The following is a 56,381-nucleotide window of genomic DNA, read 5'->3' on the forward strand; positions in this document are numbered from 1 at the left end:
GTTTACGCACCCAGATCATAATTCACTCGAAGAGTTCGTCTGCGAACTCCCGATAGCCTACTTCAGATTCGAAGCTCACGACCGCTACGGAAGTTCAACACGATACGAGATGGACACCCTCTTTCGTGTATTCGTGCTAAAAGAACTCCACGGGTGGCAGCACGAAACATCTCTCCTCAAATACCTCAATAGTCACCCGGCACTCTGCGAACGTCTAGGATTGGGGTCGGTCCCCAATCAATCGACACTGTGGCGCACTCGGAGCGAGCGCTTCACGCGAGATTTGTGCGAGACGGTCAAGAAAGTGGCTCGCACTATTCTCATCAAGGCCCAGAACGCGGATGTCGCCATCCCGCGCGAACCAGAACGAAACCTCCCGCCTCAAGGAGACGACGCGGATGAATCGGACCCAGACAAGCATACCATCCTCGACGAAGCAGGGACGATTACCGAGCACATTAATCGCGTCGTCTTCCCATCGTTCTCGTTGAATCGTGGCGACGGCTGTGAAATCCACGAGAACGCCTACTGGGACTTACAGACGTATCTAGGGCTTCGTGAGATTGGCCGCTAACGAAGGTGCTCGCAGTTTCGTACATGAATCAACACGGGAGAGAACACCGCTCGGACACGCTCATCGCGACCACATCCGTGATCTTTCTTTCGTGCAGATCCGCGAGATGTATCGACAGGCGATCCGAAACCTCATCGACGAGGTCGCAGAAACGGAGGAGTTCTTCCGGGCCGGAATCGTCGCCATAGACATCACCGAGGCAGACCCCTTCATGGGCGACCGCACCGGCCACGAGGACGAGATCATCGGAACGAAAGAGAACACCGACGAATACGCCTATCAGTGGGCCACAGTCCAGTTGGTCGGGAACGCTGTTCCACTCGTGCTTGATGCTCGTCCCGTGCGGAAAGGCGAATCACGCAAGGAAATCGTCGAAGATTTGCTCAACTCTGCTGAGGGCCTCGTTCACGTCGACAACGTCTTGATGGATCGGGAGTTCGATAGTCAACACGTTCTGGAGATGATTAGCCAGCGCGGGCTGTCGTATGTCGTACCGAAGCGAATGCAGACCAGTGAGAAAGCTCAGGCGAAGCGATTACTCAAACACGGGAAAGACCGCTACGAGACCGACAGAAAGCTCCATCTCGGGAAGAATAAGTGGCACGAGACGACACTCATCTATCGACGGAAAGAAGACTCAGAACACGACGATCATCGACAATATTCGGTGTTCATGACAAATCGAGGGAGTGGACACCTCACAGAGTACGGGTATCGGTGGGAGATCGAAAGTGGGTACAGGTCGATCAAACGGTTCATGGCGGCGACGACGTCGAAGAATTTCGGGCTTCGATTCTTCTACTTCGCATTCGCCTGTTTGCTGTACTCTATCTGGCGAGCAGTCGATTTGCTCGTCCAGGTCGCGTTGACCGGTGAATATGAACATTCACCGATCGTGACGGCCGACAACACGCTTACGCTGTTGAAGAAGGAAACCGGAATCGGATAGCGAGGATCTCTACCCATAGTAGCCCGGCGTCCGAGTGGCTACACTACCCGCAGTCTCGGAAGCACTCGAGATTAGTTGACCATCCAACAATAATGGCCGGTCAGAAAGCGATCTGAATCATTTTCTACTCATCGATTCGTCCGAAACCACGCATCACAGCCCCGCTAAACCCGCCGTAGTCTCAACTTCAGAGGCCCGAGATTTTGTATAGCGATATACGATATACAATTTCCTGTAGTGCGGAATTCCGACGGTAAGAGACTCTAGACCTCCGAATTCTTCCGATGGGCCGAATACAGAATGTGGTCCTGATTATGCCCGTAATCACGACCACTTTGAAGTACCCCGGCGCCGTCGGTGAAGCACGAATGCTGCAACCGCCTCACGACGACGCTTCCCCCAGGGTAGAGGACCCGAGACCGGGGCTGCAGGACGGTGGAGGGCCGGTGAATGCCTGACCGAGCGCTTTCGACGCCGCTCGACGACAGCTTCGAGCGCTACCTCCAAGACAAGGGGAAAGGCCGGGGCGGCGGCGGTGGGAACTATCGACGTAACGCTGCACGCGAGCTCGAACGGTTCGCCGAGTGGGCCGCCGGCGACCGCGGCGACGACGACTGGACCGGGATCGTCCCCGACGACGTCGACCGGGAGCCGACATTCGACGATCTCGACGAACGCGTGTTCCGGGAGTATGCCCGGCATCTCGGTGGAGATCGGGGACTCAAGCAGAACACGGTACAAACTTATTACCGCTATATCTCTGCCTGGTGTGGCTGGTGCGTCAACGAAGGGTATCTCGAGGCGCATTACGCGCAGCGGGCGAGTGCGATGGCGCCGTTACCGGAGGACGACGGTCGCAAGCCCGGCGACCAACAGGCCTGGACGTCTGAACAGCGCCACGCCCTCACCCGCCACGTCGACGAACGGGCCCGCGACGCCGTCGAGGCGTACAGGACACTCCCAGAGGATACTGACCCCATCGATAAGCAGCGAGCGCGCTACGCGGCGCTGAAGGCGGCTCGTGACCGGGCGCTGGTGTTCGTCCTCGCGTACACAGCTGTCCGTGTCGGGGAACTCCTCCGAGATCCGAACGACCCACGCCGGCGCGGCGTTCGCTGGGAGGACCTTTCCCTCGACGACGGGAGTATGGACGTCTACCGGAAGAAACAGCAGTGGGACGCCGCGAGCCTTCCCGATCCGGTGATTTCTCCGTTGCGGAGCTACCGTCAGCTGGTGGACCCGCCGACGGACCGCTGGCCGGTGTTTCCGACGTTCGACCAACGGACGCTCGCAGAGCTCGTCCGGGAAGAGCTAGCCGAACGAGGGGAACGCCCAGAAGGAATCGACGAGCGACGTGAGGCATGCGCCCGGGACCTCTTGCTGGCGCTCGATGAGAATATTCGGCCGCCGTCGATCACGACGGACGGCGCACGGTCGATTCTTCAACGGCTCTCGGAGGCCGCAGGGATCGACATCGACCATCCGAAACACGATTATCTTGCTCCGCACGGCGGTCGCCGAGGGATGGGTGAAGTCCTCGTCCGTGCATTCGGGTATACAGTTGCGGCTCGATATCTTGATAATTCCGAAGAGATGGTTCGAGAGCGGTACTCTCACATCGAGGCTGGTGAGTTAGGTGATGTCGCTACTGAGGCCCTCGAGGAGATCGATAGTGTACCGCAGTAACTTATTTCGAGTGAGAGGGGTAGACCGTCGCGTCAAACCGCTTTGACAGTGAATAGCGAGTCGTCACTGAGGACGACCTGTATCCGGCGGTGCCAGGCGTCAGCGAAAGCCTCTCGTTGCTGTTCAGTTGCCGATTCGTCGAGAATCCCTTGGAGGTTCCCGATTGCGGGTCCACCGTCAGGAACGTCGCTGACGTGGTAGGTCACTTCGACGGTCTCGTCCGTGTCGGTTCGCCGGAACCGGAACGTCGGCTCTGCCGTGTCCGGGTCGAACGCGTCGAAGACGAGGAGGTCGCGGCGGCCGCCGTAGCCGCCGGCGAGCCCGCTGAATCCGTCGTCTTCGGTCGCGCCAGTAACGTACGAGATGATGCGGCTCATCACGCCATACGCAGCATCGTCCTGCGGGCCGGCCGCCTGCACCTCGATTTCGCTCCGAACTGGATAGTCGTCGGGATACAGGGCGTCGAGCCCCAACTGGACGATCCGGTAGGCGCCCGAGGCAGTCGGACAGGAATGTCCCGCCTCTTTCACCGCGTCTCTATAGGTGATGACGAACGGGTCACCCGGTTCGAGAACGCCGAGGGCCTCCGCGACAGGGTCGCGAATTTCGATCGGATCGACGTCGTAGTCTACCTTCCAATTGGTTCTAGTCTGGGTCTCGGCGGTCGCAGTCGAGTTTGATGTCATGAGTGGTGGTGATGATCGTATCTAGTGGTCAGTGGCGAAGCAGTCGCATCCCGTTGAGGATGACCGCGAGGACGCTGGCCTCGTGGACCAACATTCCCGCGGCGAGGGTGACGTAGCTGGTGAGCACGCCCGCGAGCAGGACGGTCACGGTCAGCACTGCGAGCCCGACGTTCTCGAGGACGTTCCAGCGCGTCGCCTTGCTGAGTTTGACCGCGTAGGGGATGCGGTCGAGGTCGTCGGCCATCAACGCCATGTCTGCCGTTTCGATGGCGGTGTCCGTCCCGGCGGCACCCATCGCGATGCCAACGTCGGCGGTCGCCAGCGACGGCGCGTCGTTGATGCCGTCGCCGACCATCGCGACCACGTGGCCGTCGGCTTGGTAGGCCTCGATGACTGTCTGCTTGTCCTCGGGGAGGAGTTCGGCGCGGTACTCGTCGATGCCGACCTCCTCGGCGACGGCGGCGGCCGTCCGCTCGTTGTCGCCGGTGAGCATCACCGTCTCGATGCCGACGTCCTGAAGCGCCGTGACGACCCCAGGAGCTGCCTTCCGGAGCTCGTCCCGCAGTGCGATTGCGCCGATGATGTCCCCGTCCCGGACGACGTGGACGACAGTTTCGCCGCGCTCCTCACGCTCGCGGACGTAGTCGGCGATCCGACTGGGGACGTTAATGTCGCGGTCCTCCAGCAGTGCGCGATTGCCGACAACAACTTCGGTGCCCTTGGTATGGGCGATAACGCCCTTACCAGCGACCACGTCGAAATCGTCCGGACCGGGAATCGACCTGCTCCCCGCGTCCGTCTCGTCCGCCTGGGCGACCGTCGCCCCACCGTCCGTCGCAGCAGTCGGGCGCTCGCGGGCTGCGTCGACGATGGCGTCGGCGAGGTGGTGTTCGCTCTTCTTCTCGGCGGTCGCCGCGAGCGTGAGGACGTCGTCGGCGGCGATACCGAAACCTTCGATATCGGCCACGGTGGTTTCGCCTTTCGTGAGGGTCCCGGTCTTGTCGAAGGCGACGAGGTCGATTTTGCCGGCGCGTTCGAGGTGTTCGCCGCCCTTCATCAGCACGCCCGATCGGGCGGCGTTGCCGATGGCCGAGACGATGCTGACCGGTGGCCCGATGACCAGCGCGCCCGGACAGCCGATGACCAACAGCGTCAGCGACAGGATCGCATTCTGCGTGACTGCATACGCACCGATGGCCAGCACGATGACGGCCGGCGTGTAGTACTTCGCGAACCGGTCGATGAGACTCTCCGTGGGCGACTGGGCCTCTTGGGCCTCCTCGACGCGACGGATGATACGTTCGAGAGTCGTGTCCGAGCCCGCACCCGTCGTCCGGATTTCTAGCGCGCCCTCCTGGTTGACCGTCCCGGCGTAGACTTCGTCGCCGTCGGCCTTGTGGACGGGCGCGCTCTCGCCTGTGACCGGCGCCTGGTTGACGGCGCTTTCGCCGTCGACGACCTCGCCATCGACCGGAATCTTCCCGCCCGGCTTCACGACGACGACCTCGCCCGCTTCGACCTCCCGGGCGGGAACCTCTTGGAGTTCCCCGTCGCGACGGACGGTGGCCGTGTCGGGCGTCATCTCCAGCAGCTCCTGGAGGGCCGTCCGGGTCTTCCGCATGGTCCGGCCCTCGAGGTAGCTGCCGAGGCTGAACAGGAAGACGACGGCGGCAGCCTCCCAGTACTCGCCGATGACGATGGCACCGATAGCGGCCAGCGTCACCAGCGTCTTGATACCGAGCGTCCGGCTGGTGACCTCGTGGTAGGCGGTCTTGGCGATGTCGTAGCCACCCACGATTGTCGCCAGGACGAGGATGGCGGCGCTTGCCATCTCGAAACTCGTGAGGTAGCCCAGACTCCAGCCACTGCCGTACAGCAGGCCGCTCGTCGCCGTGACGATTGCCTTCCGGTGTTTTTGGTAGTACTGCGTGATCGATTGTTTGGTCATGGTGTTAGGCGGGCTGCGGCGTGTACCCCTGGTTTTCGATGGTCTGTGCGAAGGCGTCGGGGTCAGCGACGCTGTCGTCGTACTCGATTTCGACGCGGCCGGTCGCGTAGTGAACCTCGACGTGCTGGACACCGTCGACGTTCGACAGGGCGCGTTCGACGGTGCTCGCACAGGTCGGGCAGTCGAAGTCGAGGACGCGGAACTGGGTTGTGTCGCTCATTACAGTTTGAGGTAGTGCCCGTACCCCAATAAGTATTTTTTAGATGATATGTTTGAATATGGATATAGGTGATTGGAACAGTTAAACAGGTCGTCTAGGGCTTTCGGTATCACGAACCCAGCAACCTGAGTTCAAAGCAGCGTCCCGCTAGCTTTTCCCGCCTGCTCATACTCAGTTCTCGTATGAGTAGTTCCGGTACCGACCACCGGCTTGAGGACATCGCGGTGCGAGACACCCGGGTTTCGGACGCCATCGACGAACCGATGCGGGCGATGATCCTCGATATCCTCTCCGAGGAGGCGCTGACCGCAACTGAGGTCCACGGCCGTTTGGAGGACCGCGGCGTCGACCGCACGGAGAACACGGTTCGTCATCACATCAACGAGTTACGGGATGCCGGTCTCGTCGACGTCGTCCGCTTCGAGGAAGGGCGCGGTGGGACGACGAAGTACTACCACGCGAATACGATCGTCCTCTCGTACTCGCTGCCAGAGTCAGCTGATGACGCTGTTGAGGAGATGATCGAGGCCGTTCAACCCCAGATCAGGGACTCACTCGATACTCTCACAGAAGACCACGACGACGCGATAGCGGAGATCGTCGCAGATATGCAGCCGTGTGAGCACTGTCAGACCCAGAAGTACGAAACCTACGTGCTCCTAACTGTCCTCCGCCGGGCGTTCGTTCGTGCGCACCGAGATTCTTGAGCTTGCGCCCTGTACCGCTGTCAAGGCCTCACTTCACCGTGTGTTTTAGTTATCCGGCGATATCCCTCATACACAGCTGGCAATCCGAGGGGAAGTGCGAAGACTCCGAACCCGAGTAGGATGTATCCGGCTACGTGCCGGCGTCGCACAGCTAGAACTGTCGCGGCGACGCCGACGAACGCAATCAGATAGGCAAGATTACTCCAGAGCACGTTGTACGAGGAGCAGTATAGCCAGCAGACGACCGTGTAGGAGGGAGCGTTCCAGGTCGGCGGATGAAGCTTCGGCCAGAAAAACCGGCAGTATGTCGTCCAGCTGAGCATCGCGAGCGCCGGAAGTCCAGCAAGCCACATCGGTGTTCCGAACGGCATCCAGTCTCCGAATCGTCTATAGCCAGCGAGGAACAGCGCGGGAAAGCCGATAATCCACAGCCAGATACCGATAGTGTAGGTCACCGGCCAGTGTTCGATCCGGGGCTGTGCAATCGGTAATCGTAGAGACTCGGGCAGCGTCGCCCACGGGAACGAGGGATCGGGAACGGGATTCGTGAGGAACGCGACCAGACAGAGTCCAGTCCCGATGAGGAGCCCGTATAACCCCACCGTCGTGTATCGGTCAAGCCACGCTGGAAGTTGCGGACGGGGAGACTGTTGACGGTGGTCGGGGTAGCCGGTCATCCTTCAGCTTTGATGTCTCGTCGTAATCAGGTATCTCGTTCGAGTGCTTCGCGTCGCTGTTCGTATTCCTCGTCAGTCAGCTCCCCGCGAGCGTAGGCAAGCCGAAGCTCTTCGAGTGCTTGGTCCGAGTCACTCGCATCTCCCGTGACTGCGCGATAGATGAGGTACCCACCACCGACGAGGGCAGCGAGGAACAGCAGCTGCATCACAATACCGACGATGAACATCCAGCCGGGCATCGTCCCGTCGCCCCACATGTGACCGCTCCACATCCCGCCCATCATCGGACCGAACCCCATCATCCCGAAGCCCATGAAGAACAACGGGACGATGAAGACGGCACCGATGATAACGAGGAGGAGCGTAACAAGTCGCGTATCGTCTGAATTTGTCGGCATATTGTGATCCCTCCGTGAGTTGGGGTTCTCAGATTATACTACGCACTAACTATTCAATGCGGTTGTGCCTTTGACCTACGTGTTCCACCTGCCACAATTCTTTTGAATACCTACTCACCACGGCTCTGACCCGAACTATCTGAAGGAAAACTGCAATAGATGATCCCTTCGAACTGATACCTATGGTAGCGACGATGATTGATGGCATCTCCGAAGCTCTACGTATCGGAGTGGGCTTCCTCTGGACGGCAGCGTGGGCGATCATCATGGGCCTCACGATCACGAGTCTCGTCCAGGTCTACGTCTCCAAGGAGCGGATGGCGCAGGTCCTCGGCGATGGCGATCTGAGCGGGCTCACCAAGGCGACTGCGTTCGGCGCGGCCAGTAGTGGCTGTAGTTTCGGCGCCGTCGCTATCGGGAAGGGCCTGTTCAAGAAGGGAGCGCACGCGGTGAACTTCCTCGCGTTCATGTTCGCGTCGACGAACCTCATCGTCGAACTCGGATTGATGATTCTGATTCTGCTCGGCTGGGAGTTCCTGGTCGCAGAGTTACTTGGCGGCCTCATCCTCATCGCCGTGATGGCCGTCATCGTTCATCTCACGCTTCCGGAGAACCTCTTCGATGAGGTGCGAGAGACGCTCAACGAGCGCGATCACGAGGCGGGCGTCACCGAGGATCCAACCTGCGGGATGGAAGGCAAAGACGAGTACACGCTTACGACTGACGGCGGTGAGACGCTCAAGTTCTGCTCGGAGGGCTGTATGGAGACCTACCGCCAGGAGATGTCGAGCCGCGGTGGGTGGCGTGACGAGTTACTGTCGTGGGGTGGCTGGTACAAAGTTGGGAACCAGTACCGCAAGGAGTGGTCGATGATCTGGAAGGACGTCATCGCCGGCTTCCTTATTTCTGGGTTCGTCATCGTCTTCGTCCCGCAGTGGGTGTGGAACACGCTGTTCATTCAGGGCGACGGCCTGCTCGTGACTGCCGAGAACGCCGTCATGGGCGTCATCATCGCCGTCCTCAGTTTCGTCGGCAGTATGGGCAACGTCCCGTTCGCCGTCGCGCTGTGGGGCGGTGGCGTCAGCTTCGCCGGGATCATCGCGTTCGTCTACGCCGACCTCATCACCGTGCCCGTGCTGAACGTCTACCGGAAGTACTACGGCTGGAAGATCATGCTGTACATCCTTGGCGTCTTCTTCGTGACGATGGCGTTCACTGGCTTCCTCATGGAGTTGCTGTTCGACGCCCTCGGCATCGTACCAGATCTGGCCGGTGGCGAGACGGCGACCGAACAGACGTACTTCGAGCTCAACTACACGTTCTACCTCAATATTATCGCCTTCGCGCTCTCCGGGTTCCTCCTGTATGTCTACCGACGTGGAATCGGCGCACCAGGTCAGTATCGTGATCCGGTGTGTGGCATGCGGACCGACGATGAGGGGCCGAGTGCGTCCAATGATGGGATGACGTACTATTTTTGCTCGAAGACCTGTAAGCGGGCATTCGAGGAAGAGCCCACGGAATTTGCTGATCAAAGCCCGCAGATAACAAACCACGATCACGATCACTGATAGATGTACTGTGGTTCATCCGCTGTGAAGCACTTCATCATCGCACCTTCAATCCGCAATTGTCACACCTGTCGCGCCAAAATTGATTGTATGAGCAGTCAGATATCGAAACAAGGGGATGTCATATGAACCAACGTCCAGCGGATACCGTCGTTGGTGTGCTCCTTGGGTTCGTCCTCTTGGCTGGCGGACTACTCAGTTGGCGGGCCTATCAACAGCGTCGCGCTATCGAGCAGTCGATGGGGCCGATGATGGACTCGTCTATGGGGGCGATTCACGGTCCAGATCCTCTCTGGTACGTGGTTGGAACCCTTCTGGTCGCAGGCAGTATCGGTGGCATCTATTACGTGGTTCGAGGGAATCTCATCGATTCGACAACCGACTCAGCGGATCACATCGACCCCGATCAGGTATCGGAGGCAACGCCTACATCGATAGACGATGACGCCTCGCCGGCGACGCCTATCAATCCTGAATCGGATCCGCAAGCGCGCGTTCTCGATCTCTTACCGGATGATGAACGACGCGTCCTTGAACCCGTCCTGAACTCGCCTGGAATCACGCAGATCGAACTTCGGGATCGATCTGAGTTCTCAAAGAGTAAAGTGAGCCAGACCGTGAGTTCACTCGAGGAGCGCGGGCTGCTGTATCGGGAACGACAGGGTCGAACCTACCGCGTGTATCCGAGTGATGACCTGCAGAACTAACAGACGTAGAAATTCATACTAACACTACCCATCATGTCACAAGCAACACTCGAAACTGATCGCATTAGCCGGGTTCTCAAGTCAAGCACGTGGCTCAATCTCCTCCTCGCCGCACAGTTGATCGCCGGGTTGGTGTACGCATATTTCACAGGAGATATGGGGAGCCGGTGGACCCATTTCGTCCTTCCATTTATTTGGTTCACCGCCTCAGTCTGGGTGATCTGGCACACTCGACCTGTAACGAAACGTCGAGTGTATCGTATTGGTGCCGCACTTGTCGTTGCTCTATATCTCATCGTGATGTTTTATTTTTCAGGATTACTTGGACCGAGCACCTCTCATTTCGGGCAGCTCACTGGACCAAGCGGCTTCGGAATAACGTGGGGTCGATCTTTGGGATGGAGTCCGGTCTTCGTCTATACAGGTGACCTGATCACGGTCTCGCTCATTCCTTACCAAGCGGTTGGCCTGTTCGCGCTGGCGTATCTCGTCTATGATGCATTGCTTGATTTCTCGCAGTCGGCAGTCGGAGGAATAGTCGGGATTGTGGCGTGCCCTGCCTGCGTTAGCCCGTTGTTTGCCGTACTACTTGCAGGCGGACTGAGTGGTTCTTCAACGATGTTATTGCTTGGTGCGTATGGCTACGAAATTGCGACCGTTCTGTTCCTCATGACAATTGGAATCCTCTACCATCGTCAGGCACTCACGAGGCAGTATCACCAGTTCCGAGGGAACTGATCCATCTCGTTCGTGGTCAGCAATACCCGAGCCTCCCTCGCCGCCTGAACCGTGGTTATTGTCTGGATCGCCGCAATGAGGTGAACAGTCTCGACGGATCCCCTTTGCTCTCACCATTCCTCTGATCCTTTCGAATTCGGCAGGTATGAACGATCCCGTCAGTAGAAAACGTTTAGATGGCGTTATAGACGTTCTTGAACGCTCTCCTGTTTGAGTTCACTCCCACGAAGATAACTCCGAACCCACCGTATGACTACTTGAGGCGAAAAACAATGACCAACCGAAACCTCGGACGATGGCTGCTCGTGGTGCTCGCGATTGTCGGACTCGCGTTTGCCGCCCCGGTAGTTAGCGCACACGGTGACGAACCGATCCAGGGGAACGAGACGGCAGCTGAAGGGACGCCAGCCGATGGTAGTGCAGCAGACTGGGCGGCCTGGATGGAAGGTCACATGACCGACTACATGGGCCCGAATGCCGTTGACGAGATGGAAGCGCACATGGGCGTGACCGTCGACGAGATGGCCCAAGATATGGCGGACGACAATCACACCGCGACGGGGATGAACGGACAGGGGTACGGCTGCTAACGATCCCTGTTCGGATCCTCGTCTGACACGATAGATATTCGACTTACTGACTCAACGATCACAATGACACACTACACCAACACTCTCGGGCGGACGACTCGTCGAATCCAGCAGCTGCTGCAAGCCCGGCCATCCCTCCACCTATTACCGCAATTTTGGACGTTCGAGTCATCGGTTTTTGCCAATCTTTGAGGCCATCGTTAAGCTCCCAACAGCATCCGAAGTGACCCACGAACGCCCATCGGGAGTCCGATCGCTCCGATGAAGAACGTCATAAGCCACCACCACGTGTGATTCATCTCCTCTTTCGCATCGGCGAGATACCACACGATGCCGACAGTCACGACGAGTTTCAGCACGAACGTCGATCCGGAGAATCCAGTCGCCTGGTACACGAGATTCGTCACGACCAGCTTTGGGGAGTAGCCGAGGAACGTCACACCGATGAGATTCTGCGCAGCGTCCCACAACTGGCCGAAAACGGCCAGCAGAATTAGCGGGTGTCGAAGGTGGGTGATATTGGCGAAACTCGTGCCCCAGTAGTAGAGTGCGGTTACGCCGAGCGCTATCCCCGTCGTCGCGACAGGAACCCATAGGCTGAGTGGGGTCGATGTCGAGAGGCCGTGCCAAACAGCCCACCAGACGGCCCCGACAGCCCACACCGACCCGACGAGCCCGACTGTTAGCGGGATAGATCCGATATTTTGGTCACGCAAGAGTGCACCGACACCGAGCGCGAGGATGGTGACAGCGGTGACGACGATGTAAATCGATGGCGTGATGAACCACACCGCGTAGTCCCCGAGCAGCCCGAGATCCTCGAGGGCGCGCATCGCCCCACCTGCGATGATGATCGGAGCGAACCCGTAGGCCAGTCGTGCGTCGAACGTGACGTCGAGTTGGTCGAGATACGCACGTAGTCCGGGGAGGCTGTATACGACTGCCGCGAGGTAGATTACCGTGTTCACCGCGTTGTAGCCCTGGACAGCACGAATCCCCTCGTGCGTGACTGGCTGACCGGCCGCATCGGCGACGACTGGTCCCCAGAGATACTGCCAGATGAACCGGTCGTAGACCAACGTCGGAAACACGAGGATGCCCCCACCGAGAAGGACGAGCGGGGCCAGCAGGTACAGCGCCCACCACTCGCGTGAGCCGGTCTCCGGAAGGACAGTCTCGACGCGGCGGGTGACAGTACTCACGACCCGTTCACCTCCAATCGCCACGTCGTGCTTTTCGAGCGCCCCCACTGTTCGAGTGAAACGATTGTGAGTTCGTCCTGGAGCTGGCTGAGGTACTGCGCGACTGCCTTGGGAGATCCGTCGAGGTCGCTGGCAATCTCGCGAGCCCGGAGGTATGTCGGTTCGCTACTGGCTGTCTCGACGAGGTACCTTCGAACCGTGTGCCGGGAAATATTCGACATTGATCTAGAGGTGACGGTTAGCGAAGAAATCCGAAGAGCTTGTAGTCGTGATCGGGGGTGTACCGCCGGAACAGGAGACTGTTCGTCAGCACCGACACCGACGAGAACGCCATTGCTGCTGCAGCGAGCACGGGCTGGAGGAGGCCGAGCGACGCTAACGGAATCATCGCCGTGTTGTAACCGAGCGCCCACACGAGGTTCTGTTTGATCTTCTGGAGTGTCGCGTCTGAGATTCGGATCGCCTTTACCACGTCGAGCGGGTCGTCTCGCATCAGCGTGACGTCTGCAGCTTCGATGGCGACGTCGGTGCCGGAGCCGATTGCTGTCCCGACGTGTGCGACCGCGAGTGCCGGAGCGTCGTTGACGCCGTCACCGACCATCATCGCCTGCCGGCCCTCGTCTTGAATACTGTCGACCGCGTTGGACTTGTCCTCAGGAAGGACTCCTGCGCGGACGTTCTTCGGGTCGATACCCACCTGTTTAGCGACCGCACGGGCAGTTCGCTCGTTGTCGCCCGTAATCATCATCACGTCAACTCCCCGCTCCTGGAGTGCTGTGACAGCCTGCTTGGAGCTTTCCTTCACTGTGTCGGCGTCGGCGACCACACCCACGAGCTCCCCCTCGTAGGCGACCAGCATCGCCGTCTTCCCCTCGTTCTCGAGGCGTTCCATCGTCTCCTCAGCGGGAGAGGGGTCGATCCCGTTGTCCCGCAGCAGCTTGCGGTTGCCGACCAGCACCTCGCTGTCACCAATGACTGCTTTGATCCCGTGGCCCGGAACGTTCTCGAAGTCGTCAGGCTCAGTCACGTCCAGGCCGCGTTCTTCGGCCCCTTCGACGATTGCACGGGCGAGCGGGTGTTCGCTGCCGCTTTCAGCTATCGCCGCCAGTCGAAGCACATCATCCTCTGAGAGGCGCTCACGGGTGCTGAGCTGTCCACCATCTGGGGTCGGCTCGCCACCGTCAGTCACCACATTTCCATCGCTATCAAAGACGACCACGTCGGTGAGTTCCATTTCCCCTTCGGTGAGTGTGCCCGTCTTGTCGAAGACGACTGTATCGACGTCTTTCGCTCGTTCGAGGATGTCACCGCCCTTGAACAGGACGCCGTTCTGGGCACCAATCGTCGTCCCGACCATCGTCGCTGCGGGCGTCGCCAGCCCCAGCGCACAGGGACAGGCGATGAGGATCGAGGACGCGAAGACAATTATCGCGAACTCGAAGACTGAAACGGTCCCACCGACCGGGGCCGGGCCGCCAGCAACCTGACCCCACAGCGGGAGCCAGTCGACGAAGCCAGCGAGAGCCTCGGGGAACAGGAACCAGACGACACCCCAGAGAAGGGCGTTCGCGATGACCGCAGGCACGAAGTACGCGGAGATGCGGTCGGCGAGATTCTGGATGTCGGGCTGGCGCGACTGGGCCTCCTTGACTGTCTGGACGATCTGTTGGAGGGCCGTGTCTTCTCCAACCTTCGTCGCCTCCACGACAAGGACGCCGTTCTCGTTAATCGTCGAGCCGACGACCTCATCGCCCTCCTCTTTCTCGACAGGCACAGATTCGCCAGTGACCATTGACTCGTCGACGGCAGACTGACCGTCGACAACGACACCGTCTGTGGGAATCTTCTCACCTGGACGGATTTTCATCCGGTCACCAGTTGTGACCTCTTCAAGCGGAACTTCTTCTTCACTGCCGTCCTCGCGGACAATGGTCGCCGTTTCGGCTTCCATTTCGAGGAGCTTTCGGAGGGCCTCACCCGCTTGGCCCTTCGACCGAGCTTCGAGATAGTTACCCAACGTGATGAACACGAGGATGAGGGCTGCCGTGTCGAAATAAAGTCCACCTGCAATGAGTTCAGCAAGGACTGCCACAGAGTATAGATAGGCCGTTGTTGAACCGATCGCAATCAGCACGTCCATATTGGCGCGGCCGTTCTTCACGATCGCCTTGTACGAGTTCTTATAGAACGGCCAGCCGAGGATCGCCTGTACCGGCGTGGCGAGGAGGAACTCAACCCAGCCAAGTTCCACACCGAAGACGGCTTCAGGGACGATCGCGCCACCGAGCAGATAATTGTCGATGAGGAAGAAGAGCAACGGTGCCGATAACACTGCCCCAAAGAGGGTCAACCTGAGTTGTTTCCGAGTTTCGGCTTGACGGGCGGCATCTCGTGCGTCCTGGCCCGACTCTTCGTCGGCACCATCTTCGCGGACGGGCGAGTAGCCAGCCTCCTCGATAGCATCGTACAGCGCACCAATAGATACTTCCGCAGGATTGTAGGTGACCTGTGCTTCGTCGGTTGCGTAATTGACCTCCGCATTAACGACGCCCGGAATATTTTCAAGAGCGGTTTGGTTGGTCTCGGCGCAGTTGGCACAGGTCATATCGGAGATGGCAATCGTTACCGTCTCAGAGACTGCGCCGTACCCGGCCTCGTCGATCGCGTCGTAGATTTCTTTGAGCGATACCTCTTCAGGGTCGTAGGTGACGGAACCCTCGTCGGTGGCGAAGTTCGCATCCGCCTCCGATACCCCGTCGAGCGATTCGAGAGTGTCCTGGATCGTCGCCGAACAGTTGGCGCAGGACATTCCCGTGATATCAAGATGGATTGTTTGGCTTGTCATGCTTGTTCTACTATACGGGGTCTAGGTTTAGGCGATTTACTGCTTCGAGAGGCGGGGTTTCGACTGCAGGAAAATTTGGATTCCAAAGACAGCGTTACGCTCCCTCTTCGAGTCGCTGATACCGATCGTCGAACCGTGTGAGACAGGACGGACAACAGAAGTGATAGATCTCTCCGTCGATTCTCGTCGTTTCACCTTGATTATCAACGGTATTGTTACATTCAGCACAGGTGAGTGCAAATTCGACGCCATCAACGGACGGCGTCCATTCAAGCTCGTCAATTAGCGTGACGGTGTAATCTGCTACATCGATCTCGTTAAAGAGTCCATCTACCCACTGACGTACGTTCTGGGCTTCAACACGGGCATAGAACCAAAGATCTCCTTCGGAGGTCGTGAAGACGTGTTCAACGCCATCTGACTCTCGAGCCCGCTCGCGGGCGGCCTCCAACGACGCTGAGCCGATTTCGGCCTGAATAAATACCGGTACACCAGCTCGGAGATGAGCCCGGTTGACGTCAATCGTGAAGTTGTTAATGATGCCAGCTTCCTGTAATCGCTTTACCCGGTCAGACACGGCTGGCCCCGACAAGTCGACCTCCTCGCCAATATCGCTGAACGGGCGGCGGGCGTCATCAGCGAGTAACGAGAGGATTTCTAAGTCGGTTTCATCCAAATTGCGCATACGACCGCTTCGTCTCGCAGGATACATTATTGTTGCCCACAACACACCTTCGAAATCGGTGATCTAGGGCTGCGACAACATTGGATTCTAAGCAGAAAACCACATAGAATACTCGCCCCTATCTACGAATGGATATGACTCAGACAATCACCGTCGAAGGAATGACCTGTGAACATTGCGAGCAGACCGTCGAAGAGGCACTCGAAGAAGTTGAGGGGGTTACGTCCGCTACTGCGGATCGTGACTCAGAATCCGCGACGGTCGAGGGGTCCGCTGAACGGGATGAGCTTGTGACTGTGGTCGAAGACGCTGGATACGATGCCTCTGCGTAACAAATCCCGATTCTCGTCGAATCGGATTCGGAGAGGGATTGATACGACTGCCAATCCCAGGTGTAGATACTATGACTGATACACTTCCGTTCGATGCCGTCCGCGAGCTCGACGTCGACGGGACGACGTACAAGATGGCCGATCTTCGAGCACTCGAAGAGCAGGGGCTCTGTGACCTCGACACGCTCCCTGTGAGCATCCGTATTCTGCTTGAGTCGGTGCTCCGGAACGCCGACGGCGAAACTGTTACTGCAGCGGATGTCAAGAATGCTGCTGGCTGGAAGCCAGACGTACCGGACGCAGAGGTTCCGTTCTCTCCATCACGAGTCGTCCTACAGGATCTCACTGGCGTGCCCGCAGTTGTCGACCTGGCGGCCCTTCGATCCGAAGTCGACCGCAAAGATCGGGACCCGACCCTGGTCGAACCAGAGATCCCTATTGATCTCGTAATCGACCACAGCGTCCAAGTCGACTACTTCGACTCCGAGGACGCCTACGAGAAGAACGTCGAACTGGAGTACGAGCGCAACGCCGAACGGTATCGCGCGATCAAGTGGGCGCAGAACGCCTTCGAGAACTTCAACGTCGTCCCGCCGGGGACCGGTATCGTCCACCAGGTGAATCTCGAACATCTGGGTCGGGTCGTCCACGCCCGCGAGCAAGACGGCGAGAACTGGCTCCTGCCGGACACGCTCGTCGGCACGGACAGCCACACCCCGATGATCGGTGGCATCGGTGTGGTCGGTTGGGGCGTCGGCGGCATCGAAGCGGAAGCGGCGATGCTCGGTCAACCGGTCACGATGAAACTCCCCGAGGTCGTCGGCGTCCGTCTCGAAGGCGAATTACCCGAGGGCGCGACGGCTACGGATCTCGTGCTCCACATCACCGAACGACTCCGCGAGGTCGGCGTCGTCGACCGGTTCGTGGAGTTCTTCGGTCCCGGTGTGGAGAATCTCACAGTCCCCGACCGGGCCACGATCGCCAATATGGCGCCCGAACAGGGCTCGACGATCAGTATGTTCCCGGTCGACGAGCAGACGCTCGAGTATCTCGAACTCACCGGGCGTGACCCCGCCCACATCGACCTTGTTCGCGAGTACCTCGAAGCCCAAGGGCTGTTCGGGGAACAGGAACCAGAATATACTGAGGTCGTCGAGTTCGACCTCTCGACAGTCGAACCGAGTCTGGCCGGACACAAGCGGCCACAGGACCGGATTCCGATGGGGGACGTGAAACAGAGCTTCCGGGGACTTCTCCACGGGGAGTTCGAGGACGACCTCGATGATGTCGACGAGGACGCCTTGCAGCGGTGGCTCGGTGAGGGTGGTGCAGCTGATGCGGAGACCGACGGTGGCGTTCAGGTCGAACCCGAATCGGAACTGCACCCGTTAACCAAACGTGTCGAGGTCGACCTCGACGGTGAGACGGTCGAAATCGGACACGGAGACGTCCTCGTCAGCGCCATCACGAGCTGTACGAACACGTCGAACCCGTCGGTGATGATCGCTGCTGGACTGCTCGCCCAGAACGCCGTCGAGAAAGGCCTAGACGTCCCGCCGTACGTCAAGACGAGTCTCGCACCGGGTAGCCGTGTCGTCACGCAGTATCTCGAAGAATCGGGGCTGCTTCCGTATCTCGAAGAGCTCGGGTACGCCGTCGTCGGCTACGGCTGTACCACCTGTATCGGTAACGCTGGGCCGCTTCCCGATCCCATCGAGCAGGCAATCGACGACCACGACCTCTGGACGACGAGCGTTCTCTCCGGGAACCGGAACTTCGAGGCGCGTATCCACCCGAAGATCCGCGCGAACTACCTCGCGAGCCCGCCGCTCGTCGTCGCCTACGGGCTCGCAGGGCGGATGGACATCGATCTCGAACACGAGCCGCTGGGCACTGACGATGAGGGTAACCCAGTCTATCTGGCGGACATCTGGCCGGACGCAGCGGACGTGCAGGCCGCAATCCACGAGAACGTCTCTCCGGAGATGTTCGAGGAGAAGTACGCCTCCGTGTTCGAGGGCGATGAGCGATGGGCTGCTCTCGACGCGCCCACGGGTGACGTCTACGAGTGGGATGAGGACTCGACATACATCCGTGAACCGCCGTTCTTCAAGGACTTCCCGGTAGAGAAACCCGGCGTCGCCGATATCGAGGACGCACGCTGTCTACTGACGCTCGGCGATACCGTTACGACCGACCACATCAGTCCAGCCGGCCCGTTCGGTCCCGACCTCCCCGCAGGTCAGTGGCTGCTCGATCACGGTGTCGAGCCACACGAGTTCAACACCTACGGCGCACGTCGGGGCAATCACGAGGTGATGATGCGGGGGACGTTCGCCAACGTCCGAATCGAGAACGAGATGCTCGACGACGTCGAGGGTGGCTACACGATCCACCACCCGACCGACGAACAAACCACGGTGTTCGAAGCCAGTCGCCGCTATCGGGACGAGGGGATACCGCTCGTCGTGATGGCTGGCGAGGAGTTCGGAACTGGGTCTAGCCGGGACTGGGCGGCGAAAGGAACGGACCTGCTCGGTGTCCGCGCAACCATCGCCGAGAGTTACGAGCGCATCTACCGCGACAACCTCGTCGGCATGGGTGTGCTTCCCCTGCAGTTCGATGATGGCGACTCGTGGGAATCTCTCGGTCTGGATGGGTCGGAGGTCTTCACGATCCACGGCCTCGATGACGGGCTCGACGTGATGGACGAACTGACCGTTATCGCCGAGCGTGCGGACGGGTCGACTGTCGAGTTCCCGGTCACAGCACAGGTCGGCACGCCGGCCGCCGTAACCTATATCGAACACGGCGGAATCCTCCACTACGTCCTCAGACGCCTCCTCAGACAGTAACACCAACGCGGTCAGAAACGATCGTCGTCGGACACCAGGCGGGCGCGACGGTGATCAAACTCCTCGTCGTCGATTTCGCCACGAGCGTACCGTTCTTGGAGAACAGCGAGTGCGCTGTCATCAGTATGGCCGTCCGTAGGGGACCGCGTTGTCAGCCAGTAAACGGCGTAGACTGGGAGGGCGATCAGAAGTGCCATCCACAGGAGCCCGAACAGTATCATTCCCCAGCCCCAGCCACCCCAGCCGGCCATGTGGCCGCTGTTCCACATGCCGTCGTGCCAGCTCCACATCATTGATTCTGGGACGGTCGCGTGCGTTAGCGCCATTCCGGCGACGACGGCCAGAGTCAGTGCCCCAACGACGATGAATCCCAGAGAACGAATCCCGCGTGCTTGAATTGGATTTTGCATTGTTGTACTCCCAACGGTCTCGGCGTGGTTAGCCGAGGATGTATTCGAGGGCGGGGTAGCGCTCGACGAGCGTCTCGCCGCCGACGTCGTAGTTCTCGATGTACTGGTCGAGGCCCAGGATGCGGCCCGCGGCGAACGCGGCGACCGCGAGGAACACGAGCATGTACGCGAAGTCCCCGTTGATGAACCCGTGACCCATGTCCCAGTTGCCGAAGTAGAACATGAGCATCATCAGCGCGCCGAAGAACGCCGCGAGGCGGACGAACGCGCCGACGAGGAGGCCGAGGCCGATGAACAGCTCGCCGTACGGCACGGCGACGTTCGCGAACTCGACAAACCACGGCGTCGAACCCATCCACGCGAACAGGCCCGCCAGCGGGTTGCCGTTCGTCGCCGCAACGTTCGAGAGGTAGCCGCCGGCCGCGAACTCGCCGGTGATCTTCGTGAAGCCGGAGTACGCGAACGCGTAGCCCATCATGAGACGGAGCGCCAGCACGAACCACGCGCTGAGGCTGTGGACTTTCCCGCCGACGGTCAGGCCGCCGACTCTGCTCTCAAGCTGGTTCATGCCGGAGTCGAGTGTGGACATAATTATTGCACCTTCAACTATCAGTAGGCGGGTAGAGACGATATAATAGCGAGCCGGCGTTCTGAGTCAGAAAACCGGCGGGCTATATTACCCTCCTGTAGCGAGTACGGACGTGTGACTGAGGAGGCCGACCCGTCGGACATCTTCGCCACACTCGACGACGAGTACGCCCGCAACATCCTCGTGGCGACGAAGACCGACCGACTCTCCGCGAAGGAGCTCAGCGAGGAATGCGATATGTCACGCCCGACCGTCTCGCGGCGTGTCACCCGCCTCGTCGAGCAGGGCCTCCTCGAGGAGTACACGCACGTCGACCCCGGCGGACGGCACTACAGCGAGTACGAGGCGCGACTCGAGCGTGTCGAAGTACTCCTCCAAGCAGAGGGCTTCGACGTGCAGATCGATGTTCGGCCGGACCCCGCCGACCGGATTACGTCCATCTTCGAGGAAATGCGGGGAGACTGACTCATGGAACACACGTTATTCGTCATCGGCAAGCTGTTCACGACCGCCCTGGCGCTGGTGATCGCCTACCAGGCCTATCGCGGATACCAACGGCATCACACGCAGTTACTCCTGTACGTCGCGGCTGGCTTCGCGCTGGTCGGGCTCGGCGGCCTCCTCGAGGGCGTGCTCTTCGAACTCCTCCAAGTGTCGATTTTCGAAGCAGGATTCGTCGCAGCACTCGTCACCGCCGCCGGGATGCTGTCGATTCTCTACGCCCTGTATGCCCCGAACCCCTGAGGATTCGGGACGTTCATTCGAGAAGCGGCCTCTGGGCGTTGTTCCTCATTCGAAGTCGCTATTGTTCGGATTCCCCTTATTCTCACCAGTGTAGGGTCGCAGCGGGAATTATGTCCGTACCGGTCGTACAGTATCGTATGATTCGAACACTCGTGGGTGTCCTTGGCGCTCTCTCAGCGCTGTTCCCGGACAAAATCGTCAGTCTCTTCGAGAAACTTGCGATTGCGAATCGAAGCGGGGGAACAGTGAGAGGGTGGGTCCGCCCAGCTATCCGGTCTGAGGGCGTTCTGATAGCTGCGATTTCCCTCCTCAATGGGCGAGCATACGCGTGGCTGATGAATCTTACCGGTGTGTTCGGCGCTATCGTCTTCCTGTTTCCCGATCTGTATCGAAGATTTGCCACCGCGTTCCTGTACGAGCGTCCGGAGTCGGTCGAATGGAACGAGCGATTCCGCTCGGGTATTCGGGCTATCGGCGCACTATACGTCTTTTTAGCGGCGAAGACGTATCTGGAGCGCCACAACGGTACCTGAGTCTTCCCGCATCGTCAGTTGCTGAATCTGAAATTTGGTTCGTTTCGGCTGCACGTATCACTTGGAATCTAAAGTTTGACCCCCAAGAGACCAGCATAATCGAAGGGGAAATCCGCTAAAGGGAGGGAGCCGTATGTACCTCTGTATGACGACGACCATCACCGTGGAAGGAATGTCGTGCGGTCACTGCGAGCAGACGGTCGAAGAGGCCCTTGAAGAGGTCACTGGCGTGACTTCCGTGACCGTCGACAGGGAGAGTGAACAGGCAAGTGTCGACGGTGAGGCAGAGGTCACGGCCCTCGTGGCGGCCGTCGAAGACGCGGGATACACCGCTCACGCCTGAGTATCGTGCGCTGCGGATAGCACAAGTCGCTTCGAGACGACGACTAACTGTTGTCTTCGGAGCTCGTCTACGCTGGTCCTGCTGTACGGTCTCAGGGCCGAAGATTCAAGAAGCCGGCGGAACCACCTCAATAGAGAACATGACTCATGGACGACCACAAAGATACAACTGAGAATTCCCCGGGAGGAGAGGACCAGCCGGACACCACCAGTCACCAGCACGAACACGGTGAGCACGATGAAGCGGTCGCGGAATCTGACGAGGAAGGGGTAGAACAGGAGCTACTAGAGGAGGAAGCTCACCCTGCTGCGGCAGGTGAGATGGCGTCCCACGAGCAGCACGAACACGCCGGACACGAGGGCGACGGGCACGGCCACGGTTCCCATGAGGGCCACGGTGAGGGGCATGGCGGGATGCACGAGGGCCACGAGCAGATGTTCCGGCGGCGTTTCTTCGTTTCGACGCTCCTGTCGATTCCCGTTCTCCTGTACAGCGAAATGCTACAGGAGTGGCTCGGGTTCTCCGTCCCCGCGTTCCCGGGCAGCGAGTGGATCAACCCCGTCTTCGCGGTCATCGTCTTCGCGTACGGTGGCGTTCCATTCCTCCAGATGGCACTCCCGGAGCTGAAAGACCGGTCGCCGGGGATGATGACGTTGATCTCGATGGCGATCACCGTCGCGTTTGTCTACAGCCTCGCGAGCGTGATTTTCCCCACACAGTCGGCGTTCTTCTGGGAGCTCGTCACGCTGATCGACATCATGCTGCTGGGCCACTGGATCGAGATGCGGTCGGTCCGGCGGGCCTCCAGCGCGCTCGACGAACTGGCGAAACTGATGCCAGACACCGCCGAGCGTATCACCGACGACGGGGAGACCGAAGAAGTTCCCGTCAGTGAGCTCTCGGAAGGCGATCTCGTGCTCGTCCGGCCGGGCGCGAGTGTCCCTGCTGACGGCACCGTCGAGGAGGGTGACTCCGACGTCAACGAGTCGATGATCACCGGCGAGTCCAAGCCCGTCTCGAAAGAGCCTGGCGACGAGGTCATCGGCGGCACCATCAACGGCGACGGGAGTCTCCGTGTTCGCGTCGGTGCGACGGGCGAGGAGACAACACTCGCGGGCATCATGCGCCTCGTCGAGGAAGCTCAACAGAGCAAGTCCAAGACGCAAGTGTTGGCCGACCGGGCGGCCGGCTGGCTGTTCTACGTCGCGCTCGGGGCGGCAGTCGTGACCGCGATTGCGTGGACGGTCGCAGTCTCGTTCGACGCGACGGTCATCGAGCGAGTCGTGACGGTGCTCGTCATCGCCTGCCCACACGCCCTCGGGCTCGCCATCCCGCTGGTCGTCGCGATCAACACCTCACTTGCGGCGCGCAACGGGATGCTCGTTCGCGACCGCATCGCAATGGAGGACGCACGGAATCTGGATGCCATCATCTTCGACAAGACAGGGACGCTTACCGAGGGCGAACACGGCGTCGTGGATATGGCGACCGTCAACGGTGTCGACGAGGACGACGCGCTCGGGCTGGCGGCAGCCGTCGAGAGCGACTCCGAACACATGATCGCGCGAGCGATTCGCGAGGCCGCCGACGAGCGAGACCTAACTACTCCCGACGCGACCGCCTTCGAGGCGATCAAAGGGCGAGGGGTTCGCGCAAACGTCGATGGAAACGAGGTGTACGTCGGTGGGCCGAACCTGTTGACCCAGCTCGATAGCGAGATCCCCGCCCATCTCCAGCGCTTCGCTGACGAGGCGGGACAGAACGCCCAGACAGTGGTGTATCTCGTTCGTGACGGCGATCTGATCGCTGCTTTCGCGATGGCCGACGTGATCCGTGAGGAGAGTTTCCGCGTCGTCGATGCCCTCCACGACTTGGGCATCGAGGTGGCGATGCTGACTGGGGACTCCCAGGACGTGGCCGACGCTGTCGCGGACGAGCTGGGCATCGACACGGTGTTCGCCGAGGTCCTCCCCGAGGACAAGGACGAGAAAGTCCAGGAGCTCCAGGACCAGGGGAAGCTCGTGGGGATGGTTGGTGACGGTGTGAACGATGCGCCGGCGCTGACGCGAGCCGACGTCGGGATCGCCATCGGGAGCGGCACCGACGTCGCCGTCCAGTCGGCGGATGTCATTCTCGTGCAGAACAACCCGATGGATGTAGTGCGACTCGTGAAACTCAGTAAGGCGAGCTACCGGAAGATGCAGGAGAACATCGTCTGGGCGGCCGGCTACAACGTCTTCGCAATTCCGCTTGCAGCAGGCGTGTTGGCACCGATCGGGATTCTGCTGTCGCCCGCCGTTGGTGCGCTCCTGATGTCGTTGAGTACAGTAATCGTCGCGATCAACGCCCAGCTCCTCCGCCGCGTGGACCTGTCCATCCCCGAACTGCCAGGCAGCACACCATCCACGGAGGCACAGCCTGCTGACTGAAACGCTCCCGATCGCTTCGGAGGGTTTCATTCAATTGAGTCCGGTTGGTGGACAGCAAATGGCGACACTGCGTAATTTCGGTGGGTATCGCTATGCAGTCACCGATTCCACAGTTTTCCCGAAGGGTGCATAGTTCGGTATACACAGACGCTTCCTCTGATGGGCTACATTGCTGCGCCAGCACTAGGTTTATACCGTTAGACGGGTTTCTTTCTAGTATGAGCCTCGAAGAGACGGTTGACTACCTCGCCGAGGAACTCGACCTCGAGCGAAGTGAACACGTCCGTGAGGTTGGTCAGTCAGTCGCCGAACTTCGCGACTGATCAGAACATTTCTCTGAAGTCCCGTTCGACGAGCCCGGCCTCCAGATACGTGATGAACTCTTGTTTCGTGGGTCCTTGACGGTCGAGCAGATCGTCCCGTTCTGCTCGTTCGAGAACCGCCTGCGCGAAGTCCGTACAGTGGGATTCGTGCTGCTCAGCGTATTCTGAGAGGGCTTCTCGCCAGTGCATATCAAGCTCGAACTCGGCTAATCGGATTTGAATCCCGTCTTTCCGTTCGACGAGGTCGACGTCCAACTCTTCGAGCTGCTTGAAACGGAGATTGTTCCGGCGGACCGTGATGAGCCGCTTGGAATCGACGATATAGGGATCAACCCACTCTCGCCAGGTATCGTCGTCGACGTGCGTTCGTGGCATCTCAAAATCCGGGTCCACACTCTCAATACAGAACTGCAGCATCGCGATGCTAGTTCGATGATTCGCATTCGGGAGGGAATGTCGGAGGATCAAATTCGCCATCACCTCTCCAGCGACGGTCGGAAGTGGTGCTCCCCAGGAGACGTGATCGAGTGCCTGCTGGATCTTTTGCGGTTCGAACTCCTTGTAGAGCCGGAACTCATCCTCATCTCGAACATCGACCGCGGCTTCGAGCAACTCTACTAATCGGAATGCGACAACCTGCCCAGCACGGGGGAGGTCACGAATACGGTCGCTCAGCCATTCCTGATCGAAGTCGATATCTTGGGCTGATTCGATCTCTGAATCGCCTTCGTAGAGCACATAGACTGGAGCTTCGAAGGGGTACCCGATGAGCTTTGTCGACTCGCCGGATTGCTCTCGCTGAGACAGGATTTCTGCCACCGATGCCGAGCTATATTTGAGTGAGAAATTCTCGGCCTGTGGGTGGTGATAGAAGACGAGCCGAGCCATCTTACTGTGGATTCGTGGGAAGTGGGTAAAGCAGTCCCGTTTTTATAATGACTCTACGACGTAGTGGGTGCGTTCACATCTTCTAAATACTGACTTTCCCACTCACGTCGCGCCTCGATTTCCCGCAATCCGCGTTGCGTGACCGTGTACACGTTCGTCCGCTTGTCGAGTTCACCCTTCTCCAGCAGTCCTTTGTTGACGAGATCGTCGAGATTCGGATAGAGGCGGCCATGATTGATCTCCTGCTCGTAGTAGTCGTCGAGTTCGTCCTTGATTGCGAGCCCATGTGGTTCCTCGAGCCCGGTGGTTACGTACAAGATATCCCGCTGGAACCCAGTTAGATCGTGCATCTGCCTGTTCTCTATTTTTGAGGGGTGGCATATGTTCTCTCTGGTACTCAGATGCCAATATTCGATACGACGAGGCGAGAACCCTGCGTGAGAACTTCGAACCTTTATATGGTGGACAAGAGAAGTCCGCGATGGAATGTCTGACCTAATCGTCAAAGCAGCCGTGAAGGACGCGCTCTCGGACCACAACGTCTCGGCAGATTTCTACGACGCCCTCAACGAAGAGGTCGCCGAACTGCTCGACGACGCCGCCGAGCGTGCCGAGGCCAACGACCGGAAGACGGTCCAGCCCCGCGACCTATAGCCTGACTCCGTACGTCAGACCAGAGCACCAAATCGCAATACGCGGACGGTAGCAAGTGTAGCGGGCGATATTTATGGGTGACTCCACGAAAAATAGGCATGCCTACTCCTGCGTCGTTGGATATCGATTATCAGTCCCATGAACGTGTGAAGAAGCTGATTGACATCCTCAAGTTCTGTCTCGAGGATATTAGTTTGGCATTCGAGTCTTGGGATGAACCGTATGTCACTGGTCCGGGACTCTATTTTGCCATCGTTTCGGGACACACAGTGAGAAATCACGCAGATCCGATGGGAGCGAATCGATGGCCCGTATCTACATCCAGGGATGTCCTTGATGACGTCGATAGTTTCTATGAAGCAACGACTGAGGTCGCTCGCGAGCGTGACGGAGCTGTCGTTATCAGTGTGGACGGGATTGTCCAGGAGCAGATGGTCCGATTCCATGATTATTCGTCTGATCCGAATCAGTCGACCGAATCTCGCATTCAGTATGCCGATTGGATGGGATCACGCCATATGAGTGCCGCCGACACGTCTGCGCGGCCTGATGCCGTTACGACGATGACCCTTAGCGCTGAGACAGGGCGCGTAACGGTATTCGACGATGGAGAGTACTCTACGACGCCTCGTGATGAACTCTATCAAGCGTGGCAGTAATCGGATTTTTCGTTCCAAATTGGAATGTCGAAGGTCGGAGAATACGTGCTCTCCTTCGAGAGATATTTAGACGAAGTTATCGACGGGAAGAGGGGTTGACTTCGAGAATTTCCGGATCATCAGCCATCGAGCGGGCGCAGTTCTGACACAGATACGTGATAATCTTCGCTTCACTCTGGAATCGGATCTCCATTCGCACCCCATCTCCTGATTCACAACGGTTACACTCCATACGAGAGAGACGAATTGACCGCCATTAATGAGTTCGGAGAATATCGGGGACGAGCGTTGAACGAGGAGATCTATTTAGTTGTTTGATTCATCCCTAGACGGTTCTACCCCCTCCTCATCGTATGTTCGTTCTACAGGCTGTTGTGGAGGGACGTCTTGTTCCGAATCGAGGAAGCTGATTTCCCGTTGCGGGAAGGGGATCACGATATCCGCCTCGTCAAATTCGTCATACACGAGCCGGTTGATCTGATCGATTGCTCGGAGTTCGCTAAATGGATGAGCAACGAAGGCCCACAGTTCGAAGAGGAGTGCAGAATCACCGAATTCCCGGAACATTACCCGAGCCGAGGGCGATTCGAGGAGGAGCGGAATCTCATCACAAACGCCCAGTAGAATCTCTTCCACTTTTTGATAGTCCGTCCCGTACGCGACCGTAATCGGCACTCGAATCCGCTTGCGACGCTGTGGAGCGGACTCGTTGACGACCGAGGCGGAATTCAACACGGAATTCGGTACTGTAATCAAGACATTGTCACGGGTGAGGACTGTCGTACTCCGAATACCGATGTCAGTCACGGTCCCTCGCTGTCCGTCCTCTAAAATGATCACATCCCCCGTTTTGTACGTGTCGTCAAAATACAGCGATACGCCACCGATCAAATTCCCAATGGCTTCCTGAGCGGCTAACCCAAGGATGATTCCGATAATCCCTGCCGAAGCGAGAAACGGTGTGACGTTGATCTCCCAGATAATGAGGAGGCTGATACCGGTCCCAATCAGGAGAAGGATGGTCCAGAAGTTCTTGAATATCGGGGAAAACTCGTAGTCACTTTCTGTAGCATTCACGGCTTCGATCCACTGACTTCCAATACGAGTCGCTGCTCGCATCCATAGCACAACGAGTATCGAGAGGATAGCACCGACGATGTAGTAACTCGATTCGACGAATCCGAGAACACTCAGGCTACCGTATATTCCGCCAAGAGCCACCGAGACGTACAGCGGCATATGGATTTCCTCGAAGAAGATACGATTGATTGAGTCGTCAGGCCATCGATCGGATTGATCCAATAGCTTGTGTCCGCCCCACTCAATAAGCCGGGAGAGAAAGTACGCACCTATGAGAATCGCGATGACGAGCATCCACGGCTGATTGCTGAAAGGAAGATCGTCGGCGCTTTGCAGCAAGATTTCGAGGTCAGGAGAAATACCGAACATCACCAATACCGTTTCCTAGTTGATATGGATATAAGTGTGTGGCGAGTAACTCCCGAAAAATCACCGCTCTATTGACATCCTCTGTAAATGAAGGCTTTTCACACTCTTCCAATTTCTTAGTGCAGCGCCTCACTCACTTGGAAAACTAAAATTAGTACCCCCACAGTCAGGGCATGAATCCCATTCTTTTGGCTGGGGGACAGCAGTGCCTACAGCTCGGAGAACAAAGCCGCAGCCGTCGCACTCGATGTATTCCCCCATCTGTGCCGGGCATTACTGTCTAACGGCTATCAGTCTTGTCCTCTACTAGTTTGGTAGTTGACAGAGATAGACAAAGCAACCGTCGCACATTTCGGCGACCACTGTTTCAAGAACGAGTTCCAAGGAATAGAACTCCTACGGAATCAGGCCCACAAATTTCAGCGTCGAGCGAGGGCCGCGTTACGTCGGATGCGTGAGGCGAGCCGTGCAAGCCGTGAGGGGAGATTTTGATGCGCTTTGACCATCAGCACCGAACTCTCCGACTGCCTGCCTACTTGTTCCGGTAGCGATCCGATAACGGAACGACGGAAGAGATCTTCGGAAGTCGCTCCGAGAACAACGAGGTCAACGGTCTTTGATTGCTTTATGATTGTCTCGCTGACTGAGTCGCTCTCAACGGTTTCCTGAGTGATGAGTGGGACACCAGTAAACCCTGCAATCACGTTCTCTAACGTTGTTTCCCGCTCGTTACGTGCTGTCTCCGATTCGGTCGGTGTATTGACGATGATGACGTGGATCTCTGCATCGTGTACCCGAGCAAGGGAGCCCGCCATGCTCGCTGCTAATTCGGTGTTTGGACCACCAGCAACAGGCAGGAGAATTCGCTGTATATCCTCGTTATCGTCCATTCGTTTCACGAGAACGTCGCACGGTGCCTCCCGGAGTACGTGATCGAGATGCGACCCCAAGATAATGTCTCGGCGACGCGGTCTTCCCCGCCACCCCATGAGGATCGTGTCGATATCCCGTTCGTTCGCTACGCTGAGGATGCCGCTGGCAATCGAGCGAGCAAAGCGGATCCGGCTGGTCACTTCGACCGCTTGATCACTGACCAACTCCGTCGCATAGTTGAGCGTCTCCCGTTCGTTCGAAACCAGCCGCTCACCTTCGGAAAGCGGGAGTTGTTCCGGGACCCTAATCACGGTCAGCAGGTCGAGTGGGCGTCCCGTATCCGTCGCCAAATCCACAGCGGTCGAGACCAGTTGGTCTGCCGTCTCCGGATTTGCGATCGGCACGAGAATTGAGCCTTGGGAGGTCGAAGTAACCATTACGTCTTGAATGTTCGACAGTGAATATAGGGGTTTGGCTCAAACAGAACCTCTGAACCACTGCGGTACTCCACGATTTCAGGCCCGATTCAGAACGCCCTACTATCGAAATTCGAGTTCCTCGTGGAGACGGTGTTTGTTCTGTAATCGCCACTGCTCGAGGGAGACGTCGTCAGTAAGGACCGTTCGTATCTTCTCCAATAACTGTTCCGAGGCCAGGAAATCAGGAACGATGACATAGCTTGCGCCTGCGCCTAACAGGCGATCCGCTTCGTCGACACGATTCGACCGGAGCACGACGTCTGCCTCCGTGTCTAGCCCCAGAATTCGCTTTGACACACGGGGATCATCGACTGTCGAGAGGATCAATCGAGCAGTATCGGCGTTCGCTCGTTGCAACGTCTCGTTGCTTACCGCATCTCCGAAAATGTGGTTCTCGTGGTTCGTGGCTAATTCGTGATGATCTGGATCGTGATCGATGACGACGAAGGGCTGGTCCTCCTCCTCACAGGTCTGCGCGGCCAGCGTACCAAGTCGCCCATACCCGACGATAATGACGTGGTCTCGGAGAGATGAGTCGACCGAACTTCGGCTGTTCAGCTTGGAGTGTGTCGATTCCAATGGGAGACGTTTGGATAACACTCGATACAGCGGCTCGCTGTACTGGCGGGTAACGGTCGACGTGATCATCGTCAGTGCTGCAACGAGAATGATCGCCTCGAAGACATCCGGCTGAATTCGCCCGAGGATCAACGCTTGGATCGCGATGATGAGGGCGAATTCACTCACTTGGTCGAGTCCGAAACTTGTCAGCGATGCCGTCCTGGTCTCGTATCCCTGGTAGAGTAGTGCGTAGATCGTCACGAGTGGCTTGAGGACGACGATAACGAGGAACAGAACGGCCGCAAACAGAAGTGCTCGTGTCGTGGGAATCGTAATCAGGCTTCCGACCGTGACGAAGAAAATCGCCGCGAAGAAGTCGTCGAACGATTCGAGCCCTGCTTCGAGTGCCAATTTGTCCGGGAACTCTCTCGTGATCGCCAACCCGGCGGCGAACGCTCCAATGACGATCGAGATACCGGTCATTTCCGCGAGGCTGATAAATCCGAGAAGCAGCGCGACCCCCGTCAGAATGATGAGTTCGTCGGAGTCGCCCGACAGCGACACGAGAACGTCGAACAGGTACACCCGGACGAGCGCGGCGACGAGGAGGATGACAACGCCGTACCCGAGTTTGAGTGCGATGCCGTCGGGCGTGAAGACATCCGCGCTCAACACGAGAATGAGAACGACCGCGAACAGGTCCTGCGCGAAGTGAATCGACGAGATGAGGCGTCCCTGGATGAGGTTGCGACGAATATCGTGAACGGCGAGTTCCCGGCCGACGAGCGACGAACTGAGGGCAGCTGCGCTTGCGAAGTATACTGCGTTCAGCGTATCAAGCCCGAAGACGAGTCCTAGACCGAAGACGAGCGACCCGATCAGCAGTACCTGAAGGGCCGCAACATGCTCGCTGTCACGCGCGACTGCGCGGAACCGCCCCGGTTCGACTTCGACACCGAAGGTAAACACGAGGAACGCGACTCCCCACTGCGCGAGTTCCAGGGTCGTCCCTTGTGGGATGAACGGCGCGAGGAAGAGCCCGACGATGATATACACCGGGACCGCAGGGATACCCACCCGTGTTGCAACGATCAGAAATAGCGCAGCGGCGATGAAGATCGCACCCAGGGGCGTCAGGAGCTCAACCATCGAACTCACCTCGGATCCAGCGGAGGTGGCCAATATCGCGGTCTACCACCGACCAGAACGCCTCCGGCTCGTTGAAATACTGGCGAAGATGCTCGGCGAGCTTTTCACTCGAGAGTGCTGTACTGAGGATGACGTAGTGAGCCCCGCGGTCGTACAGATTACTCGCATCAGTGGTCGATTCGGCCTCAGCGAACACGACCGCCTGTTCTCCGGTTTCTTCGAGCAGCGTCCGGTTGATGTCGGGTTCGACCGTCGAACTCAACACGAACGCCGCTCGCTTGAGCCCGGCAGCGCTTCGAATCTCACCGTGTTTGAAATCGCCGTAGATGTAGTCGTAATCCGCGGACTGATGGATCTCAGCGTGGGCTGGGTTTCGGTCGACGACGACGACGTCTCCGAAGTGTTCCTGGAGCACCGGCAACGCCGCCCGAATGATCTCGTCGTAACCAACGACAACGGCGTGGTCTCGGTAGACGTGGAGGTCGACGTCTCGCTTCTCGTCGCCTTCGAAGCGGGCGAGGTAGGGTTTGACACGCTCGTAAATCTCGTAGTTGTAGTTGATGAGGTACGTCGAGAGGCTCATCGTGACGATCGCCATCAGACTCAGATAGCCCAGAATCGACGCGTCGATGAAGCCCTGAGTGACTGCCAGCGCACCGACGACGAGTGAGAACTCGCTCACTTGAGCCATGTTGAGACTTCCGATGAACGAGGTCTCCGGCGTGAACTGTTCGCGGTCGATGAGATAGAAGATGATCAGGAAGTTCCCGATCATGAGGGCAGCTGAGGCAATCAACGCCTCAACCCAGTAGGCGAGGAGGCTATCCGCAGCGAGTTGGAGGCCGATACTGGTGAAGAACACGACCATGAAGAAGTCGGTGATTGGGCGAACTCGCTCGGTGAGCTCGCTCGTGTACGGGACCTGTGCGAGACTCAATCCCGCGAGGAACGCCCCGACTTCGAGCGAGAGGTTGAGCTGTTCGGTCCCCAAGATGAAGACGAACGCCCAGGCGATACCGACGATAAAAAACGCCCTCCTGTCGTCCGCGACGGCCTTGAACAGTGACGGGAGGAGATACCGGGCGGAGAGATACGAGACGATACCAACGCCACTCATCAACAGGAGTATCGTTCCGACACTGACGGCGATTTCCGTGGGATTCGAGAGTGACTCAGCGCTCAGAACGGCGAGGAGGATGACGAGATAGATGTCCTGAATGATGAGGACGCCGACGTCGATCTTTCCGGGAAGCGTCGCCAGTTCGTCTTTGTCGGACAGCAGCTTCACGATGATCGGCGTGGCCCCGAAAACGGTCGCCAACGCGATGATGGTCGTTTCGAGGAGCGTAAAGCCCAGCGCGAACGCGACGACGAAGGCGAGTGCGGTCTGCAGGATCGTCTGCCAGATGGCGATGTTGACGATGGGTCGGAGGATCTCGCGGATGTCGTCGATACGCATCTTCATCCCGATGAGGAAGAGGAGGAATCCGAGCCCGAGTTCGCTCATCAAGACCACGAGTTCCGACTGAGAAACGACGTCGAGGAAGACCGGTCCGAGAACGAGGCCCGTGAAGATATACGCGACGATCGTCGGTTGACCCGTCAATCGAGCGATATAGCTCAGCAGGACCGCCGTGATGATAATGACCGCAAAGTCAGTCGCAAAGGGAAGCGACCCAGCCTGCAGAGGTACAATCACGTCTGGCCAATCTCTCCCGAAATCAATGAAGATAGTGATTATCCACGTCACCTATATTGATTATTGGCACCCCTGCTCGCTTCTACACACTGGACGGAAACAGTGATGACACTGTAGTTTTAGTGGATGCGAAATCGTTTGGAAGTATGGAATCCGACATTTCTGAACCGAAACCCTTCAGATACGACGCAGAGGTCGATCCTGGTGAGAAACGCCAGATCCGGTATGAAGTGGGCGAGAGTTATCTCGGTGATCCGGTCGAGATCCCGGTTACGATAATCAATGGTGCCCATGGGGGACCGACAGTGTTTCTGACTGCGGCCATTCACGGTGACGAACTCAACGGGGTCAAGGTTCTCCAGGAAGTCGCGGACCGGTATCGGCCCGGAGAACTCCACGGAACCATTGTGTGCCTCCATGTTGTGAACGTGCCGGCCTATCACGCTCAGCAGCGATACATTCCGATCTACGATCAGGACCTCAACCGGGCGTTCCCTGGTCGAGAACGGAGCAATACCGCCGAACGGATGGCCCACCAGATTTACAGCCGGTTTATTAGTAACTGCGATTTGGGGATCGATTTCCACACGTCGACGCGTAACCGAACCACGATGTATCACGTTCGGGCAGACCTCGACAACGAAGACGTCGAGCCGCTTGCTCGTTCCTTTGGAGCGAACGTAATCCTGTATGGGGCAGGCGAATCGAACTCACTGCGATCGGTCGCAACGTCGAATGGCATTCCGACAATCACGGTGGAGATGGGCCGAGCTCACCGGTTCCAACCGACGTTGATAGAGAAGGCGATAGACGGCGTCGAGAGCGTCTTAGCACAGTACGGTGTTCTCCGGGATGTCCCGGTCCAATGGCCCGGCTGGTACAAGGTTACGGCGGCCGATAGCGAAAAGCGATGGCTGCGAGCCGACACGGGCGGACTCGTTGATATGGAGTGGGGCCCGTATCCGCTTGTTCACGAGGGTGAAACGATCTGTACAATTACGGATCACTTCAAAACCGAGGAGCACATCGTAACCGCTCCGTTCACGGGACTGATCGTCGGAGCACTCGAAAACCCGATTGCACTACCGGGACATCCGCTCTGTCATCTCGTCCGACTGGATACGGAGACGCGTGATGAAATCGAGCGTGAGATTCGCCGTGGCGAATTCGATGGGTATCGGAAGTACAACGGTGATTTCAGCGCAGATGCCTGACCCACCGTTGGGACAAGACCCGAGGGCATTCGACCTGTCGCGGCTGTGAGGCTTCATCATCCGTATCCCTCACAGTGTACGTGTCGGGATGGGACCCCCAGACGCCGGACAGCAGTCTCGAGACTGTATACCATCGCGTTAATTCCACAAGCGTACACTTCCAGTTCGTGCGGGTCGATCCGGGTGTCCAACTTGATCGGTGGCCTGTCGTCGAGAAGATCGGCCATATGGCGACCGAACGCAGCATCGTCGAGCGACCGCTCGTCGACGAATTTCAACATCGCATCTTGGATGTATTCCGTTTCGCCGGCCCATGAGTTAAGCCATGCCTCCCGGGAGAGGCACGGAACGTAGTGGAAGTTGCCATGGCTTTCCGAGAGGTTCTCAAACGCCTTGTGGTATGGTAGGTCGTCTTTCCACGCCGCGCCGAGAAAGAGCCACACATCCCGTTTTTCGTCTCGGAATTCATCTCGTCCTTCTTCGAACGTATAATCGATCATACTCTTCATCGGTGCAACGCCGGTTCCCGTGGCGAGAAACACCAGATCCCGTTTCGACGGATCTTCAAGGAGGAGATGTCCGTTCGGCCCCCTAATCGTGAGCCGATCGCCGACGGAGAGTTCGTTACACAGTCGTGGTGAAAGACGGCCATCCGGGACACGACGGATGCAAAGTTCCGTCTCATCTTGGTTCGGAGAACTAGCAATCGAGTATGCACGTGTCCGATTTCCGTATCGGAGTGAGAGGTACTGCCCTGCTGCGAAATTGATTGGGTCCTCCGTTTCGAGGGTAATCTTGACAAGGGCCGGATGTGCTCGTTCGTATCGGTCACGCAATGCGCCGATCCTCGGGGCTAGCTTTCGGGTTGCGTGTGTCGCCGCGGAAAACACTTCATCCCAGTCGATGGGGCCGCGATCAGGAATCACCGCCTCGAAGCCATGTTTGGTACCTAACTTGAGTAACGCATTCCGAATCTCAGTCCTCCGGTCGCGGTCCATTGCTTCGACTGCCGTGACGGTCGCAGATTCCGAAATTAATGGAAGCGAGGCGGCGTGATCATGTTGGGAGTTGTGCTCTCGTATAGTCATATTCTCCGAAATGGTGAGCAACCCATTGAATCTTCGCTGTAGGAACTATGTCGGTAGAGAAGGATTCGTGGTCTCGCCACTTCAGCTGATCGCAGTGCAAACAGTGAACAAACAGTATGTCTATACTCCTCCAGTTATTGAAGGCTGTATATGGTTTTGGAATCGGCATCTGAACTCCTACTTGGAGTGTACCTTGGGTTGCTTGCAGCTATTTTTCCTGCCTTCATCGCATTCTCCATCGGATTCATTTTCAAATACTTCACCACTGTCACCATTCCGGGACTCGGCGTTGTCGCACTCGGCGGGACCCTGGCCGGCGTCTCCGGTGGTTTAATGGGATTGATAGACCCCACGTTAGCTGGAAGTTGGACCGGTATCACAGCGGTATTAGTCATTCTGATGGCGAGTCTCTGGGCGCATAGCCAGGGCGACAAGCTCGCCACTGCGACACCGCGGAAACTCACGTTAAAGGCGCTGCGGGAAACGACACTGTCCGCGGACCTCGCGGAGCGTATTGATTCGTACGGACAGGTCCACATTCGTCCGATCGGTGGGATATCCGATATCGAAGGGTACCCACCGCTACCGGATAATCTCCGTCATCAGGTGGGCACGAGTTCGTGGCGATTCCCCGCGACTCTCTCGCTTTCAGAGCTTGAGACAAAGCTCGAAGAACGATTGTTGACTGATTATGAACTCGCGGAAGCGTCCGCCACGATTGACAAACAGGGGCGAGCCCAGATCGCAGCCGCACCGACCGCTGCTGGCCTCTCGCGACGCGTCCCCTCTGGTCGGCGAGCTGTGTCGATTCAAACAGTGTTGCCGACCGGTGTGGGACGGGGTGATAGAGTCACAGTAAAACTCCCGGATGGTGACGTTACAGGCCCGGTTGTGAGTGCTCGGACCACTGGTGCTGAAGTTCCGACCGAACCGACGGAAGCAGAAGCGAAACAAACCGACGGGGGTGACGAACCCGTCACACAGCTCACTCCGAAGATGACGACGACAGGTGGTGAAGGAGAGGTAACGATTGCGGTCCCGTACGAGGACGGACGACGTGTTATTCGATCGGAGTTCGCGCCGATGACCATCCATTCGCGTGGAAAACAACGAGAATACGAGATGATCGGTATACTCAAGCGGGGAGGAAATCGGTTCCGAACGGTGATGGTCGCCGACGGGAGTCCTCTCGCAGGTATGACGGTCGGTGACCAGCAGGTCCGCTCGAATTACGGGGTCACGATCCTGGCGATTCGGCGGCCGGAGGGTTCGATCATCGCCCCGACAGGATCCACTGAGCTTCACGCCGGTGATTCGCTGATACTCGCCGGTAAACCAGAGAAATTACGCGAGTTCGAGGAGGTGATGGCGTGAGTCTCCTATCGACAGTTGCCGCTCACCCGCTAATAGCGGCACTTGTGAGCGTTCTAGCGCTCTCGCTGCTCGCGTTCGTGGTTACTACAATCGTCACACTCGTGTTTCGTGTGAGAACAGGAAATATGTTCCCAGAAGGTGCGACGCTCATCGTTGGGCTCGGGGTGGTCGCCGTGTATCTCAATACTCGCCTAACACTCATTCAATTCATTTCTAGTCGTGGTGAGGTGGTGTCGCCCAGCGAAGCATTACTCAATATCTCCGTATTTGTTGCAGCAGGAGTCGCATCCTACGGTGGTCGACGTCTCGGCGATGCCATGGGCTCTTCCGATCGGTTCACTTGGAAACGACTTCAACCGGATTTAAGCCCTATTGTGCGCGCAACTGGCAGATTTATCACCGTCACGGTCCCCGAAACTGTCGAAGATATAGAGGGATACGACCCCGTCGATGCGGAGACGAAACGCGTGATTGCGGGAAAATCGATGGATTTCCCCAAAGGGCTCACGATCGAGGAACTCCACTCTCAGGTGATCGCACGCCTCAAGGAAGAACACGACATTGGGTACGTCGACGTGGATATTGGTCCAGATGGGGCCGTTACGTACCTCGCTGTTGGACAGCGGGCTGCCGGATTGGGCCAGACAATACCTCCGAACTCCGTCGGCGTGGCAGTTCCCACGGATCCACCGTTTAGCGCTTCTCCCGGAGATACCGTTCAGCTGTGGCGTACAGATGGTGACGAGACAGAGACGAGACTCGGAACGGCTGAACTCCGAGCCAGTGTCGGTTCGGTGGCGACACTCGTAATCGACGAGGCGACAGCGGCTGAGGTCGATCCAACGGCAGACCACCGGTTGATGACACTTTCGGCGAACTCTCACCCGGAACGGGAATTCGCCGCGATGCTCCGTCGGAAAGACGAAACCATGAGCATTCTCGAGATAGCAACTGAAAGCCCGCTCATCGGTGAGTCTCTCGGCAGTCTTGATGTCACGGTCATTGCTGTACGCTCTGCTGACGGCGAGACCGAAACGATTCCCGACCACCATTATCGGATCGAGGCCGGTGACGACCTCTTCGTCCTCGGCTCTCCCGAAGCCCTTCGGAAACTCGAATCCCTTGAACAGGTCTGGCTCTCGAGTCCTGATGAGGAGTTCGATCCACAAATTTTCGAATCGAACCGCCCTGAGGACGCCGATAGTGGAGACGGACAGCCTCAGGAACGAACACTCAAGTAACGTGTATTTTGACGGGGCTAGGCAACCCAATTCAATAGAACCGCGTCCAAAGAACGAGGTGTGGTGAAAGAGATCCACGAAGTCACAGGCCACTCGGTCTTTACGTATCCGAGCGAGATCGTCGTCGAACTCCGTGGCCAGACAATCGACGAGGAATTCACTTCCATCACTTATCAGTTTGAACCGATCCGATCCGGGTCGGAACAAGTGCAACCACGCGAGCCGATCGACGATTCCCACCGTAATATCGTCGATAACGCCTTGGCTGAGGCTGGGTACGAACTGATGTCGAAATAACAGTAGAAATTAACCACGAAGGTGACTGACCTAATGCCAACAACCGTTACTTGTCCACGCTGTGACGCCCCGATGGACACACCGAATTCTGATGATCGGGCTACTGCTGCTTCTAGTACTATTGTGTACACATGTCAGACAGAGTCTTGTCCACAGATGGCGGTAATCCACGTTCGAAATCACTTCTGATCTAACATTCGTGGGTGAGAAGTAATCCAGCTGAATCGCAAGATCCCGGTCGGGACTATAGATATCCTAATCCTCGTCAAACTCCTCAATCCCACAGGCTATAAGTCCGTGCTTACAGTTTCAGCATCCATGATTCCGTTTTACATCGGGGAAGTAATGCGCAAGCGAGCAGCGGAACTCGAGAAGGACCGGAAGGCTTCTCGAGCCGTTGAGAAGCTGACTGAACCGGATGCTGAATTAGTAGTTGTGACAGAAGACGGGGACCCGGTCGGAGTTTTCACTCATTCTGAGGTGGTTACGTTAGTCGATGACGAAACGGATGTCTCTACCACGACGCTTGCGGAATGCTCACTATCACCGGTGGCAACGGTCAACGAATCGGAAAGTATCGAAACCGCGGCCGCGATGATGAAGAAGAACGGCCTCAGGTATCTACTCGTCACGAAAGCGAGTGAGATCATTGGCTACCTCACGGATCGCGATATCTCCCAGGCGGTCGCAGATTCCGAAAAAGAGTCATCCAAGTAGGTCAGAATATGCCAGCCACATATTCCGGATTGTGAATACGAGTAAGAAGGCGAGGAATGCAAGCGTCGCATATTCAGTATGACCGAATACCCAGAGCCCCCCGGCTAGGACGAGTATCACCAGTACGTAGGGATTGAGGTTATATGCGATAATGTCACTCACGCCACTGCCGCCATCTCTACTACTCATTTGATGTGGCTCATTAAACCCAAGAGAGGTAATATATCTGGTTGAACTCTATCCATCTTAGATCACTGTTCTCGTTCCAGTTCGTCGTGAACATGAGGTTGGGGGGGTTCGTCGACGAGTTCGTCGACTTCCTCTCCGCAGTGGGGACAATACTGTTGCCCTTGCCGTCGGCGCTCCAGTTCCTCGACAAATCCGGAAGCGACGATACCAGCAGGGAGTGCAAACAGCGCAATACCGAGGAGTGCGACTGTCGCCCCCAGTGCACGGCCAAGTGGCGTCACGGGGACGACATCGCCGTATCCGACGGTCGTCAGCGTAACGATGCCCCACCAGATCGCAGCCGGAATGCTGGAAAATACCTCGGGCTGTGCGGCCCGCTCGACGTAGTACATCAGGCTGGAAACGAACACCAACCAAATGCTCATCACAAGGACGGTGATAAGCAATTCCTCAGATTTTCGCCGGAAAACGTTCGTGATCAACGTCAGCGAACTTGAGTATCGCGCGATCTTCAGTAGGCGGAACAGCCGGAAGATACGGAGCATCCGTTCTGCGCCCGCCTCGCCGAGTACGATCGGGAGGTAGAACGGGAAGATCGCGATCAGGTCAATAAGCGCGTAGGGGGAAAGCATGAACCGAATGCGACCACGAATCGGGCTCGAGTAGCGCTCGTCGACCGTACACGACCAGACCCGGAGCAGGTACTCGACAGTGAACACACCGACACAGAACACGTCGAACGCAGCGAAAAGTTGGCCGTATCGGGCACCGATCCACGACACCGTCCCCGCAATGAACGTCGCAACGTTGAGGACGATAAGTGCCATAATGAAGAGGTTCGTCCCCAAAGAGAGCCAGCTCTCTTTATGCCTCCCGTCGAGCAGAAGATAGACGCGCTCTTTCGGCGGCCGAGACGAATCCATCGCCATTATTTACTGCTTACTCAGTTGAACGACCGATATAAGAACGCTGGTATCACTTAGCCTCCGTTGCCACAGGAACAGCGAGACTCCTCCTCAGGCGAAATTGAGAATCCTTGGCGACCGAACAATGATTACGCTGCTCGGTCCACTACGAGTATGAAGGTATTCGAGACACACCTACCCGGAGTTGGACAGCGATACCGTATCTCGTTTCCAGACGGCGGAACGTTCACGATCGTCATCCACAACGACGGATCACGACGGGTGTTTTGGGGAAGCGATTCGGACAGCGATAGTGAGAAACTGTTCACGGCGACTGAGCGCGATGCCCAGAAAATCGCGGAAATCTTCGAGGGCGTCTTCTTCGACCCCGTCGCCGACGATCTCGACGATGCGCTCTCGGGGGCGCAGATCAAGTGGGTAGCCATTCCGGATGATTCACCAATTGCGGCGATAACAAACAGGGCTGCTACCTCTGCCGGGAGTGTCACGATTCAGTCCACGACGGCGGCGCACAACCATCGGCGGACAACGACTGGCTGATGAGCGCGGTCGAGAACCTCGTCGAACACCACCTCGAGTACCACGGCGAGTTAGACAAGCACGAGCTCCTCAGACGCTACAACGTGACTTCGGAAAACCTCGTAGAGTACGCAATTCAGGAAGTCCGAGCGGCCACTGGTTGCGATGGAGGCACATCAGCATGAGTGCGACGAAAACTGACGGCGGTGACGATCCCGCCACTGACACCGCGGAGGAAACGATCACGATTGACGAGACCGTCGACGGCGCCGCAGTCGAGTTCCCGATCGCCGAACGGCTCGGCGTGTCGACGATGTCTCGAAGGCCGCCTTGGAACTCGAGCGTTGGAAGATCGTCTCGAAAGGTCGGGCCAACGATGGGATGATGGTCGATCTCAATGTCGACGGGATCGAAGGGGTCTGCCAGGCCGCAACGGAGCGCGAGAAGACCGAGCAACTGATGGTAGACCTTTGACTCCTACTAGCTCGCTTTGTTCTCGAGAAGGAAGGTGGTTCAATCGGGATATACTACGATCTAGCCAAATCACACTACTGTAGAACTTCTGAGACTGCTTCGCCAAAGGCCGGTCTGAACTCAGTTCGGTCGAGGTACGAAAACGAGAATTATTGGGTGGCGGCAGCGAGCAGCCCTAGCCCGATGATGACTCCGAGTCCGACACCTGCACCTGTAGCCGCAGCACGGCGGACCTCTGGATCTTTATGGATCTCTTCAGCAAGTGCGCTACCCACTTGCTTTCCAGCTTCTTGACCAAACTCCTGAATAAGGAGATTGATCGGGTCAGCGGTTTCGCTGTTCGTTTGAGGGCGATTCTCGGCCTGAACGGTCGGGACAGTAGTATTGGTATCAGTCATCGTGTGCTGTTACATTTCCTCATTGTTTTCGTCCATTCCACCTGCAGAGACGGTGATCTGGCTGTCAACTGTACTCTCGTCTTCATCGGGTGTGGTGCTACCCCCAGTGTTCGACTCATTACCACTTGAGGTAGCTTTCTGTTTGGTCTCCCGTTTTGCAGTCGTAGATTCGTCGAATAGCCCACGTGCGATCTCGGCAGCTGGGGTCTCTTGATCGCGAGTTCCCTCGGTTTCAATAACCATCCGGGCCAGTAGCCGATCGACCTCATTGATTTCGCCGCCTGTCTTCGACTTCTCGATGAGGTGCTCGACGATTCGGCGGTGTTCTGCCAGCATCCGTTGCTGGCTCAGTTCCTTAATGATGCCCACCGCCTCATCTACCATGTTCGCTTCGTCGAGCGCTTCCAGAACACCCACAACAGTCGCGCGTGTCTGTTCGATCTGTTCGCGCTTCTCGACTGTGACTTCGTCAAGGTCCTCTGGATCAATCTCGACGTTCTCTTTCACGAGTTCGTCCAGGAACTCGTCCCACGAACTCGCACCCCACTCTTTTTTCAGGGGCTCGAGACGTCCTTTCACGTCGTCTGAAACTCCAATCGTTGTGTCTGACATCGACACTTATCTATTGTGAGTATGACTACCTCAAACTTCTCGTGTGACCATACCATACTCCCAGTATACTCGCATTGGAGCCGAGTAAGTTCGAGTACTGGATAGGGCCAAAGTCGGATCGACAGGTAGGTGTTGACCCGTGTCAACGCAGTCTTCGACAAGCCAGAAATCGTCCTTGAGGAGATTGATCGACTGTAGCGTGTTTAGTGGGTACGCTTATTAATCCAGAGTATAAGGCGCCAGGTATGAACTGCCCATTTTGTGATGAGTTCAACAACCCAGGTGAGGACCGAGTGAAAGATCATATGGTCGACTCGCATCGGAGCGAACTTCCGAGTTTTACCGACTCAATGAACTGTCAGCGCGAAGACTGTGGCGGAACTGTTCCTGCTGGTGCCCGTCGGTGCAACCTCAACGATCACGACCACGCGAGATATTTTGCTGGGATAAAACTGACTGAAGACGATGTCGTGACCCACATTAACGGTAGATCAATCGATAAGATTCGCGAAGATGGGTATATACCCGAGAAGGACGATGACTGACGGCAAATCCACCGATGTCCGAACCTATCCGTGCCCATCCCCCGACGACTGTCCGTTCACTGCTGGCGGTGCAGCGGAACTCCTCGAGCACGTCAACAGCGAGCACGCCGGCGAGTACCAGCGCGATGATTGGCCAGACACGCCAGCTGGTCGGGCAGCTCGAGGGGCCGGCGACGAGGACGATGTCGACGACCAATAGGAGGATAGTTTCGATGGCTGACGAGGACGCCGGCCACGAACTCGCTGGTCGCGAAGAAACACTCGAGCGCCTTGAGGCCGCAGCCCGCGAGCGGTGGGGCGACGAGTGGGCGATCCGGGCGACGCACTTCGCGGACGGCACTACGCAGGCCTACGCCTTCCACTCGCGTGGCGTCGTCGACGACGATCGCGACGAGAAGACTCTCGAGCAAGAGCGGCTGTATACCGACGGCGACAGCGCGGTCTTCCAGCGCGTTCACATCCAGCGCGAGGGCGTCGTCGACGTGCTCGAGGAACGCGAATTCGAACGCGATCACGACTGATTTTCTGGGTTCGTTCTGCTACGGCGGCTTAAGCGTGATCGTGGATAATGTATAGTATGCCGAGAACGATCCCACAAGGCCCGTCGAAATTGGCGAATAGCCGGGTGCGGTTTTCGACCAAGGTTGCGCTAGCGACTATCCCGATGTTTATATCCGCGTGGCATCTGATCGCCGGAATCGCATCCGCCATTCTGTTGCTTTACGTGTCGCAAAAGGCCAAGAGCGAATACGAGGTCGCGAACGAGAGGCGAATTAAGTATGAGGCGAAAACCGAACTTCATCAAGAACGTCGAGAAGCCGATCGCCAAGACCCGCTGAGGTGAAGTCGAATTGAATTCGTATACGTACTTTATCACTGACTATTCCAGCGCGCCGGTCGGGTCATGCGACCGTTCGGCCGCTCTCGAGCGTACGCGAGATAGATTCTCGAGTGCTGTTTCTCACCACACCTGTGGCTGTGAAGTCATCTACAGCGTCGCGTACTACAAGAACGTCACCGACGATGTCCTGGGCGACGAGATTCTCGTCGAGTTCGACGACTACTTCTTCCGCATCTTAAGAGATTCCGGTACTAACGTTCAAATGTGATCCCGAGGCCAACGGCAGTGATGCCTCTGGACGATCGTCGCGAAGACCTCCTGGTCGCCGTCGCACTGACCGAGTTCAGCGTTCACTACGAAGACGCCGATCCCGAACTCTCGCGAGCAGCGTGGCAGCTCGCAGCGAGCCGCCTCGTCGATCACGACCTCGAACCGCTCGAGGCCGTCGACGCACTCGAAATTGGGAAGAAGATATCTTAGTGGCGGATCGATTCCAACTGGAAGTCAGAACTGCGGTAGTCCATCGACAGTTCAAGTGCCTCGTCGATCACTTCTTTCAGATCTGCTTTCGCATCTTCTGGAATCGTTTCATCATCTTCCATCGTTTCCCACGTCGACATTCGCGAGAGGACTTCCGCTGCTTCTCCTGCCAACCGATCAATCTCGTCCTTTACAGTTGGATGATGGCCTGCTCCCATCTGGAGGTAGGTGAGCGCCTCGGTCGTATCTCGAGCTGCGTAGAGATAGTCTGCGTTTCGGTCAAGATCGCCGTCCTCGAAGTCTTCTTTTCTGTTCGCCAAGTTTCGCTGTGCGGTTGAAGTCCAAGACCCCATATCAAACTCCTTTTGTTTGTGTTGTGTTATATACTTTCTCCTGATTTGATTGGACAGTAGAAAACGAAGACGATTGTCGAGTCACCGATGCCGTCGACACACTCGAGATTGGATAGCTTTCGCTTGACGTCTGATTGCCTCGAGAAGACCTCAAAAGGTCGCTGGATGGGCACAAGGGGGGGATGACCGCTGGGCGGATATTGGACATGGTTGGGATGGGACGTTGGATTGTGTCGCGTAGAGAACTGAACGAGTGGATTGCATCAATCGTCGAGGACACCCTTCCCTCCACGGTGACCGTTGTATTGGAAAGAGCACTCACTCAAATACAATAGTTGATATCTATAGATGAATATACCATATACTTAAATTACTAATAATGCCACCCAGTAGTAACTATTATGTAGCACCAATAAGGAGTATTCAGTGCTGACATTAGGGCACGAAATAATGTTGTGCAAGACTGCTCACACACGAATTCCGATCATATCCGTCAACGCGGTGTTCCCCAGGTGGGGTTGCAGTACCACTGCCTCCAGGTCCGTTCGAGACGTATTGACTACACGATTGACCAGTTGTGAGAGCACCCCGCAGGACTGGGACGCATTGGTTGCCGATGTGAGTCGTGATACAACGTACGACCTCGAGGGCCTGATTGCATCGCTATCCAACGATGAGGACCACCAGCCACAGCCTGACGCACTCCACCCAGATATTGCCACACATGAGTAATAGTCCCGCACCCGATTCCGTTGAACAATCTGCCAAACGCCCTGATGAGCAATCCATGTTTTCGGGTCAGTTCCGAACTCTGTCCTCCCGAGTGTCACCAAAGATACTCCCGGTCGCCATGTGGATGGCATTCCTCGTCATTATGACTGGCTCAGCGGCTGCCCAGTCGGATGTCGGTGATGTCTACTGTGGAACTGGCGTCGAAACAGGAATCACCATCGTCTTTGGAGCAATTGCCGGGCTTGGACTCCCTGCAACGGGTTTCTACGTCTGTCGAGCGGGGCTCTCGTACATGCGCGCGGGCGGCAATCCCGAGAAAAAGAACACCGCCAAAGAGCGACTGGTGATGTCGGGTGTTGGATTTGGCATCATCGTCCTTGCGCTCATCTCGCCCGAGCTCATCGATAATGTTGGAAGTCAGATGGGATTCGAGTTCTCGAGTTGTGTGCAGCCATTCTGATCCATTCACAGATGGCCCCGGCCCGTTCGATGCTCGTCGTGGTCGCCCTCCTCGGCACGAGTAGTCTCTTGGGTGGCCTTGCGAGCACCACAGCTCTCGCAGCAGATTCACACTCGAGTACAGCAGTCACTGCAGGTGGACCTGATCACGGCGTCAACGAGTCGCGATTCTATTTACTGTGGTCAGAAGATACAGACCAGGAAAATCTCTCGAGCGACGATTTTGCTGCGAACGCGTCATCGTCTGCGGAATTCACACAGCGCCTTTCGAGGTCAACGGACTACCTGTTCGACGATCCAATCGAGGATGTCGAGCAGTGGAATCGCGGCGATTTCGGTGAGTATACCGCTGGTGATGCAGCGACTTCAGTTCATCCGGAGTCGGCTGACCTCGAGGATGGCCGGTACATCAAAGACGCACACGCCAGCATCTTCGCTGTTCAACCGTCGACGGTCCTCCAGTCAGGTACCGAGTCAACCACATACATCGCGCCGGAGGGAGAGGTACTTGCGACAGCTGATTATCGAGTTGAGGTTCCAGACGATCGTGAGAGCGGCCCAGTGCGTGAGGAGTGGTCCCTCGAGGAAGCGGAACTCGATGGGGTGGATCTCCAGGCCGCTGGTCAGCAACTCGATTCCAACATCAGCCACCGGTCAACCCTCGAGTATAGCGGCCTGTCAGGCGACCCAACGCTGACAGTTGCGGTAGATATCTCTGCTCAACTCCGACACGAACGGCGGACGTGTGATGAGTATAATGAGAGTGCGGACTCCTGTGATGGCTCGTGGGAGACAGAGCTCACTCATCCGTCCGACCAACTCACAGTAACTGACTCGCGCAACACTACTGTCAACCAAATCGACACTGCCACTGGAACCCAAACGACGTTCGAAACCGATGACGAACAGACGGGCGCTGTCGTTCACCCAAGTACCATCTGGTCAGTGATTGAGATTGACGATGGAACACGAGTTCGCGGGAACTGGCGCTTCTATTCCGCTGGCGACGCCGGCTGGCAAACGATGGTCTCACGGACAGAGACCGGGACGACTCGAGCAAATTCCACAGTGCGTCCGGCACAGCTCTACGCGGTCCCCATGCAGGCAGAACCGGATGTCTCGAGCGGCGCGACGGAGACGGTCGAACCACCGCTCGAGATTGAAGACGCCTGGGGGAGTGAACATGCTGGGCCGTCCCTTGCTGAGGCAATCGACGTTACTCCTGTCGATCAGTACGTAAACTCATCGTCCGTGGCGCTGCAGTCGGAATCGATTACAGCCGATTCGTTTGACACGGTCACCGTTCACGGCATTGTTCGCGGCCAGTCACAAACAGTCTCGCTCGCGGACGACGGCATCGTTCGCGAAACCAATCTCAATCTGACCGTGCTCGAGGACGATTACTCAGGAGTGGTCGTCGAAGCAACAGTGACGGAAAACGCAACTGGAGAGCCAGTGACGACTGGGCGTGTGGAAGTCGGCAACCAGTCGGCTCCCCTCAACGCCAGTGGCATGGCTCGACTCCACCTCGAGGAGCGGCCATCGCTCCTGGTTGAGGGAACGTACGTTGCCGAGGATTGGTGGCGTACGGAGACGATGTACGCTACTGCAGAGGATCGAGCAAAGGCTCCGCCGAAGTACCCACAGTTTGCTCAACTGGTCCAGTTAGCGCTCGTAACGCTACTCTGGTTCCTGCCAGTTGCCTTGGCCGTCTACGGGTTTGACTACCTGACTGACGGCGCATTCCTTGGACTCACAGATACCGATGACAGATAACAATCCAACTCACGAGAGTCGTATCGCTCGCCGATCAATGCTTGCTAGCATCGGACTGAGTACCGCCGCACTTGCTGGCTGTACGTCGGACTCCTCCACGAATCCGTCGAACAACAGTACAGCGGATGGAACCGGACTCAGCACTGAAGATAGCGATGTCTTCGCGAACGTCGAGATGAACGGGAAGAATCTCGAGGTCGAAGTGACTGGGGAGAGTTCGACTGCGTTCATCAACCTCGTCGATCCGAATGGCGAGTTATTCGACCAAGCCCGTCTCGAGGAAGATGACACTGAAGCCTCGTTCGAGATCCTCGGCAGGTATGAAGACGACCTTCCGACTGGCGAGTACGAACTCATCGCCCTCGAGAGTCTCGAGAGCGATGATCCAATCGACTCGACGACGATTTCGCTCGATGCAGAGTGCAGAATCACCGACGTGCTCTGGGCGGCAGAGAATCCAGATATGGACTGGGACAAGAACTCACCAGTCTGGGATGAGTATGCGGCAGTTGTCATAGAGAACAAGGGAACGATTCCATCCTTACTCACCGAACTCAAGTGGGACGGTGCCCCAGTTGCTCGACTCCAATCGAAGGATGCACAATCATACTACCACGAGGTCCGTTTACCACCGGGAGAGACAACCGTCTATTCTGCGGATTCGGTGTATGGTACCGAAGGAGCTGTGCATTCGCTCAACTGTGGGGAACTCGGTACAGAACCGATGACCGTGACGGCCATTACTCAGGTTGGTCCTGATCCGTCGTATACCCAGCAAATCGAGTACAGTGATGAGTCGTGTGAGCTCGCTATTGTTGAGAGTGGCCCCGGTGAATCAACGGCTGCTGGAGGTGAGAACTAAATGCCATGGCTGCAGGACCAAGTAGAGAATGGGATCAAGAACATTCTTCAAGACTTCACTGACGCGCTTCTTGGTCTTGTGAACAATATTTATGAGTCACTCTTGGGACCAATTGTCGGTGTTCCAACCCCTGAATCAGATTCCGGATACATGGTAGTCAATACACCGGATAATGCGCCATGGGATAGCCTGTATCAGGATGTGTATTTAGCATATATTATGCCGTTAGCGATCATGCTGATTGTGATCGCGTTCGCGTTTATTGGACTTCGCGCAGGCTCGATGAGTTCGTATCGTCGAAAACGCCTCATGAGGCGGTTAGGACTCGTGTTTATGGGAACGTTCGTCTGGTTTCCGTTGGTTTCGATTCCGCTTCAATTCGTTGACGCAGTTGGGATGACTATCGCTCCTGTTGATGACATGTCTGCAGGACTTGATGGACTCATCCAGTCCTCGCTTGGCGGGATGTTTACGGTTCTGGCAATGGTCGTCATATCGAACTTTTTCTTAGTAGTTGCTGGATTTGTCGTGGCCCTCCGGTGGATTGCAATTTGTGTATTGACACCGGTAATGCCGCTATTGGGTGTCCTTTGGGCACTGGATGTCTGGCCGTTCAGTCCCGCCGCAAATATGGCGCGGCAAGCTGCTGGAATCTATCCAGGATTGGTGCTTGCAGGGATACCGCCGGCGATCCTTTTTCGACTCGGATGGGAAGTTGGAGGTCTCGAGTCCTCTGTGAAGGGTCTGTTTTCGTTGTTCATCGGATTGACCCTGATTCCTGCCGCGATCATCGCGATGATCATGACCGTCTACTGGAGCAGCCCTGCTGTCCGGACGATCGCCCAGAAGAGTGTTACTGCCACGAATCCGGCATCGGCTGCTGCTGGGGCCAGCAAAGCAAAAGCTGCCTCTGGAAGTGCTGTGCGTGGTGCTCGAAATGTCCACCGGGGGTACGCAAACGGAAAGTACGGTCCTGTGACCAAAAGCGGCCAGACGAAACTCGAGAACAGCAACTCGAAAGCGTACAAGCTGGGTCAATCAGCGAACTCGACGAAAGCCCATGCGCGCCGGTACAATAACCTCCGAAAATCGGAGTCGGGCCGGATGCGCGACAAAGCCAAAGATGACGCCAAACAGGTCACACGGAAAACGTCGACCAAAGCCAAGCAAGGACTCAGAAACACCAAAGAAAAGGTCTCGAGGTGGTGATTCAGATGAGCTCGAATACAGCAGACAGCGAGTACAATGCGCGGAAAATCCACCAATCACTGGGTGGCACGACAGCGTTCTTCCAGGGCTATACGATCGGCGAGCTCATGTTGTTTCTGACGGTGGCGTTCGTCACCGTCATCGCAGCAACGTTCGTCCCCTCTGCACTGACGATCCCGATTCTCGGGTTTGGAATTATGCTCACTATCCTTCTCTTTCTCCTCCATAAGGTCAAACCCGACTACCTCTGGCTCACCGAGTGGCTCGTCGCTCGATTCGGCTGGGCGATCAAAAACAAGGAATACACGCACGGTGGCGAGGACAATAGCGAAGTTCGCTATCTGACCCGTCTCAATCGGGTGTATCCACACGCTATCGAACGTACTGATGGTGCACTCGTCGGAGCGATGAAAGTTGAGCCAGCGAACATGGCCCTCGAGGACGACGAGGCCTGGGCGAAGGCCGTGCAGTCACTTTCAGAGTTCGTCAATTCGACTGTCGACTTCCCTGTGAAGATCTACATCACCAGCCGCGAAATCGACGAAGACGACATCGTTCGCGAACACCAGAATCGACTTGGCGATGCTGACGTTCGCTCGCGGCCAGTCCTGAAACGCCTCCTCGAGGAGTACGTTGCTGCCAATACGAACGAAAACGAGGATATCGACTCTGAAACGACGACAATACGAGAGTACTATCTCATCACTGCGGTGACCGACAGCGACATCGAACAGTTCGATGAAACCGGTGATAGTGTACTGGCCTATCTCGCAGATGTACCAGTTCTCGGGCGACTCTTCGGCCGCTTTCAGTCTGAGGAATTGAGTGAGTCCAAGCGCGACCAACTCAAAGAAGAGAAACTCGAATCACGACTCGCACAACTCCGCCGAGGTGGATCGTCGCTCTATCGGTGTTCGATCAGCCCCGTCGACGCGTATGACCTCGCTCGAGTCACGAAGGAGTACTGGACGTGCCAATCGCAAGACTACGCTGACATGACGAGTGCGATTGGGACGTTCCCAGTCGTCTCTCACGGCATCAGCGATGGTGTGCCAGCGACGCCAGATCCAAAGGATGTCCTTGATTCGATGGACGACAGCAGTGACGAAACTGCGGACTGGGAGTACTCCCTCGAGGATCTCGATGAAGAAGACACTGCTGACGACCCATCGGTTCCCGACGCGAATCGTCTGCCGGACACGTCGACGATGCACCAGTCAGTGGTTGCCCCGTCGTCGATCGATTGGGAGACAACCTACGCCGTGATCAACGACGAGACGTTCGTTCGCACCTTCTGGATTGAACAGTTCCCCGAAGAGCCCTCGGATGGCCTCCTTGAGCGACTCTTGCTCGAGACAGATTTGCAGACGGATCTCAGCATCCACCTTGATCCGTTCGATAGCCAATCGGCCCAGGACATGATGGCAGATTGGATTTCGGACTTGAAGATCAACCAGCACGATTCGAACAGTCTCAAAGCCGAAGACCTGCAGGAGGATATCGACCAGGCGAAGTACATGCGGTCGCTCGTTCGGGCGAACAAAGCCTCGTTCTATCGAGGCGGCGTATTCATCCGCTTGGCTGCCGAGAGCCAGCAGGAACTCGAGAACCAGACGACCCGGTTACGGTCAGTCATCAAGGACGCACCAGCCAACTGTACACTCAAAGTCGCCAGTCGATGGCAGGAACGTGGGCTTGCGACCGTCTCGCCGCTCGGACGGAATGAACTCGGTCGCGATCGAATGTCGACGCTGACCAACCAAGCGATTGGCGCGATGTTCCCATTTTCGTCGAACTACCAGATGATGGATGATGGAATCGAATACGGCTATCATGGTCACAACGGTTCTCCGATTCGCATCAACCCGTGGGACCTCGAGACCGGGCATAGTGAACTCGTCGTCGGGATGCCCGGTGCCGGGAAGACGTTCGGCGGGATCATGCGCCACCTGCGGATGATGAAGCGGCGCAACGACACGATGCTCGTCCTCGTTGATCCAGTCGGCGGCTTCCGTGGTATCGCGGATGCCCTGAACGCGAAGACAATCACTGTCGGCGGCGATACGAAACTGAACCCGCTCGAGATCCGTCAGACGCCCCAGCACGTCCTCGAGTCCAGCGACGGGGTCTCTCCCCTCTCGGCGAAGAAAGACGAGGTCTACGCCGTTCTCGAGAACTTCCTTGACGCTCGTGATATCGAACTCGGGGCCGAAACTGGTGTCCTCTCGTATGTGATCGACGAAGCCTATCGGCAGGCAGGGGTCGTTGAGGATGACGTCTCGACACACACGTCAGAGAACTCGCCGACGATGCAGGATGTCCACCAGATCCTTTGTGATATCGCTGAGAATCCGGACGAGCATAACATCGCTGCATCCGAATCCGCTCGCGAACGGGCTGCACAGTACGCGGATGAACTCGCGATTGCCTTCCAGCCCTTCCGCGAAGGTGGCTCCTACGAAAATCTCTCACATCGCTCAGAGATCGATATTCTCGAGGGCGACAACAAGGTCGTCTACATCGATCTGGGCCAGATTGAGGGGAGTGCCTCGGGGATCGATCGGCAGACGTTCCTTATGCAATTGCTGCTGTCGACGATCTACCAGCAAGCAAAGAACACCCAACGGAACGTCGAACTCGCGATCGACGAGGCACACTACCTTTTCGAAGACCAGGCGAACCTTGACTTCCTCGAGACGGCGTTCCGTCACCAGCGCCACGCCGGCCTTCGAATGGTATTGCTCTCCCAGACCGCTCAGGAGTTTTACGAGACTGAGCAGGCCGAGAAGATCATCGGGATGTGTCCGATCAAAGTCTTCCACAAACTCCCCGAATTGGACGATCGGACGGCCGACAAAATCGGGTTGACGAAAGAACAGCGCCAGTACATCAGAGGTGCCGACGCTGGGAAAGCGGACCTCGGCTACAGTCAATCACTCGTTCGCGTCGAGGAACACGGCACCTATCCTGTGCATGTGGTCGCAGACGACTTCGAAAAGCGAGTTATCGACTACGAACCCGAGGATCAGGCCTTCATCCAACAGGCAATGAACGACGAGTCAGCGGAACTGCTCGCTTTCGAGGAATTCGTCGAGACCGAAGCACAGCAAAACGCGCTTGCGACCCGCCTCGACATCACTGCTGAGACGGCGAGCAAACTCCTCGAGGAGGATCTCACCAAGACAGAAGTCCTTGATGCAGTCGTCGAACAGGCTCTTGAGACAGAGACGGACATCGAAGAGGCATCGATCCAGACCGATGACGGAGCGTCAGCTCCCGAACAGCGCACAACCGAACCCGAATATGACAACTAAGACCATGACTATGCTCAACCGTTTCACGAAACTGCTTGGTTCATCGCCCCAGTACGAGGCGACGCAACTCGAGTTTGGAGAGAAGGGATCGTTCGTCCAGCAGCAAGCAGATACGCCAGGACTGCTCCTTCGGATCCGCCCCTACAAGGAGAACAATGGTGTCGTGGATGGGGCCGGCGTTCTGCAATCAGTTCACGACGTGACGATGAACTTTCGCGGGAAGAATACGAGCGATCACCACTCGTTCGAGGTCTGGTTCGATGAGGGCAAAATTTCGTTCTATATGCACGCTGCTACCGAGGCAGCCGCAGACAAGTTCCGACGGCGTGTCGGGAACAACTACGCGAACAGTGAGATTTTCCCTGTCGAAGAGGGCCATGCGTTCCCGGTCATCGATTCTGACCAGTACGTCGCCGGTGCGTGGCTCGAGATGGAGAAAATTCCGTACTACCCGATCCGCCATCACAACAGCGAAGGCTTCGAGACGGATCCCTACGGCGAGATAACAAGCGAGATGCTGTCGCTCGACGAGAGTACAGTCGTTACACAGGTTATTTTCCGGCCTGCAAAGCAGTCGTGGACTGACGGCGACCGCTTCAAGCACAATAGCGTCGACGAACTCGCTCATGCACTTCGCCAAGGGACATCCGTAGGGTGGCTGAGTCCCCGAACACGACCGGCGAGCGCGAAGGACAAGCAGGCCGCAAAGACGATTGAACAGCAACGCGGGCAACAGGCGTTCCACGTGAATATTCGCGTATTGGCGGCCTCGAGTGAACAGGCCGAGGCTGAGGCTCGAGCCCGCGGCGTCGCAGGGATGTTTAGGAAGTACTACAACGCGATCACGGAGCAGGGACTCGACGATAATCCAGTCTGGCATCGCAACGAGCGAAAGCGGGCTGAACAGCTTCGACGATTCATCCACCGAATGCGTGATCGCGAATGGGTCGACCGGCATATGATCATGACCGTCGACGAACTCGCCGGCGTCGCACATATCCCGAACGCAGAGATTGAGACGCCGAAGATCGACTGGCGATACACGCAGCGTGGTGATCGCCTCCCATCGGATGGGTCTCAACACCCATCTGACGAATCGCCGATTGATGGGCAGACACCAGCTGTGCCAGATGAGACAGCAGTCACCGTTGATGACTCTACTCGAGATCAGGAGGGATTTGATGGTATTTGATCGGTTCTTTGGACCCGGTGAGGAGTCTTCGAATAGCGATAATGAGCATGAACCAGTAGATGATGCGTCCGGTGAAGAAATCCCCTCCACAGGTAGTGACAATCAGACAGAAACCAAGAACGCTGTCGCTGAGTCGTCTCCTGATCAGCAACCAAACTCCGACGGCGAGCAGTACCAAATCGTCGATCAAAACACGACTCGTGTCGGTGGCAAGCCGGTTCTCACAGAGACAGCCAACGAAGGCACGGTTGCAGGCCCGTTCGTTCGAGAAATGTTCGAGGCCGGGATGTACAATGCCCCTGCTCCACTCTGGATTGGCTACACGGAGGACCCCCAAACGGGCTTTCGTGAGGCCCCGCTCCGGTTTGACTCACTCTTCCGGCATAACTGGATCGCTGGGACGACCGGCTACGGAAAGACGACTCAACTCCTGAATATGATGGTGCAGTGGGCGTATTCGGGCTACGGCTTCACGTACTTCGATCCGAAGGGCCGTGATTCTCGAGAACTGCTCCGGATGCTCCCCAAGCATCGCCTCGAGGACGTGGTCTGGATCGAGCCCGGGTCGACCACCCACGAGAACACGGTCGGGATGAACTTCCTCGAGGTACCCGACTGCGAGACGACTGAGGAACTCGAGAATGAGATCGAAAACCGGGTCGAGAACCTGAAAGCAGTCTTCGATACCTCCGACTACTGGGGCATCAACATGGAAGCGATCACCGAGTCGATGGCTCGGGCGATGATGAAATCCGAGCAACCGTTTTCGGTCATCGATATGTATTTCATCTTGCTGAATGCCGATCGACGGGAGGATTTCGCGCTCGATGTCGAGGACCCCTATATCAGAGAGTTCTGTCTCGAGATCGCGAATATGGAGGAGGAGACGGTTCGACCACTTCTGAAACGGATCAAGTCGTGGGTTGAGAACTCGGTGATTCGTCGGATTATCGCTCACCGGGAGAGTACGATCAATTTCCGCGATATCATTGAGAACGACCGAATCGTCATTGTCCGAACGCCAGTCGAGAACACGGATATCAAGAAGATGGTCACCCTCGGCGTGATGCGGAATTTGTGGAGTGCGATTCAGCGGCGGTCATACGAACTCGATACCGATCCAGACCCCTACTTCGTTCTCTGTGACGAGTTCGACGATATCGCGAGCGACAATCTCGATATCGAGTCGATGCTCGCCCGTGCTCGATCGATGCGTCTCTCTGTGACCTTAGCCTCGCAGTATCCCTCTCAGTTCGATGAGGACACGCTGAAAGCGATGCAGAACAACTGTGATAACCTCCTCACGTTCTCGGTCAACGACAGCGACGATGCCGAGTTGTTGATGAAACGCTTCCGTGATTACACAGCTGAAGACCTCATCACGACCGATCAGTTCAAAGTCTGGACGCGGATCCCGCTCTCGGGCGGGCGCTACTCTGAACCCGTCTTGATCCGGACGTTTCCGCCCTACCCGCCCCTTCGGGAACCAGATGCTGTCGATCGAATCATCGAACAGAGTCTTGAGCGGTATGGGACTGATCCGCTGACGGACGCTGAAATCCTGCAAGATCTCATCTATAGCGATTCGAACGAAGCAGCGAACCCCAAGCAGATTCTTGGGGAGACGATGGCAGAAGCCGTTCGTGCAGTCCAGATTCGAGAGAGTGTGCGGGCGGAAAACGGCTGGGTCGATGTCACTGTCGTCGACGAGGAACTTGCGGCCCGTCTCGAGAATACCGAGAGTGAGATCGACGTTACCCCTGAAGACTTGCCTGACGTTCGTGAGGAATCCAGGTTGCTTGAGGTTATGCTACAGAACGACGATATCGTAGTTCGGCTCACTGACGACGGAGAAACAGTGGTCGAACCGGAGACAGGCACTGTCAGATCTGCCGGTGGCTCTACACACGATGCAGTCCTCCTCGAGACGGAAACAGCGCTTACAGAGCGTGGGTTCAGTGTCGAAATCCTCGAGCAGGACGGAAGCGAGCAACCGGACGCCATCGCGACGCATCCAGATCACGACGTCGTGTTTAACATCGAGGCTGAGACAACGACGCCAGACCGACCCGTCAAGGTCTTGCAGAATCTCAAGCGAGCCCACGAAGCAGATCGGATTCCGATCTTCGTCGTCCGTCCTGGTGACTCCGAGACAGAGTGGGCGACTCGGGTCGAGAATATCCTTTCGCCACCGCTGCAAGAACGAGCCGATGGCACTGAACAATTCTACAACTGCGACGAGGTCGTGACCTTCGGTGGTGGTGCGACCGCTCACGGTGGCGTTACTGCCGTTCGGCCCAAGACATCTGAGACGAATCGGACGGTTTGGACACGAGAGAATGGTGAGATCGTCCTTTCAGACGGTGAAACAGCGTTTGCCCGTGTTCCAGATGAGAGTACACTCTCGAAGGACAGTG

At 57.2% G+C, this 56,381-nt stretch carries 57 protein-coding genes and 1 pseudogene (2 of these 58 running past the window's edge); 35 read left to right on the plus strand and 23 right to left on the minus strand.

Annotation, left to right across the window (positions count from 1 at the left end; translation table 11 throughout):
• Together FEJ81_RS20015 and FEJ81_RS20020 are read left to right on the plus strand one after the other, a co-directional pair.
• Window positions 1-1,523 (plus strand): annotated as a pseudogene (locus FEJ81_RS20015) (transposase); it begins 152 nt to the left of the window's first position.
• Between the two features lie 450 nt (window positions 1,524-1,973).
• Window positions 1,974-3,209, plus strand: a complete 1,236-nt coding sequence (locus tag FEJ81_RS20020; protein ID WP_138247024.1) for a tyrosine-type recombinase/integrase — start codon at window positions 1,974-1,976, stop codon at window positions 3,207-3,209.
• Between the two features lie 32 nt (window positions 3,210-3,241).
• Here FEJ81_RS20020 and FEJ81_RS20025 read toward each other — a convergent pair whose 3' ends face one another.
• The 3 genes from FEJ81_RS20025 to FEJ81_RS20035 are packed head-to-tail and all read right to left on the minus strand — an operon-like array spanning window position 3,242 to window position 6,063.
• Window positions 3,242-3,895: a hypothetical protein gene (locus FEJ81_RS20025; protein ID WP_006183494.1), complete on the minus strand. Its 654-nt coding sequence runs from the start codon at window positions 3,893-3,895 to the stop codon at window positions 3,242-3,244.
• 28 nt (window positions 3,896-3,923) lie between these two features.
• Window positions 3,924-5,843, minus strand: a complete 1,920-nt coding sequence (locus tag FEJ81_RS20030; RefSeq protein WP_006183493.1) for a heavy metal translocating P-type ATPase — start codon at window positions 5,841-5,843, stop codon at window positions 3,924-3,926.
• Window positions 5,844-5,847: 4 nt separating this feature from the next.
• Complete coding sequence (locus FEJ81_RS20035) at window positions 5,848-6,063, minus strand: heavy-metal-associated domain-containing protein (protein WP_006183492.1); 216 nt, start codon at window positions 6,061-6,063, stop codon at window positions 5,848-5,850.
• 182 nt (window positions 6,064-6,245) lie between these two features.
• Between FEJ81_RS20035 and FEJ81_RS20040 the strand changes: the two genes are divergently transcribed.
• On the plus strand, window positions 6,246-6,770 hold the full coding sequence (locus FEJ81_RS20040; RefSeq protein WP_006183491.1) for an ArsR/SmtB family transcription factor: 525 nt from the start codon (window positions 6,246-6,248) through the stop codon (window positions 6,768-6,770).
• Window positions 6,771-6,790: 20 nt separating this feature from the next.
• Here FEJ81_RS20040 and FEJ81_RS20045 read toward each other — a convergent pair whose 3' ends face one another.
• Window positions 6,791-7,447, minus strand: coding sequence for a hypothetical protein (locus FEJ81_RS20045; RefSeq protein ID WP_015299307.1), 657 nt, complete (start codon window positions 7,445-7,447; stop codon window positions 6,791-6,793).
• A gap of 26 nt (window positions 7,448-7,473) precedes the next feature.
• Window positions 7,474-7,845, minus strand: a complete 372-nt coding sequence (locus FEJ81_RS20050; protein ID WP_006183490.1) for an SHOCT domain-containing protein — start codon at window positions 7,843-7,845, stop codon at window positions 7,474-7,476.
• Window positions 7,846-8,027: 182 nt separating this feature from the next.
• Here FEJ81_RS20050 and FEJ81_RS20055 point away from each other — a divergent pair, with 182 nt between their 5' ends.
• The 4 genes from FEJ81_RS20055 to FEJ81_RS20070 all read left to right on the plus strand — a co-directional run bounded on the left by FEJ81_RS20055 (window position 8,028) and on the right by FEJ81_RS20070 (window position 11,451).
• On the plus strand, window positions 8,028-9,416 hold the full coding sequence (locus tag FEJ81_RS20055; protein ID WP_138247025.1) for a permease: 1,389 nt from the start codon (window positions 8,028-8,030) through the stop codon (window positions 9,414-9,416).
• Window positions 9,417-9,541: 125 nt separating this feature from the next.
• Window positions 9,542-10,123, plus strand: a complete 582-nt coding sequence (locus tag FEJ81_RS20060; protein WP_004048657.1) for a helix-turn-helix transcriptional regulator — start codon at window positions 9,542-9,544, stop codon at window positions 10,121-10,123.
• Window positions 10,124-10,156: 33 nt separating this feature from the next.
• Complete coding sequence (locus tag FEJ81_RS20065; RefSeq protein WP_123624180.1) at window positions 10,157-10,861, plus strand: DUF7546 family protein; 705 nt, start codon at window positions 10,157-10,159, stop codon at window positions 10,859-10,861.
• A gap of 272 nt (window positions 10,862-11,133) precedes the next feature.
• Entirely contained in the window at window positions 11,134-11,451 is a 318-nt protein-coding gene (locus FEJ81_RS20070) for a hypothetical protein (protein WP_004048656.1), read from the plus strand.
• Between the two features lie 200 nt (window positions 11,452-11,651).
• Here FEJ81_RS20070 and FEJ81_RS20075 read toward each other — a convergent pair whose 3' ends face one another.
• The 4 genes from FEJ81_RS20075 to FEJ81_RS20090 form a co-directional block, all read right to left on the minus strand.
• Window positions 11,652-12,653 carry a DUF63 family protein gene (locus tag FEJ81_RS20075; RefSeq protein ID WP_128906704.1) on the minus strand — a complete coding sequence of 334 codons (1,002 nt, stop codon included), beginning with the start codon at window positions 12,651-12,653 and terminating at the stop codon, window positions 11,652-11,654.
• Entirely contained in the window at window positions 12,650-12,874 is a 225-nt protein-coding gene (locus tag FEJ81_RS24555) for a DUF7123 family protein (RefSeq protein WP_004594599.1), read from the minus strand. Before FEJ81_RS24555 ends, FEJ81_RS20075 begins: the two co-directional genes overlap by 4 nt.
• 17 nt (window positions 12,875-12,891) lie before the next feature.
• Window positions 12,892-15,498, minus strand: a complete 2,607-nt coding sequence (locus FEJ81_RS20085) for a heavy metal translocating P-type ATPase (RefSeq protein ID WP_004594598.1) — start codon at window positions 15,496-15,498, stop codon at window positions 12,892-12,894.
• 94 nt (window positions 15,499-15,592) lie between these two features.
• Window positions 15,593-16,183 carry an AsnC family transcriptional regulator gene (locus FEJ81_RS20090; RefSeq protein WP_049986206.1) on the minus strand — a complete coding sequence of 197 codons (591 nt, stop codon included), beginning with the start codon at window positions 16,181-16,183 and terminating at the stop codon, window positions 15,593-15,595.
• Between the two features lie 134 nt (window positions 16,184-16,317).
• Here FEJ81_RS20090 and FEJ81_RS20095 point away from each other — a divergent pair, with 134 nt between their 5' ends.
• Window positions 16,318-16,515 carry a heavy-metal-associated domain-containing protein gene (locus FEJ81_RS20095; protein WP_049938510.1) on the plus strand — a complete coding sequence of 66 codons (198 nt, stop codon included), beginning with the start codon at window positions 16,318-16,320 and terminating at the stop codon, window positions 16,513-16,515.
• 71 nt (window positions 16,516-16,586) lie between these two features.
• Window positions 16,587-19,370, plus strand: coding sequence for an aconitate hydratase AcnA (gene acnA / locus FEJ81_RS20100; RefSeq protein ID WP_138247026.1), 2,784 nt, complete (start codon window positions 16,587-16,589; stop codon window positions 19,368-19,370).
• A gap of 11 nt (window positions 19,371-19,381) precedes the next feature.
• Here acnA and FEJ81_RS20105 read toward each other — a convergent pair whose 3' ends face one another.
• A complete protein-coding gene (locus FEJ81_RS20105; RefSeq protein WP_089649904.1) occupies window positions 19,382-19,780 on the minus strand; it encodes an SHOCT domain-containing protein in 399 nt (132 codons plus the stop codon).
• 28 nt (window positions 19,781-19,808) lie between these two features.
• The gene (locus tag FEJ81_RS20110; protein ID WP_011222420.1) at window positions 19,809-20,369 is read right to left on the minus strand and encodes a DoxX family protein; all 561 of its coding nucleotides are present in this window, start codon (window positions 20,367-20,369) and stop codon (window positions 19,809-19,811) included.
• Window positions 20,370-20,483: 114 nt separating this feature from the next.
• On the opposite strand from FEJ81_RS20110, the gene FEJ81_RS20115 reads away from it, so the two are divergent.
• From FEJ81_RS20115 to FEJ81_RS20135, 5 genes are all read left to right on the plus strand, one after another.
• Window positions 20,484-20,834 carry an ArsR/SmtB family transcription factor gene (locus tag FEJ81_RS20115; protein WP_049938495.1) on the plus strand — a complete coding sequence of 117 codons (351 nt, stop codon included), beginning with the start codon at window positions 20,484-20,486 and terminating at the stop codon, window positions 20,832-20,834.
• 3 nt (window positions 20,835-20,837) lie between these two features.
• Window positions 20,838-21,113: a DUF7521 family protein gene (locus FEJ81_RS20120; RefSeq protein ID WP_004515576.1), complete on the plus strand. Its 276-nt coding sequence runs from the start codon at window positions 20,838-20,840 to the stop codon at window positions 21,111-21,113.
• Window positions 21,114-21,250: 137 nt separating this feature from the next.
• The gene (locus FEJ81_RS20125; protein WP_059059115.1) at window positions 21,251-21,646 is read left to right on the plus strand and encodes a hypothetical protein; all 396 of its coding nucleotides are present in this window, start codon (window positions 21,251-21,253) and stop codon (window positions 21,644-21,646) included.
• Between the two features lie 145 nt (window positions 21,647-21,791).
• A complete protein-coding gene (locus FEJ81_RS20130; protein WP_006183483.1) occupies window positions 21,792-21,989 on the plus strand; it encodes a heavy-metal-associated domain-containing protein in 198 nt (65 codons plus the stop codon).
• 146 nt (window positions 21,990-22,135) lie between these two features.
• Window positions 22,136-24,418: a heavy metal translocating P-type ATPase gene (locus FEJ81_RS20135; RefSeq protein WP_138247027.1), complete on the plus strand. Its 2,283-nt coding sequence runs from the start codon at window positions 22,136-22,138 to the stop codon at window positions 24,416-24,418.
• A gap of 323 nt (window positions 24,419-24,741) precedes the next feature.
• On the opposite strand, the gene FEJ81_RS20140 is transcribed toward FEJ81_RS20135, so the two are convergent.
• Together FEJ81_RS20140 and FEJ81_RS20145 are read right to left on the minus strand one after the other, a co-directional pair.
• Window positions 24,742-25,629 (minus strand): hypothetical protein, encoded by an 888-nt coding sequence (locus FEJ81_RS20140; protein ID WP_138247028.1) that lies wholly within the window; start codon window positions 25,627-25,629, stop codon window positions 24,742-24,744.
• A gap of 53 nt (window positions 25,630-25,682) precedes the next feature.
• Window positions 25,683-25,979, minus strand: coding sequence for a PadR family transcriptional regulator (locus tag FEJ81_RS20145; protein WP_004048633.1), 297 nt, complete (start codon window positions 25,977-25,979; stop codon window positions 25,683-25,685).
• A 136-nt stretch (window positions 25,980-26,115) separates the two neighbouring features.
• Here FEJ81_RS20145 and FEJ81_RS20150 point away from each other — a divergent pair, with 136 nt between their 5' ends.
• Together FEJ81_RS20150 and FEJ81_RS20155 are read left to right on the plus strand one after the other, a co-directional pair.
• Window positions 26,116-26,283: a DNA-binding protein gene (locus FEJ81_RS20150; protein ID WP_004048632.1), complete on the plus strand. Its 168-nt coding sequence runs from the start codon at window positions 26,116-26,118 to the stop codon at window positions 26,281-26,283.
• A 98-nt stretch (window positions 26,284-26,381) separates the two neighbouring features.
• Entirely contained in the window at window positions 26,382-26,942 is a 561-nt protein-coding gene (locus FEJ81_RS20155) for a diadenylate cyclase (protein ID WP_138247029.1), read from the plus strand.
• 306 nt (window positions 26,943-27,248) lie between these two features.
• On the opposite strand, the gene FEJ81_RS20160 is transcribed toward FEJ81_RS20155, so the two are convergent.
• The 4 genes from FEJ81_RS20160 to FEJ81_RS20175 form a co-directional block, all read right to left on the minus strand.
• Window positions 27,249-28,391, minus strand: a complete 1,143-nt coding sequence (locus tag FEJ81_RS20160) for a mechanosensitive ion channel family protein (RefSeq protein ID WP_229504825.1) — start codon at window positions 28,389-28,391, stop codon at window positions 27,249-27,251.
• A gap of 419 nt (window positions 28,392-28,810) precedes the next feature.
• Window positions 28,811-29,701: a universal stress protein gene (locus tag FEJ81_RS20165; RefSeq protein ID WP_138247031.1), complete on the minus strand. Its 891-nt coding sequence runs from the start codon at window positions 29,699-29,701 to the stop codon at window positions 28,811-28,813.
• Between the two features lie 102 nt (window positions 29,702-29,803).
• Window positions 29,804-31,453 (minus strand): cation:proton antiporter, encoded by a 1,650-nt coding sequence (locus FEJ81_RS20170; protein ID WP_138247032.1) that lies wholly within the window; start codon window positions 31,451-31,453, stop codon window positions 29,804-29,806.
• On the minus strand, window positions 31,446-33,152 hold the full coding sequence (locus tag FEJ81_RS20175; RefSeq protein ID WP_206424484.1) for a cation:proton antiporter: 1,707 nt from the start codon (window positions 33,150-33,152) through the stop codon (window positions 31,446-31,448). The genes FEJ81_RS20170 and FEJ81_RS20175 overlap by 8 nt, the downstream gene beginning before the upstream one ends.
• Window positions 33,153-33,298: 146 nt before the next feature.
• Between FEJ81_RS20175 and FEJ81_RS20180 the strand changes: the two genes are divergently transcribed.
• On the plus strand, window positions 33,299-34,366 hold the full coding sequence (locus tag FEJ81_RS20180; protein ID WP_138247033.1) for a succinylglutamate desuccinylase/aspartoacylase family protein: 1,068 nt from the start codon (window positions 33,299-33,301) through the stop codon (window positions 34,364-34,366).
• A 56-nt stretch (window positions 34,367-34,422) separates the two neighbouring features.
• On the opposite strand, the gene FEJ81_RS20185 is transcribed toward FEJ81_RS20180, so the two are convergent.
• Complete coding sequence (locus tag FEJ81_RS20185; RefSeq protein WP_138247034.1) at window positions 34,423-35,454, minus strand: FAD-binding oxidoreductase; 1,032 nt, start codon at window positions 35,452-35,454, stop codon at window positions 34,423-34,425.
• Window positions 35,455-35,604: 150 nt separating this feature from the next.
• On the opposite strand from FEJ81_RS20185, the gene FEJ81_RS20190 reads away from it, so the two are divergent.
• The 4 genes from FEJ81_RS20190 to FEJ81_RS20205 all read left to right on the plus strand — a co-directional run bounded on the left by FEJ81_RS20190 (window position 35,605) and on the right by FEJ81_RS20205 (window position 39,083).
• Window positions 35,605-36,828, plus strand: a complete 1,224-nt coding sequence (locus tag FEJ81_RS20190) for a TrkA C-terminal domain-containing protein (RefSeq protein WP_138247035.1) — start codon at window positions 35,605-35,607, stop codon at window positions 36,826-36,828.
• A complete protein-coding gene (locus FEJ81_RS20195) occupies window positions 36,825-38,069 on the plus strand; it encodes a cation:proton antiporter regulatory subunit (protein WP_138247036.1) in 1,245 nt (414 codons plus the stop codon). Before FEJ81_RS20190 ends, FEJ81_RS20195 begins: the two co-directional genes overlap by 4 nt.
• Window positions 38,070-38,132: 63 nt before the next feature.
• Window positions 38,133-38,366, plus strand: coding sequence for a hypothetical protein (locus tag FEJ81_RS20200; protein ID WP_138247037.1), 234 nt, complete (start codon window positions 38,133-38,135; stop codon window positions 38,364-38,366).
• A gap of 318 nt (window positions 38,367-38,684) precedes the next feature.
• Entirely contained in the window at window positions 38,685-39,083 is a 399-nt protein-coding gene (locus tag FEJ81_RS20205; protein WP_138247038.1) for a CBS domain-containing protein, read from the plus strand.
• Here FEJ81_RS20205 and FEJ81_RS20210 read toward each other — a convergent pair.
• Both FEJ81_RS20210 and FEJ81_RS20215 read right to left on the minus strand, forming a co-directional pair.
• The gene (locus FEJ81_RS20210; RefSeq protein WP_138247039.1) at window positions 39,072-39,272 is read right to left on the minus strand and encodes a hypothetical protein; all 201 of its coding nucleotides are present in this window, start codon (window positions 39,270-39,272) and stop codon (window positions 39,072-39,074) included. The two genes, FEJ81_RS20205 and FEJ81_RS20210, sit on opposite strands and share 12 nt — an antisense overlap.
• A gap of 62 nt (window positions 39,273-39,334) precedes the next feature.
• A complete protein-coding gene (locus FEJ81_RS20215; RefSeq protein ID WP_229504810.1) occupies window positions 39,335-40,201 on the minus strand; it encodes an ion transporter in 867 nt (288 codons plus the stop codon).
• Window positions 40,202-40,351: 150 nt separating this feature from the next.
• Between FEJ81_RS20215 and FEJ81_RS20220 the strand changes: the two genes are divergently transcribed.
• From FEJ81_RS20220 to FEJ81_RS20225, 3 genes are read left to right on the plus strand one after another with little or no spacing between them, the layout of a single operon-like run.
• Entirely contained in the window at window positions 40,352-40,738 is a 387-nt protein-coding gene (locus tag FEJ81_RS20220) for a potassium transporter TrkA (protein ID WP_138247040.1), read from the plus strand.
• Window positions 40,738-40,902 (plus strand): hypothetical protein, encoded by a 165-nt coding sequence (locus tag FEJ81_RS23470; RefSeq protein ID WP_175416505.1) that lies wholly within the window; start codon window positions 40,738-40,740, stop codon window positions 40,900-40,902. The genes FEJ81_RS20220 and FEJ81_RS23470 overlap by 1 nt, the downstream gene beginning before the upstream one ends.
• On the plus strand, window positions 40,899-41,102 hold the full coding sequence (locus FEJ81_RS20225) for a hypothetical protein (RefSeq protein ID WP_138247041.1): 204 nt from the start codon (window positions 40,899-40,901) through the stop codon (window positions 41,100-41,102). The genes FEJ81_RS23470 and FEJ81_RS20225 overlap by 4 nt, the downstream gene beginning before the upstream one ends.
• A 238-nt stretch (window positions 41,103-41,340) precedes the next feature.
• Here the strand turns inward: FEJ81_RS20225 and FEJ81_RS20230 are convergent, their stop codons facing one another.
• Entirely contained in the window at window positions 41,341-41,589 is a 249-nt protein-coding gene (locus tag FEJ81_RS20230) for a hypothetical protein (protein ID WP_138247042.1), read from the minus strand.
• Window positions 41,590-41,598: 9 nt separating this feature from the next.
• The gene (locus FEJ81_RS20235) at window positions 41,599-42,201 is read right to left on the minus strand and encodes a hypothetical protein (RefSeq protein ID WP_138247043.1); all 603 of its coding nucleotides are present in this window, start codon (window positions 42,199-42,201) and stop codon (window positions 41,599-41,601) included.
• 245 nt (window positions 42,202-42,446) lie between these two features.
• Here FEJ81_RS20235 and FEJ81_RS20240 point away from each other — a divergent pair, with 245 nt between their 5' ends.
• The 4 genes from FEJ81_RS20240 to FEJ81_RS20255 all read left to right on the plus strand — a co-directional run bounded on the left by FEJ81_RS20240 (window position 42,447) and on the right by FEJ81_RS20255 (window position 44,067).
• Window positions 42,447-42,746: a hypothetical protein gene (locus tag FEJ81_RS20240; protein ID WP_138247044.1), complete on the plus strand. Its 300-nt coding sequence runs from the start codon at window positions 42,447-42,449 to the stop codon at window positions 42,744-42,746.
• Window positions 42,739-42,945 (plus strand): hypothetical protein, encoded by a 207-nt coding sequence (locus FEJ81_RS20245; protein WP_138247045.1) that lies wholly within the window; start codon window positions 42,739-42,741, stop codon window positions 42,943-42,945. Before FEJ81_RS20240 ends, FEJ81_RS20245 begins: the two co-directional genes overlap by 8 nt.
• Window positions 42,946-42,958: 13 nt before the next feature.
• Window positions 42,959-43,267: a hypothetical protein gene (locus tag FEJ81_RS20250; protein ID WP_138247046.1), complete on the plus strand. Its 309-nt coding sequence runs from the start codon at window positions 42,959-42,961 to the stop codon at window positions 43,265-43,267.
• A gap of 608 nt (window positions 43,268-43,875) precedes the next feature.
• Complete coding sequence (locus FEJ81_RS20255) at window positions 43,876-44,067, plus strand: hypothetical protein (protein ID WP_138247047.1); 192 nt, start codon at window positions 43,876-43,878, stop codon at window positions 44,065-44,067.
• On the opposite strand, the gene FEJ81_RS20260 is transcribed toward FEJ81_RS20255, so the two are convergent.
• The gene (locus FEJ81_RS20260; protein WP_138247048.1) at window positions 44,064-44,420 is read right to left on the minus strand and encodes a hypothetical protein; all 357 of its coding nucleotides are present in this window, start codon (window positions 44,418-44,420) and stop codon (window positions 44,064-44,066) included. The two genes, FEJ81_RS20255 and FEJ81_RS20260, sit on opposite strands and share 4 nt — an antisense overlap.
• 850 nt (window positions 44,421-45,270) lie before the next feature.
• Between FEJ81_RS20260 and FEJ81_RS20265 the strand changes: the two genes are divergently transcribed.
• The 7 genes in view from FEJ81_RS20265 to FEJ81_RS20295 are tightly spaced (at most 37 nt apart) and all read left to right on the plus strand, a layout consistent with a single transcriptional unit that may run on beyond the window.
• Entirely contained in the window at window positions 45,271-45,612 is a 342-nt protein-coding gene (locus tag FEJ81_RS20265; protein WP_138247176.1) for a pilin, read from the plus strand.
• A 29-nt stretch (window positions 45,613-45,641) separates the two neighbouring features.
• Window positions 45,642-47,387, plus strand: a complete 1,746-nt coding sequence (locus tag FEJ81_RS20270) for a hypothetical protein (protein WP_175416506.1) — start codon at window positions 45,642-45,644, stop codon at window positions 47,385-47,387.
• A gap of 37 nt (window positions 47,388-47,424) precedes the next feature.
• A complete protein-coding gene (locus FEJ81_RS20275; RefSeq protein WP_229504812.1) occupies window positions 47,425-48,249 on the plus strand; it encodes a hypothetical protein in 825 nt (274 codons plus the stop codon).
• Window positions 48,250-49,458 (plus strand): hypothetical protein, encoded by a 1,209-nt coding sequence (locus FEJ81_RS20280; RefSeq protein ID WP_138247050.1) that lies wholly within the window; start codon window positions 48,250-48,252, stop codon window positions 49,456-49,458.
• A 5-nt stretch (window positions 49,459-49,463) separates the two neighbouring features.
• A complete protein-coding gene (locus tag FEJ81_RS20285) occupies window positions 49,464-52,772 on the plus strand; it encodes a VirB4 family type IV secretion system protein (protein WP_138247051.1) in 3,309 nt (1,102 codons plus the stop codon).
• Between the two features lie 4 nt (window positions 52,773-52,776).
• Window positions 52,777-53,964, plus strand: a complete 1,188-nt coding sequence (locus FEJ81_RS20290; RefSeq protein WP_138247052.1) for a hypothetical protein — start codon at window positions 52,777-52,779, stop codon at window positions 53,962-53,964.
• On the plus strand, window positions 53,954-56,381 hold the 5' portion of the coding sequence (locus tag FEJ81_RS20295) for a TraM recognition domain-containing protein (RefSeq protein WP_175416507.1). It continues 626 nt past the right edge of the window; the window shows 2,428 of its 3,054 coding nt (coding positions 1-2,428); its start codon is at window positions 53,954-53,956; its stop codon lies off the right edge, out of view. The genes FEJ81_RS20290 and FEJ81_RS20295 overlap by 11 nt, the downstream gene beginning before the upstream one ends.

Source organism: Natrinema versiforme (assembly GCF_005576615.1).
GTDB lineage: Archaea > Halobacteriota > Halobacteria > Halobacteriales > Natrialbaceae > Natrinema > Natrinema versiforme_A.

What these genes read in the sequence shown, in the direction of transcription:
- FEJ81_RS20130 (WP_006183483.1), top strand. Translation starts at nt 21,792, where the DNA reads ATGACGACGACCATCACCGTGGAAGGAATGTCGTGCGGTCACTGCGAG.
- FEJ81_RS20250 (WP_138247046.1), top strand. Translation starts at nt 42,959, where the DNA reads ATGGCTGACGAGGACGCCGGCCACGAACTCGCTGGTCGCGAAGAAACA.
- FEJ81_RS20230 (WP_138247042.1), bottom strand. Translation starts at nt 41,589, where the DNA reads ATGACTGATACCAATACTACTGTCCCGACCGTTCAGGCCGAGAATCGC.
- acnA (WP_138247026.1), top strand. Translation starts at nt 16,587, where the DNA reads ATGACTGATACACTTCCGTTCGATGCCGTCCGCGAGCTCGACGTCGAC.
- FEJ81_RS20040 (WP_006183491.1), top strand. Translation starts at nt 6,246, where the DNA reads ATGAGTAGTTCCGGTACCGACCACCGGCTTGAGGACATCGCGGTGCGA.
- FEJ81_RS20150 (WP_004048632.1), top strand. Translation starts at nt 26,116, where the DNA reads ATGTCTGACCTAATCGTCAAAGCAGCCGTGAAGGACGCGCTCTCGGAC.
- FEJ81_RS20225 (WP_138247041.1), top strand. Translation starts at nt 40,899, where the DNA reads ATGAGTGCGACGAAAACTGACGGCGGTGACGATCCCGCCACTGACACC.
- FEJ81_RS20285 (WP_138247051.1), top strand. Translation starts at nt 49,464, where the DNA reads ATGAGCTCGAATACAGCAGACAGCGAGTACAATGCGCGGAAAATCCAC.
- FEJ81_RS20180 (WP_138247033.1), top strand. Translation starts at nt 33,299, where the DNA reads ATGGAATCCGACATTTCTGAACCGAAACCCTTCAGATACGACGCAGAG.
- FEJ81_RS20105 (WP_089649904.1), bottom strand. Translation starts at nt 19,780, where the DNA reads ATGCAAAATCCAATTCAAGCACGCGGGATTCGTTCTCTGGGATTCATC.
- FEJ81_RS20245 (WP_138247045.1), top strand. Translation starts at nt 42,739, where the DNA reads ATGACTGACGGCAAATCCACCGATGTCCGAACCTATCCGTGCCCATCC.
- FEJ81_RS24555 (WP_004594599.1), bottom strand. Translation starts at nt 12,874, where the DNA reads ATGTCGAATATTTCCCGGCACACGGTTCGAAGGTACCTCGTCGAGACA.
- FEJ81_RS20275 (WP_229504812.1), top strand. Translation starts at nt 47,425, where the DNA reads ATGCTTGCTAGCATCGGACTGAGTACCGCCGCACTTGCTGGCTGTACG.
- FEJ81_RS20215 (WP_229504810.1), bottom strand. Translation starts at nt 40,201, where the DNA reads ATGGCGATGGATTCGTCTCGGCCGCCGAAAGAGCGCGTCTATCTTCTG.
- FEJ81_RS20125 (WP_059059115.1), top strand. Translation starts at nt 21,251, where the DNA reads ATGATTCGAACACTCGTGGGTGTCCTTGGCGCTCTCTCAGCGCTGTTC.
- FEJ81_RS20160 (WP_229504825.1), bottom strand. Translation starts at nt 28,391, where the DNA reads ATGTTCGGTATTTCTCCTGACCTCGAAATCTTGCTGCAAAGCGCCGAC.
- FEJ81_RS20095 (WP_049938510.1), top strand. Translation starts at nt 16,318, where the DNA reads ATGACTCAGACAATCACCGTCGAAGGAATGACCTGTGAACATTGCGAG.
- FEJ81_RS20220 (WP_138247040.1), top strand. Translation starts at nt 40,352, where the DNA reads ATGAAGGTATTCGAGACACACCTACCCGGAGTTGGACAGCGATACCGT.
- FEJ81_RS20140 (WP_138247028.1), bottom strand. Translation starts at nt 25,629, where the DNA reads ATGGCTCGGCTCGTCTTCTATCACCACCCACAGGCCGAGAATTTCTCA.
- FEJ81_RS23470 (WP_175416505.1), top strand. Translation starts at nt 40,738, where the DNA reads ATGAGCGCGGTCGAGAACCTCGTCGAACACCACCTCGAGTACCACGGC.
- FEJ81_RS20070 (WP_004048656.1), top strand. Translation starts at nt 11,134, where the DNA reads ATGACCAACCGAAACCTCGGACGATGGCTGCTCGTGGTGCTCGCGATT.
- FEJ81_RS20240 (WP_138247044.1), top strand. Translation starts at nt 42,447, where the DNA reads ATGAACTGCCCATTTTGTGATGAGTTCAACAACCCAGGTGAGGACCGA.
- FEJ81_RS20025 (WP_006183494.1), bottom strand. Translation starts at nt 3,895, where the DNA reads ATGACATCAAACTCGACTGCGACCGCCGAGACCCAGACTAGAACCAAT.
- FEJ81_RS20185 (WP_138247034.1), bottom strand. Translation starts at nt 35,454, where the DNA reads ATGACTATACGAGAGCACAACTCCCAACATGATCACGCCGCCTCGCTT.
- FEJ81_RS20235 (WP_138247043.1), bottom strand. Translation starts at nt 42,201, where the DNA reads ATGTCAGACACAACGATTGGAGTTTCAGACGACGTGAAAGGACGTCTC.
- FEJ81_RS20165 (WP_138247031.1), bottom strand. Translation starts at nt 29,701, where the DNA reads ATGGTTACTTCGACCTCCCAAGGCTCAATTCTCGTGCCGATCGCAAAT.
- FEJ81_RS20255 (WP_138247047.1), top strand. Translation starts at nt 43,876, where the DNA reads ATGCCTCTGGACGATCGTCGCGAAGACCTCCTGGTCGCCGTCGCACTG.
- FEJ81_RS20260 (WP_138247048.1), bottom strand. Translation starts at nt 44,420, where the DNA reads ATGGGGTCTTGGACTTCAACCGCACAGCGAAACTTGGCGAACAGAAAA.
- FEJ81_RS20205 (WP_138247038.1), top strand. Translation starts at nt 38,685, where the DNA reads ATGATTCCGTTTTACATCGGGGAAGTAATGCGCAAGCGAGCAGCGGAA.
- FEJ81_RS20045 (WP_015299307.1), bottom strand. Translation starts at nt 7,447, where the DNA reads ATGACCGGCTACCCCGACCACCGTCAACAGTCTCCCCGTCCGCAACTT.
- FEJ81_RS20265 (WP_138247176.1), top strand. Translation starts at nt 45,271, where the DNA reads ATGTGGATGGCATTCCTCGTCATTATGACTGGCTCAGCGGCTGCCCAG.
- FEJ81_RS20020 (WP_138247024.1), top strand. Translation starts at nt 1,974, where the DNA reads ATGCCTGACCGAGCGCTTTCGACGCCGCTCGACGACAGCTTCGAGCGC.
- FEJ81_RS20170 (WP_138247032.1), bottom strand. Translation starts at nt 31,453, where the DNA reads ATGGTTGAGCTCCTGACGCCCCTGGGTGCGATCTTCATCGCCGCTGCG.
- FEJ81_RS20210 (WP_138247039.1), bottom strand. Translation starts at nt 39,272, where the DNA reads ATGAGTAGTAGAGATGGCGGCAGTGGCGTGAGTGACATTATCGCATAT.
- FEJ81_RS20135 (WP_138247027.1), top strand. Translation starts at nt 22,136, where the DNA reads ATGGACGACCACAAAGATACAACTGAGAATTCCCCGGGAGGAGAGGAC.
- FEJ81_RS20280 (WP_138247050.1), top strand. Translation starts at nt 48,250, where the DNA reads ATGCCATGGCTGCAGGACCAAGTAGAGAATGGGATCAAGAACATTCTT.
- FEJ81_RS20155 (WP_138247029.1), top strand. Translation starts at nt 26,382, where the DNA reads ATGCCTACTCCTGCGTCGTTGGATATCGATTATCAGTCCCATGAACGT.
- FEJ81_RS20065 (WP_123624180.1), top strand. Translation starts at nt 10,157, where the DNA reads ATGTCACAAGCAACACTCGAAACTGATCGCATTAGCCGGGTTCTCAAG.
- FEJ81_RS20190 (WP_138247035.1), top strand. Translation starts at nt 35,605, where the DNA reads ATGGTTTTGGAATCGGCATCTGAACTCCTACTTGGAGTGTACCTTGGG.
- FEJ81_RS20110 (WP_011222420.1), bottom strand. Translation starts at nt 20,369, where the DNA reads ATGTCCACACTCGACTCCGGCATGAACCAGCTTGAGAGCAGAGTCGGC.
- FEJ81_RS20035 (WP_006183492.1), bottom strand. Translation starts at nt 6,063, where the DNA reads ATGAGCGACACAACCCAGTTCCGCGTCCTCGACTTCGACTGCCCGACC.
- FEJ81_RS20120 (WP_004515576.1), top strand. Translation starts at nt 20,838, where the DNA reads ATGGAACACACGTTATTCGTCATCGGCAAGCTGTTCACGACCGCCCTG.
- FEJ81_RS20050 (WP_006183490.1), bottom strand. Translation starts at nt 7,845, where the DNA reads ATGCCGACAAATTCAGACGATACGCGACTTGTTACGCTCCTCCTCGTT.
- FEJ81_RS20090 (WP_049986206.1), bottom strand. Translation starts at nt 16,183, where the DNA reads ATGCGCAATTTGGATGAAACCGACTTAGAAATCCTCTCGTTACTCGCT.
- FEJ81_RS20060 (WP_004048657.1), top strand. Translation starts at nt 9,542, where the DNA reads ATGAACCAACGTCCAGCGGATACCGTCGTTGGTGTGCTCCTTGGGTTC.
- FEJ81_RS20270 (WP_175416506.1), top strand. Translation starts at nt 45,642, where the DNA reads ATGCTCGTCGTGGTCGCCCTCCTCGGCACGAGTAGTCTCTTGGGTGGC.
- FEJ81_RS20055 (WP_138247025.1), top strand. Translation starts at nt 8,028, where the DNA reads ATGGTAGCGACGATGATTGATGGCATCTCCGAAGCTCTACGTATCGGA.
- FEJ81_RS20030 (WP_006183493.1), bottom strand. Translation starts at nt 5,843, where the DNA reads ATGACCAAACAATCGATCACGCAGTACTACCAAAAACACCGGAAGGCA.
- FEJ81_RS20085 (WP_004594598.1), bottom strand. Translation starts at nt 15,498, where the DNA reads ATGACAAGCCAAACAATCCATCTTGATATCACGGGAATGTCCTGCGCC.
- FEJ81_RS20145 (WP_004048633.1), bottom strand. Translation starts at nt 25,979, where the DNA reads ATGCACGATCTAACTGGGTTCCAGCGGGATATCTTGTACGTAACCACC.
- FEJ81_RS20290 (WP_138247052.1), top strand. Translation starts at nt 52,777, where the DNA reads ATGACTATGCTCAACCGTTTCACGAAACTGCTTGGTTCATCGCCCCAG.